This window comes from Methylocaldum gracile, assembly GCF_053646815.1.
Window position 1 is genome coordinate 1,767,083 of sequence record NZ_CM132196.1, and the last position, 57,671, is coordinate 1,824,753.

At 59.6% G+C, this 57,671-nt stretch carries 40 protein-coding genes, 1 tRNA gene, 1 pseudogene and 1 riboswitch (1 of these 43 cut by a window edge); of the genes and pseudogenes, 25 read left to right on the forward strand and 17 right to left on the reverse strand.

Translation table 11 applies throughout. The features are described from left to right. Window positions 1-162: 162 nt before the first annotated feature. Window positions 163-876 (reverse strand): SAM-dependent methyltransferase, encoded by a 714-nt coding sequence (locus ACWJJK_RS07785; RefSeq protein ID WP_156881633.1) that lies wholly within the window; start codon window positions 874-876, stop codon window positions 163-165. 89 nt (window positions 877-965) lie between these two features. Then, on the reverse strand, window positions 966-1,379 hold the full coding sequence (gene rnk, locus ACWJJK_RS07790) for a nucleoside diphosphate kinase regulator (protein ID WP_077732384.1): 414 nt from the start codon (window positions 1,377-1,379) through the stop codon (window positions 966-968). Window positions 1,380-1,744: 365 nt separating this feature from the next. Here rnk and smbP point away from each other — a divergent pair, with 365 nt between their 5' ends. The 3 genes from smbP to ACWJJK_RS07805 all read left to right on the forward strand — a co-directional run bounded on the left by smbP (window position 1,745) and on the right by ACWJJK_RS07805 (window position 4,144). Further along, complete coding sequence (gene smbP, locus ACWJJK_RS07795; RefSeq protein WP_086133279.1) at window positions 1,745-2,104, forward strand: small metal-binding protein SmbP; 360 nt, start codon at window positions 1,745-1,747, stop codon at window positions 2,102-2,104. A gap of 742 nt (window positions 2,105-2,846) precedes the next feature. Then, window positions 2,847-3,983 (forward strand): Fic family protein, encoded by a 1,137-nt coding sequence (locus ACWJJK_RS07800; RefSeq protein ID WP_156881632.1) that lies wholly within the window; start codon window positions 2,847-2,849, stop codon window positions 3,981-3,983. After that, window positions 3,908-4,144, forward strand: a complete 237-nt coding sequence (locus tag ACWJJK_RS07805) for a type II toxin-antitoxin system PrlF family antitoxin (protein WP_240502647.1) — start codon at window positions 3,908-3,910, stop codon at window positions 4,142-4,144. Before ACWJJK_RS07800 ends, ACWJJK_RS07805 begins: the two co-directional genes overlap by 76 nt. Before the next feature lie 29 nt (window positions 4,145-4,173). On the opposite strand, the pseudogene ACWJJK_RS07810 reads toward ACWJJK_RS07805, so the two are convergent. Beyond that, window positions 4,174-4,635: pseudogene (locus ACWJJK_RS07810) on the reverse strand (IS5 family transposase); the annotation flags it as partial. An 808-nt stretch (window positions 4,636-5,443) separates the two neighbouring features. Here ACWJJK_RS07810 and ACWJJK_RS07815 point away from each other — a divergent pair. The 10 genes from ACWJJK_RS07815 to ACWJJK_RS07860 all read left to right on the forward strand — a co-directional run bounded on the left by ACWJJK_RS07815 (window position 5,444) and on the right by ACWJJK_RS07860 (window position 32,521). Next, window positions 5,444-6,076, forward strand: a complete 633-nt coding sequence (locus ACWJJK_RS07815) for an outer membrane lipoprotein-sorting protein (RefSeq protein WP_168175531.1) — start codon at window positions 5,444-5,446, stop codon at window positions 6,074-6,076. 834 nt (window positions 6,077-6,910) lie between these two features. Further along, the gene (locus tag ACWJJK_RS07820; protein ID WP_454128841.1) at window positions 6,911-8,029 is read left to right on the forward strand and encodes a DUF1302 family protein; all 1,119 of its coding nucleotides are present in this window, start codon (window positions 6,911-6,913) and stop codon (window positions 8,027-8,029) included. Between the two features lie 21 nt (window positions 8,030-8,050). Further along, a complete protein-coding gene (locus tag ACWJJK_RS07825; protein ID WP_454128842.1) occupies window positions 8,051-10,741 on the forward strand; it encodes an efflux RND transporter permease subunit in 2,691 nt (896 codons plus the stop codon). A gap of 18 nt (window positions 10,742-10,759) precedes the next feature. Then, window positions 10,760-19,954, forward strand: coding sequence for an SDR family NAD(P)-dependent oxidoreductase (locus ACWJJK_RS07830; protein WP_454128843.1), 9,195 nt, complete (start codon window positions 10,760-10,762; stop codon window positions 19,952-19,954). 180 nt (window positions 19,955-20,134) lie between these two features. Beyond that, entirely contained in the window at window positions 20,135-26,665 is a 6,531-nt protein-coding gene (locus ACWJJK_RS07835) for an amino acid adenylation domain-containing protein (RefSeq protein ID WP_454128844.1), read from the forward strand. Window positions 26,666-27,123: 458 nt separating this feature from the next. Next, window positions 27,124-28,386: an MFS transporter gene (locus ACWJJK_RS07840; RefSeq protein WP_454128845.1), complete on the forward strand. Its 1,263-nt coding sequence runs from the start codon at window positions 27,124-27,126 to the stop codon at window positions 28,384-28,386. Next, window positions 28,367-29,059: a 4'-phosphopantetheinyl transferase family protein gene (locus ACWJJK_RS07845; RefSeq protein ID WP_086133272.1), complete on the forward strand. Its 693-nt coding sequence runs from the start codon at window positions 28,367-28,369 to the stop codon at window positions 29,057-29,059. The genes ACWJJK_RS07840 and ACWJJK_RS07845 overlap by 20 nt, the downstream gene beginning before the upstream one ends. 40 nt (window positions 29,060-29,099) lie before the next feature. Continuing rightward, window positions 29,100-30,257, forward strand: coding sequence for an Acg family FMN-binding oxidoreductase (locus ACWJJK_RS07850; RefSeq protein ID WP_454128846.1), 1,158 nt, complete (start codon window positions 29,100-29,102; stop codon window positions 30,255-30,257). A gap of 27 nt (window positions 30,258-30,284) precedes the next feature. After that, window positions 30,285-30,887, forward strand: coding sequence for a 3-hydroxyacyl-ACP dehydratase FabZ family protein (locus tag ACWJJK_RS07855; protein ID WP_168175529.1), 603 nt, complete (start codon window positions 30,285-30,287; stop codon window positions 30,885-30,887). Between the two features lie 386 nt (window positions 30,888-31,273). Continuing rightward, entirely contained in the window at window positions 31,274-32,521 is a 1,248-nt protein-coding gene (locus ACWJJK_RS07860; protein ID WP_077732373.1) for a glycerophosphodiester phosphodiesterase family protein, read from the forward strand. 637 nt (window positions 32,522-33,158) lie between these two features. On the opposite strand, the gene pepA is transcribed toward ACWJJK_RS07860, so the two are convergent. From pepA to ACWJJK_RS07895, 7 genes are all read right to left on the reverse strand, one after another. Continuing rightward, window positions 33,159-34,025 (reverse strand): flocculation-associated PEP-CTERM protein PepA, encoded by an 867-nt coding sequence (pepA, locus tag ACWJJK_RS07865; protein WP_086133270.1) that lies wholly within the window; start codon window positions 34,023-34,025, stop codon window positions 33,159-33,161. Window positions 34,026-34,123: 98 nt separating this feature from the next. After that, window positions 34,124-34,204: riboswitch (cyclic di-GMP riboswitch) on the reverse strand. A gap of 707 nt (window positions 34,205-34,911) precedes the next feature. Beyond that, window positions 34,912-35,520, reverse strand: coding sequence for a hypothetical protein (locus tag ACWJJK_RS07870; RefSeq protein ID WP_434113246.1), 609 nt, complete (start codon window positions 35,518-35,520; stop codon window positions 34,912-34,914). 60 nt (window positions 35,521-35,580) lie between these two features. Beyond that, complete coding sequence (locus tag ACWJJK_RS07875) at window positions 35,581-38,118, reverse strand: ExeM/NucH family extracellular endonuclease (protein ID WP_454128847.1); 2,538 nt, start codon at window positions 38,116-38,118, stop codon at window positions 35,581-35,583. A gap of 159 nt (window positions 38,119-38,277) precedes the next feature. Continuing rightward, window positions 38,278-40,884 carry a S8 family serine peptidase gene (locus ACWJJK_RS07880; RefSeq protein WP_156881622.1) on the reverse strand — a complete coding sequence of 869 codons (2,607 nt, stop codon included), beginning with the start codon at window positions 40,882-40,884 and terminating at the stop codon, window positions 38,278-38,280. 46 nt (window positions 40,885-40,930) lie between these two features. Next, window positions 40,931-41,551: a hypothetical protein gene (locus ACWJJK_RS07885; RefSeq protein ID WP_077732369.1), complete on the reverse strand. Its 621-nt coding sequence runs from the start codon at window positions 41,549-41,551 to the stop codon at window positions 40,931-40,933. Further along, the gene (locus tag ACWJJK_RS07890; RefSeq protein WP_077732368.1) at window positions 41,544-42,059 is read right to left on the reverse strand and encodes an archaeosortase/exosortase family protein; all 516 of its coding nucleotides are present in this window, start codon (window positions 42,057-42,059) and stop codon (window positions 41,544-41,546) included. Before ACWJJK_RS07890 ends, ACWJJK_RS07885 begins: the two co-directional genes overlap by 8 nt. Before the next feature lie 366 nt (window positions 42,060-42,425). Continuing rightward, a complete protein-coding gene (locus ACWJJK_RS07895; protein WP_434113240.1) occupies window positions 42,426-43,709 on the reverse strand; it encodes an esterase-like activity of phytase family protein in 1,284 nt (427 codons plus the stop codon). Window positions 43,710-44,327: 618 nt separating this feature from the next. Here ACWJJK_RS07895 and ACWJJK_RS07900 point away from each other — a divergent pair. Then, a complete protein-coding gene (locus ACWJJK_RS07900) occupies window positions 44,328-44,843 on the forward strand; it encodes a tyrosine-type recombinase/integrase (protein WP_156881621.1) in 516 nt (171 codons plus the stop codon). Between the two features lie 281 nt (window positions 44,844-45,124). Here ACWJJK_RS07900 and ACWJJK_RS07905 read toward each other — a convergent pair whose 3' ends face one another. Together ACWJJK_RS07905 and ACWJJK_RS07910 are read right to left on the reverse strand one after the other, a co-directional pair. Beyond that, complete coding sequence (locus ACWJJK_RS07905; protein ID WP_156881620.1) at window positions 45,125-45,532, reverse strand: type II toxin-antitoxin system VapC family toxin; 408 nt, start codon at window positions 45,530-45,532, stop codon at window positions 45,125-45,127. Further along, entirely contained in the window at window positions 45,523-45,783 is a 261-nt protein-coding gene (locus ACWJJK_RS07910; protein ID WP_077732364.1) for a ribbon-helix-helix protein, CopG family, read from the reverse strand. Before ACWJJK_RS07910 ends, ACWJJK_RS07905 begins: the two co-directional genes overlap by 10 nt. 534 nt (window positions 45,784-46,317) lie before the next feature. Here ACWJJK_RS07910 and ACWJJK_RS07915 point away from each other — a divergent pair. From ACWJJK_RS07915 to ACWJJK_RS07940, 6 genes are all read left to right on the forward strand, one after another. Further along, window positions 46,318-46,782 carry a helix-turn-helix domain-containing protein gene (locus tag ACWJJK_RS07915; protein ID WP_156881619.1) on the forward strand — a complete coding sequence of 155 codons (465 nt, stop codon included), beginning with the start codon at window positions 46,318-46,320 and terminating at the stop codon, window positions 46,780-46,782. 80 nt (window positions 46,783-46,862) lie between these two features. Further along, window positions 46,863-47,813: an IS1595 family transposase gene (locus ACWJJK_RS07920; protein ID WP_156882071.1), complete on the forward strand. Its 951-nt coding sequence runs from the start codon at window positions 46,863-46,865 to the stop codon at window positions 47,811-47,813. 19 nt (window positions 47,814-47,832) lie between these two features. Continuing rightward, complete coding sequence (locus ACWJJK_RS07925) at window positions 47,833-48,402, forward strand: PIN domain-containing protein (protein ID WP_156881990.1); 570 nt, start codon at window positions 47,833-47,835, stop codon at window positions 48,400-48,402. Between the two features lie 509 nt (window positions 48,403-48,911). Further along, window positions 48,912-49,178: a CopG family ribbon-helix-helix protein gene (locus ACWJJK_RS07930; protein ID WP_077732361.1), complete on the forward strand. Its 267-nt coding sequence runs from the start codon at window positions 48,912-48,914 to the stop codon at window positions 49,176-49,178. Next, window positions 49,175-49,465, forward strand: a complete 291-nt coding sequence (locus ACWJJK_RS07935; RefSeq protein WP_077732360.1) for a type II toxin-antitoxin system RelE/ParE family toxin — start codon at window positions 49,175-49,177, stop codon at window positions 49,463-49,465. Before ACWJJK_RS07930 ends, ACWJJK_RS07935 begins: the two co-directional genes overlap by 4 nt. Before the next feature lie 170 nt (window positions 49,466-49,635). After that, window positions 49,636-50,133: a hypothetical protein gene (locus ACWJJK_RS07940; RefSeq protein WP_434113237.1), complete on the forward strand. Its 498-nt coding sequence runs from the start codon at window positions 49,636-49,638 to the stop codon at window positions 50,131-50,133. A gap of 205 nt (window positions 50,134-50,338) precedes the next feature. Here ACWJJK_RS07940 and ACWJJK_RS07945 read toward each other — a convergent pair whose 3' ends face one another. Beyond that, the gene (locus tag ACWJJK_RS07945) at window positions 50,339-50,605 is read right to left on the reverse strand and encodes a DNA-binding protein (RefSeq protein ID WP_156881989.1); all 267 of its coding nucleotides are present in this window, start codon (window positions 50,603-50,605) and stop codon (window positions 50,339-50,341) included. A gap of 105 nt (window positions 50,606-50,710) precedes the next feature. Between ACWJJK_RS07945 and ACWJJK_RS07950 the strand changes: the two genes are divergently transcribed. From ACWJJK_RS07950 to ACWJJK_RS07960, 3 genes are read left to right on the forward strand one after another with little or no spacing between them, the layout of a single operon-like run. Further along, window positions 50,711-50,938, forward strand: a complete 228-nt coding sequence (locus ACWJJK_RS07950) for a hypothetical protein (protein WP_156881988.1) — start codon at window positions 50,711-50,713, stop codon at window positions 50,936-50,938. Window positions 50,939-50,959: 21 nt separating this feature from the next. Continuing rightward, window positions 50,960-51,271: a hypothetical protein gene (locus ACWJJK_RS07955; RefSeq protein ID WP_156881987.1), complete on the forward strand. Its 312-nt coding sequence runs from the start codon at window positions 50,960-50,962 to the stop codon at window positions 51,269-51,271. A gap of 42 nt (window positions 51,272-51,313) precedes the next feature. Next, entirely contained in the window at window positions 51,314-51,532 is a 219-nt protein-coding gene (locus tag ACWJJK_RS07960) for a tyrosine-type recombinase/integrase (protein ID WP_434113234.1), read from the forward strand. A 59-nt stretch (window positions 51,533-51,591) separates the two neighbouring features. On the opposite strand, the gene ACWJJK_RS07965 is transcribed toward ACWJJK_RS07960, so the two are convergent. Beyond that, window positions 51,592-51,668: transfer RNA gene (locus ACWJJK_RS07965), tRNA-Met, on the reverse strand. A gap of 83 nt (window positions 51,669-51,751) precedes the next feature. Here ACWJJK_RS07965 and ACWJJK_RS07970 point away from each other — a divergent pair. Then, window positions 51,752-52,240, forward strand: a complete 489-nt coding sequence (locus ACWJJK_RS07970; RefSeq protein WP_348529962.1) for a YqaA family protein — start codon at window positions 51,752-51,754, stop codon at window positions 52,238-52,240. 1 nt (window position 52,241) lies between these two features. Here ACWJJK_RS07970 and ACWJJK_RS07975 read toward each other — a convergent pair whose 3' ends face one another. Next, window positions 52,242-54,146 (reverse strand): cytochrome c peroxidase, encoded by a 1,905-nt coding sequence (locus ACWJJK_RS07975; RefSeq protein WP_434113231.1) that lies wholly within the window; start codon window positions 54,144-54,146, stop codon window positions 52,242-52,244. 185 nt (window positions 54,147-54,331) lie between these two features. Between ACWJJK_RS07975 and ACWJJK_RS07980 the strand changes: the two genes are divergently transcribed. After that, entirely contained in the window at window positions 54,332-56,797 is a 2,466-nt protein-coding gene (locus ACWJJK_RS07980) for a glycogen/starch/alpha-glucan phosphorylase (RefSeq protein ID WP_086134396.1), read from the forward strand. A gap of 81 nt (window positions 56,798-56,878) precedes the next feature. On the opposite strand, the gene ACWJJK_RS07985 is transcribed toward ACWJJK_RS07980, so the two are convergent. Then, entirely contained in the window at window positions 56,879-57,349 is a 471-nt protein-coding gene (locus tag ACWJJK_RS07985; protein ID WP_077730423.1) for a hypothetical protein, read from the reverse strand. Window positions 57,350-57,594: 245 nt separating this feature from the next. Next, on the reverse strand, window positions 57,595-57,671 hold the end of the coding sequence (locus ACWJJK_RS07990) for a carbon-nitrogen hydrolase family protein (protein ID WP_156880056.1). 796 nt of this gene lie beyond the right edge of the window; only the last 77 of its 873 coding nucleotides appear in the window; its start codon lies beyond the right edge, outside the window; the stop codon is at window positions 57,595-57,597.

Below are 57,671 nucleotides of genomic sequence, written 5' to 3' on the forward strand. Positions count from 1 at the left end.
CTCAGGACAGGTCCGAGGTCGCTTGGTGGGTTACGGCGCACGCGAAGCACAGTGATCGGCGGTCGGTCAGTGCTGATGTGCGCCTAACCCACCATCGATGGGTTTCGCTTCGCTCTACCCATCCTACAAAATGAATGCCTGATTGAACGCGATTTGGAATAATTATCGGCGATCCGCAACGCGCGTCTCAGTGTCCGGGGATCGCGCGATCAGCATTTCATCGGCGCCTCTCTGAAACTCGTAGCGTACCTTGACGGTCGCGATCCGGTAGCCCTCGGAGGCAAGCTGCGCCAGCACGCCGTCGAGATGGCGCGATCTGACCGCGCCGAGTTCCAGCAGGGGGAAGACGCGGACCTCCGCTGCCACGCGGCAAAGCTCGCGCAGGGACTGCAAGTGGAATGCCGCGTCGAAATGAGCGCTGTAGAGAAACAGAAAGTGCGAGCACAATGCGAGGTCGAAGGACCGCTCGGCAAAAGGCAAACACGGAAGCTCGGCGTCGATATACCGTCCCTCGCGTTGTCCCTCGGGGTAATCCGCCAGGAACGCATGCATGGCGCGCAGGCGCATTTCGCCGAGCTCATCGACGGAGCGGATATGCGACCAGACGAATTCGTCGGCATTCTCGCGTGTCTGCTCGAGCACGAGGGGAAAAGTGTCGTCTATGCGAGAGGAAATCTCCCGTGCCGTAAACCGATAGAGCGGATCGACCGAAACCACCACGCCGCCATGTGCCGTCAGCTCCGCATTAAAGCTGGCGGGACCGTCTCCGCAGCCGAGTATTCTTCTTCCGAGTTCGTGCGGTTTCAATGCAAACATGGCGACATATTCGGCGAAAGAGCGTCCCCACGGAACGACTTGATCGAGGTGAAAAGCCATTCACGTTATCCTTTCAAATCCGATGATGCAATTGATCGATCGTACGGGTGACGAGAGCATCCGTAAAGCGGTGAAGCCGATCGCTTCTGTCAGCGATGAGGTTCACCGGCGCGTTCCGGCTGATGGACGACTTCCATAATACGCACTTTGAGAAGCCCGCCCCCGGGACTGGGCCATTCGATCTGGTCCCCCGCGGAAAGGCCCAGCAGCGCGCCGCCCACCGGGGCGAGAATGGAAATCTTGTCCCCTTTGGTATCGATATCCTTGGGATAAACCAGTGTCCGGGAAAATTCCTGTCCCGTCGACTCGATGGTGAAGCGAACCGTCGAGTTCATGGTTACCACGGATGGCGGCACATTCTGCGGATCGACCACCTCGGCGCGTTCGAGCTCCGCTTGCAAATCGGCCTTACCGGGGAAAGCTTCTGCCGGAAGCGAATCGAGCAGGTCTTCCAGCCGTTCCAAGTCCGTTGACGAAACGATAATGTTGGGCTTTCTCTCCATTGATGTGTCCTCGTCATCCGGAGCAACATAGATGAATCAGCGCCCTGAACAGGCGAATCGTTAAAAAAGCGGTATCTTGCGTCACCGACACTCCTGGCCGGCCCGATCCTTCAGCATACGCGCGAATGTGGTCTCCACATAAATATTGAGACCGCGAACGATGTAGTCGTTCCGCGTTGGAGGCTGCGGGTACAAGTTATTTCACCAAAGAGTGAATGCAAAATTCGTTTCGGTCGATCGGAAAGCGTCATCGTGCCTAATACCATCGGCCGCCGGGCGATGATTATCGGTGAAGTACCGCTTACGCCACGGTTGTCTAAAAGTTGTGCCGATTGGAAATCGGAAATGGAATTATGAGGTGAAAGATGAAGCGCATCATTATGGCTATTTCCTTGTTGACGACGTTCGTTTTGAGTGGCGTAGGCTTTGCTCAAACGGAGCCGGAACACATAAAACACGTAAGAGAAGCACGCCAGCATGTGACCATGGCTGTGACGGAGGGCGAAAAGGGCGATGCGAAGGCACTCGTGCAACATGCCCAGGTCGGCTTGGACCATGTCAGAATGGCGCAGAAGGAAAAACAGCTTGCTGATCTGGATAAGGCTGCCACAAGTCTGGAAGGTGCTATTAGTCAAGGCCAAGCAGGCGATGTGAAAAAAGCAACCGAACAGGCTAAAGAGTCGGTTGAATATCTTGATGCGGTACTAAGCGGGCTCGGTGGATAAACCGGTAGCTTGCGACGAGTTATCACGGGCGCGTCGGCGGTGATTCAAAACGCCGACGTTGCTCTGAAGTCTTCGTTCGTGGCACTGGTTACAGGCGGTACCGGATTGGCGTATCCCGCCGAAGTTCGCCGCAGCCTACACTGAAGCTTTTCTGAAAGGGAAGTCCGCCTTCGGTATTTTTCAGGAATTTCTTGAGTAGAAAAGGTACCTCGCGGGGCTGCATTTCCGGGCTAGAGCATTTTCATACCTACGGTATGGGCACTCGCGCGTAGGTCGGGGAATCCCTCCCAATCGCAAACGGTCGCTTTAGTCGCGACCCTTCCAATCGCAAACGTCGCTTTAGTCGCGACCTTCCAATCGCAAACGGTCATCCGGGGAAGGGGCTGGCCGGGAGCGCCGAAGCCGCCCTTCCCGACGGTGCAGTTGGGCCAACGGGTTCGTCGGCAAAGGATTGCCGACCTACGAAAGCTTGAGTCGATCTACCCTGGCCGAAGGCGCCAACGACTCCTGCCAGGCCTGTTTTGCCCTACGAGCGAGATTAAAACGCTCTAGCACTATTCGCTGCCAACCCGAAACTGCCTACTGATCCGATTCAATTCGCAAATACAGAATCGAACCCGTTTCCAGAACCAGAGAAACAACTAAGCCGACGAGCCTGGTTGCGGAGAATAACGCCCTCAATCTCCGCATAAAATGCATCGAATATCTTGCATCTGCAGAGAATGCTGCCCATAATCGCCGCATGCAAAGCGGAGATTACACTTACATCTGGCAAGCCAACGATTGGCCCAAATGGCGCTATGACCTAGTGGTGCTCGCTGGTCCTTTAGCGGACGTCAGTCGCGCCCAAGGGCTGTTGATGGGACGTCTGGCCGATGTTGGCATGGCATTGCGTGACCAGGCCAGCCTAGCTGCGCTCACCGAGGATGTGGTCAAGACCAGCGAGATCGAGGGCGAACAGCTCAACGTCGAGTCTGTCCGATCCTCCATCGCCCGCCGTCTTGGCGTAGACATCGGTGCCCTGGCTCCGGTGGACCGTCACGCCGAAGGTGTGGTCGAGATGGTGCTTGACGCCACGGCCAACCGCGATGCTCCAGTCACACGGGCGAGATTGTTCGGTTGGCACGCTGCGCTCTTTCCAACCGGGTACTCCGGCCTCGCCCGGATCAAGGTCGGCGGGTGGCGCGACGATGCCGGCGGCCCGATGCAGGTAGTGTCCGGCCCCATCGGCCGCCAGCGGGTGCATTTCGAGGCGCCCCCGGCGGATTGCCTGGAAAGCGAGACAGGACGTTTTCTCGGCTGGTTAAATGGCAAAACCGGCGAGCTGCCGCTCATCAAGGCGGGACTCGCTCACTTGTGGTTCGTCACCTTGCATCCATTCGACGACGGCAACGGTCGTATCGCCCGTGCCATTGGCGACCTGCTGCTCGCGCGCGCCGACGGCAGCCCGCAGCGTTTCTATAGCCTGTCGGCGCAGATTCAGCGGGAACGCACAGCCTACTACGACATCCTGGAGCGCACCCAGAAAGGTACGCTTGATGTTACCAAGTGGCTCCTCTGGTTCCTGGACACCTTGTATAGAGCCGTCAATCAGGCGCAGCTCGCTCTCGATGCTGTAATAACCAAGGCGCGCTTCTGGCAGCGCTTCGCGGGCACGCCGATGAACGAGCGACAGGTGAAATTGCTCAACCGGTTGCTCGACGGCTTCGAAGGCAAGCTCACCAGCCGTAAGTGGGCGGCGATTGCCAAGTGTTCGCAGGACACGGCCTTACGCGATATCAACGAACTGTTGGCACGCAGCGTATTGCGCAGGTCCGCAGCGGGCGGGCGCAGCACCAGCTACGAGTTGAGCGGACCGCTGGTGGACGATCGCACATGAGTAAATCCCTGAACGACGACAAAACCACAAGCAGTGATCCCGCCGAAACCGCTTTCCTGAATCTGCTCGGCCAAGATATCGCAGCCCGTCGAGAACGGCTGCAGACGGTCGATACTGACCTGGTTCGCCGCGTCCGATCGCTGGTTCGGGAGCTTGATTGAGCTAGGAAACCGCTGAATAAAACCAAATTGGTCGACGGGGCGGCATGAATGAGCGTCGCGTCCACCATCGTGCCGCCTTTGAGCAAACGACCTTTTTGTTCCAACACATCATTGATGGTGTTCATCAGCTTGGCAGTCGACTCGTGCCGCTCCAGCAAGCGACGGAAGTTGAGGATGGTCGTTTCATCCGGCAGCGCGTCTTCCACGAGTTCCAGCCCGGCGAACCGCCGCATCGACTCAATCTCGTACAAGGCGTCTTCCATGCCCGGATCGGACAGCGCATACCACTGCTGCAGAAAGTAGATCCGCAACATCGCTTCCAGTGGCATGGGCTGACGACCCCGACGCCCAGCTTTGGGGAAATACGGCTCAATGACCGCCAACAGCGCGTCCCAAGGCACCGCCTGTTCCATTTCGGCCAGGAATTTCTCCCGCCGGGTCTGTTTTTTCTTGGCATCAAACGTCAACGAGGCAAAGCTGGCTTGTTTTATCAAGTCACCACTCCAAGTAGCCTGGGGCAAGCTTGCCATGGCGATTTATTCAGAGATTCCCTAAGAATCAGAAATCAAAAATATCGGCAGAAATATCAAAATCAGTTCTTGCGTCTCGTTGATCCAAATATCTATACCTGGCTTTGTGATAGTTTTGTGACGAATAATTTGACCGCCATGCAGTTTTCGTAACGTTGGCTTCAATACTATTTTTGTTCCTTAATACTCGCGTCATATTTAAATTAAATGACAATTGGATTGCGGTTCCGTTTTAAATCGCCGGATTGCAATTCCGATTACTTAGAGTCCGTATCCCAACATCGCCCTAGTGTTCACCGGTTTCGTCGCCAACTGCTGGTATTAGCTTGGGCTGTCCTTTCAAAGTCAGATCATCGTTACATCAAACTGCAACAATAACACTATCAAATTTGTAACAATTCCTCTTTATAGTGTCGAAGCTTCACCAATATATTCCGCCCTTAAAAACTGGACTGGCGCTTGGTGAAAACATCTATATACAAAGAAACCGTTTTTTTACAAGAGTGTCAGTATGAGCCATATCGAAAATCGTACGCTTAACTTCACTCCGAAGTTATTTGCCAATTGGGCTCACGTCGCCCGTTCTGACTCGGTTTCGAGTTTTATCCGCGGAATTCTTTTGAGTCTGTCAGGAACTCTGTTCCTTCAGTATTCAATGCTCGCAAATGCCGATATGCGCCCGCCGACGCCCGGTATCGAGGCGCTCGATATCGAGCGGAAGGCGGACGAAATCCAGGCCGGCTACATCGGCGAATTCCGAAAGATGACCTTGACCCTGATCAATGCGGAAGGCCAGGAATCCCAGAGGAAATTGGATTTCTGGGGGCATGAGGAACCGGATAGGCACGACAAGACACTCGTAAGGTTCTCTTTTCCGCCGGATATCAAGGATACCGCTCTGCTTACCTATGAAAAGGGCGCCGAAGACGACGATCAATGGCTGTACTTGCCGGCACTCAAGCGGGCCAAGCGGATTGCATCCTCCAACAAAAGCGGCTCTTTCATGGGGTCTGAATTTGCCTATGAAGATCTCGTAGTCCGTCAATTCGAAAAGTACAACTTCAAGTATCTCGGTGACGATACGGTTGATGGAAAAGACTGCTATGTCATGGAGCGGACGCCGAAAAACTCAAACTCGGGATATTCGAAGATTATTAGATGGCGCTATAAGGACAATTTGCAAGAGGCAAAAAGCCAGTATTTCGATCGAAAAGGGGAACTTATCAAAGAGCGTTTCCTTGAGGGGCATCACCAAGTTGAGGGAATCTGGCGCTCCAAAAAAATTACGGTCAGAAACGTTCAAACCAAGAAAGCATCAACGCTTAGCTTTGACGAAATCAAGCTGAAAATTCCCACCGATGCGAGCATGTTTACGGTTCGGGGGCTTGAATCGCCGCGTTGAAATAGAGTCTTGGGCATTTCTATAAAACCGGTAAACAAGAAGAGTTGTACTTCGGACAATGCCGTTAAATTAAGGCGAATGACGTCACCCCGGCAGGGAAGGGTGGCTTCGGTGCTCCAATCGCAAACGGTCATCCCAGGAGCGCTGGGATGACCCTTCCAATCGCAAACGGCCTGGCCGGGAGCGCCGGCCACGCCCTTCCCGAAGACACCGTTTGCGATTGGAATGCCGGGGTCCAGAAGCCATGGATGGCAGAGGCGTGTCACTTCCCTGTGCTCTGGATTCATGCCGCACAGTCCCTGTGCGGCACCCTACGGGCGCTTCGCGTGCAAATCGGCCATCCTGCCGATTTGTCCGGCACAAATTTGCCAGGAGCAAATTTGGACGTGCGGAGCACGGTCCGTAGGACGAACCCCAGGGATGGGGTGAGCAATCCCTGCCGGAAGGGGCGTTCTGGCGCTCCCAGAACGACCGTTTGCGATTGGAATGACGGCTTAACTTAACGGCATTGGTACTTTGGACGGACGTTAGTTACTCCAGCGATCTGGCCATCTTTCCTTGGTCTTGCCAAAGGTAATTGAGCGTCTGTTAAAAACCTCCGATCGAGAATATACCTAACGAAAGCATCGGATGGCTGAAACTCTATTTTTCACGGAAAAGACCATGCCCTTTCAGCAGGCTTTTTCAGCAAGTGCAGGATTTGGAATTGAATTAGGGGCATTCTTGTTAAAGCTGCTAATAACTGCTTTGGGGTTTTATTTGATGTTGTCACCGGAATTTGGGTTTTGTGAGGGCGAAACCAGTTCAGAAGGTCTATCCGGGATCGGTTCTTGGATGGAAAAGCTGAATATTGCGGGCAGCTTCGATTACGAGACTTATCAGTATCCTGAGACGCCTCTTTTTCCTGGGCAGATCGAGCAGAATCACGCATTACGACTCGACTTTCGATCGGAAGTAAGCATTGGAGAAAACTGGCACGCCGCTATAGCGCCGTTTGCCCGCTATGACTTCATGGATGATCGACAAAATACTATTCGCCTCAACGAAGCGTGGGTCGAATACAGCACAGAAAACTGGGATTTTAGGATTGGAAATCAGATTTTCACCTGGGGCCAGATGGAGAGCGTAAACCGAATAGACGTACTCAACCCTAGGGATTTTCGGGACGATGTGATCGAGCCGAGCAAAATCGGTATACCTGCGGCTCTATTCCGTTGGAAATTCGATAACAGCGATATCAGTGCGTATTCGATTCCCTACTACATTCCCGACAGCTTTCCGGGGCCGGATAACTTCTACAGTCTCAGTGGCGGTGCTCCGATTCGCGAACCGGCGGAACGATTCGAGGACCAGTGGGCGATCCGCTACTTCTATGCAGGCGACGGCTTCGATTTTGCCTTGAGTTGGGCGAACGTCATCGAAAGGCTGCCGATTTTCGATATGAACGAGGCGGGGACGAAGTTGATCGGGACCCCCTACAAATCCAACCGCCTCGGTTTTGAATTCACCAAAGTTATCGAGAGCCTGATCGTCAAGGGAGAGGGATTCTATCGCTTTCCCGAGACCGAACTCCTTGCGCCGGGATTTTTTTATACCGCGGGGTTGGAATACACCTTTCCCGCGATTGTCGGCCTATCCGATTTGACGCTGTTTACCGAATATTTCGGGAAAGTCGGTGACGGGCAAGTCAGATTCCAGATACTCGAGAACAGCCTTTTCACCGGTTTTCGTTTGACGGTCAACGACCTGGCCCGCCAGGAGTTCGAGGTCGGGGCCATAAACAATTTTAAGCCGGCCGGCACCTGGCTCGTGCGAGCCCGATATGCCCGCGACATCGTCGAGCAGCTCCGGTTCGAGGTGACGTATACGGACTCTTTCGGGTTTTTCGTTTTCCCGGATCAGGATGAAGACGGTGACGGCGCCTTTCGGGTGCGGCTGAGATACAGTTTTTAATTCAATTTTCGGCGGGATGCTATGCGTGAGAAGAAACTGGTAACGGCTTACGCCAACTGGGTCATCAGGAACCGGATCTGGGTGATCCTGGCGAGCCTTGCCGTGATCGTCTTTCTGGGCGGGTTTCTGGGACGGCTGTCCTTCGACTCGAACTATCGCATCTGGTTCGACGAGGAGGATCCCTATCTAAAAAGCTACGATCTTTTCGTCAAGGAGTTCGGCCACGATGATATGTTCGTCGTGGCGTTCGAAGAGCCGCAGGGGATTCTTCAGCCGAAGCCCCTCGAAGCCATCCAGCGTCTTACCGACAAATTCTGGCACGTAGCCGGCGTGATCCGGGTGGATTCGCTTTCCAACTTCCAGGCGTTGCGGGGCGATGCCGAAGGCTTCAGCGCCGAGGCGCTGTTCCCGAGCGACAAGCCGGTCACCCCGGAGCGCATCGCGGCAGCCCGGAGTTATATCGACCAGGACCCGCTGGTGACCGGTTCTCTGATCTCCCCGGATCGGAAAGTCGGCATCATTCGAGCGCGCATCGCGCCGGTCGCCGTGACGCCCGAGTTGCCGGCGAAGGTCTACAACCAGTTGATGCAAATCCTGGACGAGGAGAAAGCCCGGAGCGGCTACGAGTTTTACCTAGCCGGCGGTCCCATCACCGACCAGGCTTTCGACCAGGTGGCGCAGAAGGATATGGGATTCCTGGTCCCGCTGTTGCTGGTCATTCTGGGTGTGGTGTGGTTCATCCTGTTCCGCTCGATCCTCGGAGTCCTGCTGTCCCTCGGCATCTCTCTCCTGAGCGTGATCGGCGCCATGGGCCTTACCGGACTCGTGGGCCATAAACTGAACGTGGTCACCACCACGACGCCGCAGTTGCTCATCGGTATCGCCGTGGCGGGCTGCGTCCATATGGCGGCGATGTTCGTCAAAGCCAAGCGCAACGGTCTGAATTCCAGGGACGCCGTCAAGGAGTCGCTGCGGATCAACCTGAGCGCGATTGTCATGACCTCGGTCACGACGGCGATCGGTTTCTTCTCCTTCTATTTCACGGCCACCATCATTCCTCTCAAGCTGTTCGGTTTCGAGGCCGGCTGCGGCACTTTGCTGATTCTGTTCCTGACTCTGACCCTGCTGCCGGCGCTGTTGAGTTTCTTCCCGGAAAAGACGCCGCGTCCCGTCTTCGATTCCGAGTGGTTCAAGGGTTTTCTGGATCGGCTGCGTTGGGCGTCCATACACCGCAGCAGGCAGGTGGTCCTGGGCTGGCTCGTCTTCATCGGCATCTTTGCGGCTTTCCTGCCGATGCTCACGGTCGATTCCAATCCGGTGTCCTATTTCCGCTCCAGCTTCTGGTTCGCCGAATCGGTCCATTTCCTGGAGGAGAAGGGCTCGGGCGGGGCGGTGTACGAACTGGTCGTACGCGGCAAGGGCCCGGATTCCATCAAGACCGTGGAGTATATGCGCGACCTGGATGCCTTCACGCAGTACCTGGCCAAGGAAGCGCCGGGCGGGCTGAGCAACGTCTACTCCCTGTCCACCGTGCTGCGCAATGTCAATCGCGCCCTGCACGAGGACGACCCCAGTTTCCATACCCTTCCCGATGACAACGATTCGATCGCCCAATATTTGTTCCTCTACAGCCTCTCGGTGCCGGTGGGTCAGGACATCAACGACCGTTTCAACGTCGATTATTCCGCGAGCCGCGTGACGGTGATCCGCGCCCTGGTCCCGACCCGCGCCAGCCGCGAAAACATGGACATCATCAGCGACTGGGCGGCCAAGAATCTCAAGAACGTAAAGGTCGAGTTCACCGGCCGCGACGTGTTGTACACCAACATGGGCAACAATGTCTCGGACAGCCTCATCAGTTCATTCGCCGTGTCGGTGGTAGGGGTGACCGTTCTCATCGGCCTGCTGTTCCGTTCCTGGCTGCTGGGCCTCGCCAGCACGCTGCCCAATTTTCTGCCTGTCCTCGTTGCCCTGGGGTTCATGGGCATGGCCGGCATCTACCTGGACATCGGCACCATCATGGTGGCGAGCATCGGTTACGGTATCGCCGTCGACGACACCATCCATTTCTTCAGCCATTACCGGGAGGCGCGGCGGGCCGGGCACACCGCGCGCGAGGCGATCGGGGAGGCGTTCTCCGACGTGGGCATTTCCATCACCTTCACCACGGCGGTGCTGGTTCTGGCGTTCTGCGTGTTTCTGTTCGGCGATTTCATGCCGAACGTTTACAAGGGCTTGCTGGTGGGCTTGTTCCTGGTCGTCGCCCTGGCGGCCGACCTGTCCATCACGCCGGCCGTCCTGTCCCTGATCGATAAGCCGCGCCGTCTCCTAGCCCGGATTTCTCACACCCCTCCTACTGCGGACGCCGATCCACTCGCTGTGGCGCACCGTACTCCCTCGCGCCGGCTCGACGTAGAGCCGGCTACGCCTTCGCCGCCGCTCGGTCCGTGCGGCACGCCACAGCGGCGTCTCGACGACCTCGCGACGAAGGGGTGCGAGAAATCCGGGCTAGCCGGGGCGAGCGAAAGCGATCCGGGGAAGGGCGGCTATGGCCACCCTGTTCCTTCCGCCGCCGACGCCGCCGGGCGCAGCGAGTTCACTGCCCTGGATGCCGACTATGCCGGAACAGGACACCCGCCGGTCGCTGGTGCCGGAGGGGGCACCGTGTTCACCGCGAGTCCAGCCGGGCGCATGGGTGAAAACTCGAATTGACGCTGTCGGAGAAGCCTTATGTCCAAGCCACTCATCGAACTGTTCACCGGCCGGCCTGCCGACAAGGCGGCCTTGATCGAGCCCCGTCCCGCTCCGGGAACGCTATGCCCGGAGGAAAACCTGGCCTACGTTTTGTTGCGCGCCGCGGCCACCGATCGCGGGGTTGTCTTCGTCCGGGACGGGCGTCACGAGACCCGCTTCTCGTATCAGGCCATTGCAGAGCAGGCGCGGATGCGGCTCGGCGCCTTGCGGGCCCTGGGGCTCAGGCGAGGCGATCCGGTCATGCTGATGTTCCGGGAAAGCCACGACTTCGTGGTGACCTTCTGGGCGGCCGTGATGGGCGGCATCATTCCCGCGCCGCTGGCCTATCCGCCATCGCTCACGGACGACAATGCGGTTCTCATGAAGCTGAAGGCGATCTGGAAACAGCTGGACCGACCGCTGTTGTTGTCCGATGCCTATATGGCGGAGCAGCAGTCCGTGCTGCGGCAGGCTCTGGGGGAAAACTCGATTCGTATCGAGGCGGTTACGGACCTTGCGGAACCCTCCACGCTCGCGGATCCGGATCTCGCCCGGCCCGATGACCTGGCATTCATACAGTACAGTTCCGGCAGCACGGGGACCCCCAAGGGCGTGATGGTGAGTCACGCCAATCTGATCACCAATCTGGAGGGCATCATCTTCGGAGCCGAACACGGTCCGGGCGACGCCTTCCTGAGCTGGATGCCGTACCACCACGACATGGGGCTCATCGGTTTCCATTTCGTTCCCATGGCCCTGGGGATCGAGCAGGTGAACCTGACCCCGTTCACCTTCGTTCGCAAACCCACGCTATGGATGGAAAAAATCAGCGAGCACCGCTCGACAGTAACGGGGTCTCCCAATTTCGGCTACCGCCATCTGCTCGGCAAACTGAAACCGGACCACCTGAAGCGCTGGGATTTGTCGTGCCTCAGAAACATTTATAACGGCGCGGAACCGATTGCCGCTGCGGTCATCGAGGAATTCATGACGACCCTGGGCCCGTGCGGGCTCAGGCCCGAGGCCATGTACCCGGTGTACGGCATGGCCGAGGCGAGTCTGGCGGTGACCTTCCCTCCGCCCGGAACGCTTCCGCGGGTGCACTGGCTGGATCGCCAGGAATTGGCGCAGGGGCGGGTGGCAGGCGCCGAGCCCCATGGCGAAAACTCCATCGCGGTCGTTGACGAAGGCTACCCGGTGCCGGGCTGCGGGATCCGCATCGTGGACGGCGACGGGCAGGTGCTTCCGGAAGGCCGGGTCGGCCGCATCCATATCTGCGGCCGCAATGTGACCGGAGGTTATTACAACAACCCTTCCGCGAATGCCGAGACATTTCACGACGGGTGGCTGGATACGGGCGACCTCGGTTTCATGATCGACGGGCGCCTGTGCATCAGCGGACGGGCCAAGGACATTATCTTCATCAACGGGCAGAATTTTTATGCCCACGACATCGAAGCGCAGGCGGAAACGGTTAACGGCGTAGACCCCGGAAAGACCATCGCCTGCGGTTGGCAGGACCCCGACTCGGGCGAGGAGAAAACGGCGATCTTCCTCGCGATACGCAACCCGGACAGTCCCGATGGGCGGGCCGTCATGGCCGAGGTATGGCAAAGGGTCAACCAGGTGCTTAACGTCGCGCTGGATTACGTCGTACCGGTCAAAGCCATTCCCAAGACCACGAGCGGAAAGCTCCAGCGTTACAAGCTCTTGGAGGAGTTCCAGCGGGGCGACTACGACGCCGTACGCCATTGCGGCGTCGACCTGGTGAGCGGTGCGCTCGAATCGACCGTTTCCGGCACCGAAAATTTGACGGATCTGGTCCGGGAGGTCTGGGCGGACGTGCTCGGCCTTCCGGCCGCTAGGATCAATCCGGACCAAGCCTTTCGTTCGTTGGGCGGCACGTCCATAAAGGCGGTGCAGATTTTGGGGCGGCTGGAAGACCGGCTGAACCGGCCTTTGGACCATGAACTGCTGCTGCGTTGTCACACCGTCCGTCAGATGGCGGACTGGCTGGGTGGACGGCCCGGCTCCGCCGTGGCGGCCAGCGCGTCGGACACCGGCGACGCGCAGGAAGACGCGATCGCGATCATCGGCACGGCCTGCCGGTTTCCGGGGAGCAATTCGCCGGAGGAATATTGGGAACTTCTGAGCCAGGGCCGGGAAGCCATCGGCGCCGTGCCCGCGGACCGTTTCGCGCTGCCGCAAGGCGGTCGGGAGGACTGGTGGCGCGGCGGCTTCGTGCGCGACGTCTACGCCTTCGACGCAGAGTTCTTCGGCATCAGCCCCGAAGAAGCCACCGACATGGACCCGCAGCAGCGTTTGTTCCTGGAGGTGGCCGCCGAGACCCTGGAGCGCGCCGGCTACTCCAGGCCGGCTCTGGATGGCGCCGACGTCGGTTTGTTCATCGGCGCGAGCCACAACAATCACATGGAATTCCTGGTCAACGCCTTGTGCGGCGACGCCCTGGAGAGCTTCGCCAGTCTGCGTCGCCTGCCGCCCAGCGAACGCGACGAACTGCTCAAGGAGTGGCAATCCCGCTTCGGGCGGTTCTCGCTGCACGTGAATACGGCGGTGGACAATCTGCTCAACATGATCGCGGCGCGTGTCTCCCATACCTTCAACTGGAAAGGTCCCAGTTTCACCATCGACAGCGCCTGTTCCTCGTCACTGGTCGCGGTGCATCTGGCATGCCAGAGCTTGCGCCAGGGCGAGTGCTCGATGGCGGTTGCCGGCGGCGTGAGCCTCACCCTGAGCCATTTGCCGTTCCTGTTGTTCCAGCGCGCCGGCGCGCTGTCGGCTAGCGGCCGGTGCCGCGTCTTCGACGCTTCGGCCGACGGCTTCGTGCTGGGCGAAGGCGCCGGTGCGGTGTTGCTCAAACCGCTGTCCCGCGCGCTGGCGGACGGCGACCCGGTGCTGGCGGTGATTCGCGGCTCGGCGGTGAATAACGACGGGCAATCCCTTGGGGTCATGGCGCCAAACCCGGACGGCCAGCGCCAGGTCATCGATGCCGTATACCGCCAGTTCAAGATCGATCCCGCTTCCATACAGTTCGTCGAAGCCCATGGCACCGGTACTCCGCTGGGAGACCCGAGCGAGATCCGCGCCCTGACCCACGCCTTTGGCGGCCTGGCCCGGCAGAGTTGCGCGATCGGATCGGTCAAGGCGAACATCGGGCATCTGCTCAGCGCCGCGGGAATCGCCAGTTTGATCAAGGTCGTGCTGGCCTTGCAGCATCGGCAGATGCCGGGAAACATCAATCTGAACGAGCCCAGCCGGCAAATCGACTTTGCCAAGACGCCATTCCTGCCCCTGACCTCGACCCGCGTGTGGACAGTACCCGAAGGTGTCGCCCGGCGGGCGGCCATCAATTCCTTCGGTTTCGGGGGCACCAACTGCCATCTGGTGGTGGAGGAAGGCGTGGCGCGCGAGAAGCCGAAAGGCGTCTGGCCCTATCATCTGTTATTGCTCTCGGCGCGGAATCGATCCGCCCTGAATCGCACGAGCGAGCATCTCGCCGCCTACCTGGAGCGCAGGCCCGCACTGGATCCCGCCGACGTCTGCGCCACCTTGAACAGCCGACGCAATCACTACGCGTGCAGGGATGCCCTGGTCGTCGAATCGCTCGGCGAGCTCGCCAACGGGCTCAAGGGGCTGGAGAAACGCCAGCCCACGGAAACGGAATCGCCTCCGCCGATCGCGATGATGTTTACCGGCCAGGGCTCGCAGTATCCGGGTATGGCCGCCCAGCTTTACGAACTCTGGCCGCGCTTCCGGCGGGCCATGGATGAGGCCGCGGCGGCCTTCGATCCGTGGCTGGAAGCGCCTTTGTTGACCGCGATCTATCACCCCGAGGCCAATCCGGAGCAACTGGCGCGAACCGAAATCACGCAGCCGGCGATGTTTGCCGCCGACTACGCCCTGGGCCGCGCCTTGCTGGAGCTGGGTGTGCGGCCGGCCGCATTGATCGGGCACAGCGTCGGCGAGTACGTGGCGGCTTGCCTGGCCGGCGCCGTGGATTTGGCCGACGCCGCCAAGGTCATTGCCGCGCGCGGCCGACTCATGTCCGAGTTGCCGGGGCAGGGCGGGATGCTGGCGGTATTCGCGAGGGCCGATGAGCTGTCGGCACATCTAGAGGACTATCGCGGACGCGTATGGTTTGCGGCCAACAACGGATCGCACCAGGTCGTGGCCGGCTATCGGGATGCCGTGGCCGAACTCGCCCGCATACTCGAAATCGAAGGGCGCCGCGTCAAGCCCTTGCGCGTGTCCCACGCGTTTCACACGCCGCTCCTGGAGCCCATGCTCGAACCGTTCTCCAAGGTGCTGGCCGAAGTGGAATGGCATGCGCCGCGGCTGCCCATCATTTCCAATATCACCGGCGATTGGCTCGGGGCCAACGGTCCCGACGCCAATTACTGGCTGCGGCATGTTCTTGAACCCGTCCGTTTCGAGCAGGGCATACGTGCCGCTTATGCCGGCGGCATTCGCACCTTCGTCGAATGCGGTCCGGACAGCGTTCTGACCCATTTGGTCGCCACCGTGCTGGCCGGGGAGCGCGTGACCTTGGCGGCCTTGTTGGATCGTCGCCGGGAAAATGCCAGAACCTTGCTGGATGCCCTAGGCATCCTTTACACGTCGGGCGTCAACCTGGATTGGCGCATGCTCGGCGAGGATTTTCCGGGACGGCGCATACCTCTCCCGGCGTATCCGTTCGAACGAAAAGTCTACCGTCTGCCTCCCTTGCCGCCGGCCGAATCGCAAGGCCAGGCATTGCTGCATCGCTGGGAATGGCCTCAAACGCCGCGAGGCGACTCCGTCCCGCTGCCGCCCGGTGCCCTATTGGTGTTTGCGGGCGAGGGGCAAGCGGCCTGGCTCGCGGCTCTGCGCATCCGTGTGGGGCCGGACCGCCCGCTTCTGGTGGTGCGGCCGGGGGCCGGCTTCTCGGCGGACGGCGGGAATTTCACGGTCAATCATTTGGATGCGGGCGACTACCGGCAGTTATGGCAATCGGTGCTGGCAGACTACGGCGCCCCCGCTGCGGTGGTCCATGCCTGGAATGCGGATTTGACGGGCGCGCCGCGAGACGATGAGGCTGCCCTGCACTCCGGCCTCTTCAGCTTGACGTTCCTGGCTCAGGCGATGCGCGAGCCGAGTCCCATAAAACCGTGCCGGATACTCTGGTTGACCCGGCGCGCCCATGTTCTGGACAGTCTGGAGCCGGCACCCGATCCGTACCAGTTGCTCGGGATTACATTCGCCCTAGGATTGGGGGAGGAGAACGAACATCTCGTCGTGAAGGCGGCCGATCTGGATACCGTGCCGGCGGCTCCGGATGAGGACGTCGATACCATTCTTGCGGAACTGGGAACGGCGGAATTCGGCGGGGAGATACTTGCGATTCGCCGTTCTCTGCGCTTCCAGCGCCGTTTCGGCGCGGTCTACAACGAAACCGGCGTTTCGGAACCGCTGCTCAAGGACGGCGATACCTGCCTGATCACCGGCGGGATCGCCGGGATCGGAGCCGAAACCGCCCTTGCCCTGGCGCGATCGGCCCGGATAAACCTGGTCCTCACCGGACGGAGGCCTTTGCCTGCGCGGCAGGAGTGGGACGCCCTGCCGGCCGATCATCCCGATGCCCCGCGCGTGGCGCTGATCCGCCAGCTCGAATCCTTGGGCGCAACGGTGGATTACCATGCGGCCGACGCCGCCGATTCCGAAGCGATGACGAAAGCCATAAGGCGCCTTAGGGAACGCTTCGGCCGGCTGGACGGCATCATCCACTCCGCGGGAGTGGTCGACCGCAACGTTCTCCGCGCCACCGACAAGAGCGTCGAATCAATACGCTCGGTGTTGGCTCCGAAAGTCAAGGGCAGTTGGCTGCTTCATCAACTGACGGCCGACCAACCGTTGAAATTTTTCATCCTGTATTCGTCCATCGCCGCCACCTGTCCGCTGTGGGCGGCCAGCCTGACCGATTACGCCGCCGCCAACGCCTTCCTGGACGGTTTCGCGGAATGGCGAAACCGTTCCGGGGCGAAAGGCCGCACCTTGGCGCTCAACTGGTCGCTCTGGGACGAGAAGGGCATGGGTCGCGACGCCGGCCTGATGGCGCTGGTCCGCAGCAAGGGCTTGCGCGCCCTGGTTCCGGAAACCGCCTGTGCAGCCTTGTCGCGCGCGCTCGCTATTCCCGGCGCCTCGGTGGTGCACGTCATCGACTTCGAGGCGGAGGCGGAAAGCCCGGCGCCAGCTGCGGCGCCAGCGGCACATTCCCCGGCACCCGAGCCCGTCGAGCCGGCTCCGCGCGCCGCCCTGGCGGTGCAGGCCGCCGACTGGCTGGAGCTGGTACGCCAGCTCACAGGCGCTTATGTGAACGTAGCAGCGGAACAGATCGATTCGGGCCGCAAGTTTCATGAACTGGGTGTCGACTCGAAGGGGGCCGTCGAAATCGCGGAGAAGCTGGCAGCGATCCTGCGCCAGCATGTCACGCCGACTCTGTTGTTCGAGTTCCAGTCACCGCTGGACCTGGCGCGCCATCTGGAAAACCAGCACGGCCCGGAGTTCCTTGCCCGGTCGCAGGAGCCTGGCCCCGCTCGGACCATAACCATTAGGACGACTGCCGCATCCCGCTCCGACCGTCGCACCGATGACCGCATCGCCATCGTCGGCATGAGTTTGCGGGTGCCCGGTTCTGCCAGCTCCGACGAATACTGGAACATGCTGGCGGAAGGGCGGTGCGAAATACGCGAGGTGCCGCGGGACCGCTGGTCTCCCGAGGATTATTTCGATGCCGCGAACCGCCATACCCACGGTAGTTACTCGAAGTGGGGCGGTTTCCTGGAACGTGCGCACGAATTCGATCCGCAGTTCTTCGGTATTTCGCCGCGCGAAGCCAAGGCCATGGACCCGCAGCAGCGGATTTTCATGGAAGTGGCTTACGAAGCGCTGCAACAATCGGGTTACGCCGGCGAAGGGCGTGCCGAGCGCCTCGGCGTGTTCGTCGGATGCGAGCAGAACTATTACGCGGAACATTTCATCAACCAGCAGCGTTATTGCCGGTTGCGCGACCGGATCAGGAGCACCGACTGGTACCGTCAACTTCCGATGGGGGCACGCGCCGATTGGGACGACGCGCTCCGTGAGGTTTTGCAGCCCGCGGAACTCCTGTCCGACGCCATAGCGGGCAACGGGCTGAACGAGATCGCCTGCCGTTTGAGCCATTGGCTGAACGTGCGCGGCCCGAGCCTGATCGTCAACACGGCTTGTTCCGCCGCCCTGGTGGCCACGCATCTCGCCTGCCAGAGCCTGCGCTCCGGCGAGTCGCGCATCGCCGTGGCCGGGGGGGCTTATCTGAACATGGGCTCCACCCCCTTCGTTTTTCTGAGCCGTGTCAACGCCATGTCGCCCGACGGCCGGTGTTATCCGTTCGACCGCCGTGCCAACGGCATGGTCCTGGGCGAAGGCGTCGCCGCCCTGGTACTCAAATCGCTGGCCGACGCCATGGCGGACGGCGACTACATCCACGGCGTGATCCTGGGCTCGGCGATGAACAACGACGGACATTCCTCCGGCCTGACGGCGCCCAACCCGGCCGGTCAAGCGGAGTGCATCGCCCGCGCCTACCGTGAATCCCGGGTCGACCCCGCCACGGTCTCCTATGTGGAATGCCACGGCACCGGCACATCCCTGGGCGATCCGGTCGAAGTGGAAGGCATGACCAAAGGCTTCCGCCAGTTCACCGACCGGCGCGGATACTGCGGCATCGGCTCGGTGAAATCCTCCATCGGCCACATGCTGTCCGCCGCGGGAATCCCCAGCGTCATCAAGGTACTCTTGGCGATGCGGCACGACTATCTGCCGCCCACCGTCAATTACAGCGAGCCCAATCCCTACATCGATTTCGACGCTTCGCCATTCTACGTCGTGGACAGCCACGGCCGGCCGTGGACCGGGAACGGACAGCCGCGGCGGGCCGGTGTCAATGCCTTCGGTTTCGGGGGGACTAATTGCCACTTGATTCTGGAGGAGCCTCCCCGCGCCGTGGATCAGCCTACCGGCATGGACCGGGTTCCGCTTTCCGATCCGCAACTCCTGTATCTGACGGCGCGCACGGAGAGCGCTCTGCGCGCCTACGCCAAGGCACTGCATGCGCATCTCGAGGAAAACCCATCCATTTCCGCCGAGCAGGTTGCCTGTTCACTCAATGGCGCCCAAAGGGAAATGAATTTCCGCGCTGCGGCGGTGGTACGTGGACGGGAAGATCTCTTGGCGGTCCTGGCCTCCGTGGCCGGATCGGGCAAGCACGACCGGCTTCTCTCGGGGCGCGCAAATCCGAAGCAGCCGCCCGCGATGGCATGGGTGTTCGACGATTGCCCGTGGCCGGAGGGAACCGCGGATACGCTGGCGCGACGGTATTCGGTCTTTGCCGACGCCTGGACCGATTTCCGGGCTGTACTTCCTCCCGGACACGAAACCGTGCCGCGCCTGCAGGCGGCGGCGGAACAGTACGCACTGGGTCGACTGCTGCGAGAGCTGGAGTTGGTTCCCGCCGGCCTTTGGGCCGAGGGAGCCTTGAGCCCGGTCGCCGCCGCGGTAGCGGGCTGGCTAAGTCCGGCCTCGGCCGCAGCCTTGCTGAACGGGGGCGATGCGGTTCCTGAGAACGGTGCCGGCGATCAAATCTGGCGAATTCCAATTCACACGATCGACGGAAAGATCTCCGTGGACAATCCGGAATGGGCGATTCGGTTGCGCTCCGCTGCGAGAAATCCATCCGATACCGTACAGCCTCCAGCGGATGCACGCTTGCGAACCGTGCTTCTGGGGGGCAAAGGCGGCGAGGGGGCAGGAATTGTACGGATGATCGGGGCGACGCCGGGCGACGAGAGTTTGTTGACCGCACTGGCGCGGCTGTACATCGAGGGCTTGAGATTGGATACGCGCCCCCTGTGTTCTCCCGTGCTTACCCGCGTATTGCTGCCGGCTTATCCCTTCGAGAGGAAGGAATTCCTCTACGACCCGCCTCCGGTGGACGTGGAAGCGACCGCCGACATCGCGGCCGCGCCGGAGCCGGCAGTCGCGCATTCTCAGGGCACAACTGCGAGCAAGGAGCCTCAGCAGAATATAGCCACCGCCCTCCTTGACGAATTGAACCGGATCATCCTTCCCCGGGAGCCTTTGAACGAGCATTCCTGAGAGCGTGCGAATAAACCGTCTGCGCCACCCGCCATCGCCTTTTATGTGCTCGCCGTACTCCCTTGTACGAGTGGGCTTCTTGGACGACGGCGGGCGGCTCGCGACGGTTTCTTCGCAAGCTCCGAGAACGGAAAAAATGACGAATACGCTGAATATGCTGAATACGTGAGGACTACGACCATGCAAGACCATCCCGCCGCCCGGCTTGAGCAATGTGTGTACAAGGCCGTGGCGGAAGTTACCGGACACGCGCCGGACGATCTTTCGCCTGACCAATTCCTGGAGAGCGATCTCGGGTTGGATTCGATCAAGACCGTGGAGTTGATGAACGCCATCCCGCCCCAACTGCCGGATCACCTGCGGGACCCTTTTAACTCGCTACTCGCCGCCGGGACATTGTTCCAGCTGCAAACCCTGGGAGAGTTGGTCTCGATGATCGGTGCCATGGAGAGCAGTGAAGCCGCCGCCACCGCGCCCGAGGCCGCCGCTGTCCGGCCTGACGACGGACTAGCTCGGATTTCCCACTCCACTCCTACTGCGGACGCCGATCCACTCGCTGTGGCGCACCGTCTTTGCGCAGCGCCCTCCGGCTGCGCGCAAAGTCCAGGGCAGCCCTCCTTGGCCGCCCGCTCGGCGGGCCGATCCTTGACCGGAGGATCGGCTCTCCCGCCTCGCCCCTCGCGCCGGCTCGACGTAGAGTCGGCTACGCCTTCGCCGCCGCTCGGTCCGTGCGGCGCGCCACAGCAGCGTCTCGACGCCCTCGCGACGAAGGGGGGCGAGAAATCCGAGCTAACGCGAAAAGTACGCGAGGTGGTCGCCGGAATTACGGGACACGATCCGTCCGAACTCGCGGACGACATGTTCCTGGAAAGCGACCTGGGGTTGGATTCAATCAAGACCGTGGAGCTCATGAATGCTCTGGGCACGGCATTGCCCGCGGAACTCCAGGATGCTTTCGGCGCCAAGCTCGCCTCCGGCGCGCTGTTCGGTATTCAGACTCTGGGCGAACTGGAGGCCCTGATTCGAGGTTCGGAACCGAACGCCCCGGTTCCGGCAGCCGTCGAATCGGACGATCCGTGCGCCGCAGGCGCGGTTTCGGATGTATCGGCCGATAAACCACAGGCCGCGGAACCGGCGGTGCGGCCGGTGGATATTCTGTTCTCCCAGTATCCGTTTTTGGTCTCCCATTGGGCAGTCTGCACGTGCAGCCTCAGTTCCAGAATCCGCCTGCAAGGTCCGTTTGACCCGGAAGCGGCGCGCCGCGCCTGGAACGCCTTGCTGGAGCGTCACCCGATGCTCAGGGCACGCTTCGTCATTCCGCCGGGGTGCCACAGCCTGAAGGAATACCGCCTGGAAGTGCTGGACGGGGTGACCGCACCGACCGTCCTGGTGACCGATTTGCGCCACCTGGATGCTCCCGACCGCGAAGCTTTTCTGAACGACGAAACCCATCGTCTGCTGGACAAGGAGTGGCTGCTGGATCAATGGCCGGCGCATCAATTCAGCGCCTATCGCTTGGCGAACGATCTCCACGAGGTGATCTTCTCGAACCATCACGTATTCTCGGACGGTCTCAGCAATCAGCTGGTCATGCGCGAATTCGTCACTTTGTACGGTGCCGCAGCGACGGGACGTCCCGCGCCGCTGCCGCCCGGAACTTCCCTGGAGCGTTATCGGGAGACCGTGGAATGCATCAATGCCTGGCGGGATCCCGAGGCGGAAAAAACGCTAGAAGCGTTTCTCCGCGCCCAGGGCAAGGACCGTTTTTTCTGGAGTCCGGAAAAGAAGGGGCTGCCGAAGAATCCACGGGCCGCCAACCGGACCCACCACTTCAGTGCGGATGCCGCAACCACGGCGGCATTGCTCCGATCCGCCGGCAAATGGCGGCTGCCGGTGAACACCCTGTTGGTCGGCGCCTACTTGCGCGCTCTCAGGCGCTTCGATCCGAATCTGAAACAGGTGATCCTGAACATTCCCACCAGCGGACGCGTTTACCCCGGCACGGACGCCGGACACATGGTGGGCTGTTTCGCCCAGAATCTGGCCTTGACGCTACCGATGCCCGGAGAAGGCGAAGCTTTCGAGAACTATCTGCCGCAGGTACACGCGAGCATCGAGAGCGGCATCGCGGCGGGTTATGACCGGGCGCAAACGCGCCAAGCGGCCGTGGCGGCAATCGATCAACTTCGCCTCCAGGACGGTCGCGTCGGCGAGCCGCTGGCGACCCTGATCCGCTCCACGATCAAGTCGAACCTGTATCTGCCTTACATCGGTCAGACCCACATCGAGGAGGCGTGCGGGCCGCTACGTGTCGTCGAATATCACGCCGCGACCTCCACCAATCCCGGTACGCTGGACGTACTTGTGGAAGTCTTCCACGGCCGGTTCAATATGACCGCCAACTATGATGCGGACTACTTCGCTCGGGATTTGGTGGCCTCCATCACCGAGGAATTCGTCCGCCAGATCGGCGCCGTGGCACAGGCCGCCGAGCGGCTCGCCGTGCCCGCACCTTGCGCCGTCGCGAAGCTGGACGAGTTGACGGCGGCCCGATTGCTGCGAATCGCCGAGGAAGTCATGCATCGCGCGGTGGGGGCCGAGGCTCTCGATTACGATCTGGAATCCGAGCTCGGCTTGGATTCGTTGGAGCGGATTCGCATCGTCGGCCGCCTGCAGCAACAGATGGGGCGGGTAGACACCCGCGCCCTGTTGGGATGCCGGCGGTTGCGGGAAATGGCGGCCCTGTTGCAGGGAACGGGTGCCGCCCATGGAAGCGGAACCGCCGCCGAAAACACTGTAGCTCCGCTGGCCCCGCTCTCGATTCCGCAACCTGCTGCGGAAGAGCTGCCTCCCATCCCGTATCTGCACGTGCAGGCTCAATGCCGCCGCAGCGCGGAAGCACTGGCGGTGCAAGCGGAGCACGAGGAACTGTCCTATGGCCGGCTTCATGCCGAATCGAACCGGCTGGCCCACTTCCTTCGAGTCCGCGGCGTGCGGCCCGGTATCGTGGTGGGATTGCTGCTGACCCGCTCGCCCAATTTCGCGACGGCGGTGATGGCGGTGCTCAAGGCCGGCGGCGCCTACGTCCCCCTCGATCCGGCCTATCCCGCCGCACGCATCGAATACATCGTGGGGCACGCCCGCGTCGACACCATCCTCACCGAGGAAGCCGTCCTGGAAGCCATGGGCGGAGCGGTAACCGCCGCCTTGCCGGCCCGCAACTTCCTGCTCATGGACTGCGATTACGCCGGCCTGCATCGTGCCGACTCCCATAGCGGCGGCCATCGCGATTGGTTGGGGCGCGCGGCCTGGGCGAGCTATCCGGAACACGATCTCGAATGCCTGAACAGCCCGGACGATCTGATGGTGGTGCTCTATACCTCGGGTTCGACCGGCACTCCCAAAGGCGTGGCCCTGGCCCATCGCGGTTACATGAATCGCCTGGTCTGGCATCAAAAGCTGTTTCAGCTTCAGCCGGGCGAACGGGTCGCCCAGAGAACGTCCATTTGCTTCGATATCTCGGTATGGGAACTCTTCTGGCCGTTGATGTACGGCGGAGTCGTGTGCCCGGTCGGCGCGGACGTGCTGCGCGATCCCTGGCGGCTGGCGGATTGGATCGAGACCCGGCGGATCGCCGCGATGCACTTCGTGCCTTCCCTGTTCGGCGAGTTCCTGATGGCCATCGAGGATAAACCGCTCCGCTCTGAACACCTGCGATGGCTGATTTTCAGCGGCGAGGCGCTGCCAGTGGCTTATGTGCAGCGCTGGTTCGACCGCTGCGGCGACCGGGTGGGCCTCGCGAACCTGTACGGCCCGACCGAAGCGTCGATCGACGTGACGGCACATCTGATGCACTCCCGTCCGGGGGAAGGGACGCTTCGCATCCCGATCGGGCCGGCCATGCCGGAGGTCTACCTGCTGGTGCTGGACGAGAACATGCGCCCCGTACCGGAGGGCGGCGTGGGCGAACTCTGGATTGGCGGCGTGCAGTTGGCTCAGGGCTATCTCCACGATCCGGAGCGGACCCGCGAGAGTTTCCGTGACAATCCTTTCTCCGGCATACCCAGCCGCTGGCTATACCGTACCGGCGATCTGGTCTCGCGGTTGCCGGACGGCAGCTACGACTTCCACGGGCGCATCGACAGTCAAATCAAGATTCGCGGTTTCCGGGTGGAGCTGGGCGAGATCGAAACCGCTCTCGGAGCTCTGCCGGGTATACGCGAAGCTGCGGCGCTCGCCGTCGACACACCCGACGGGCACAAGAGGCTGGTGGCCTGGCTGGTCGGCCGCGAAATTCCGTTGAAAGAACTACGCTCCGCCCTGGCGAAACAACTTCCCGAGTACATGCTGCCTCACGAGGTTCGTCAGGCCGACGCTTTGCCGAAAAATCACAACGGCAAACTGGACCGCAAGGTTCTCAAACAGTGGACGGAAACCGGCAACGCGCCCCCCGGCAAGGCGGTGCCCGGCGCGCCGGAGGCGAAGCTGCCGTTCGCCGATCCGACGGCCGGTTTGCCCCTGGGGCCGGCTCAATTGTGGATCACCCACTTCTTCCAGCCTCCTTACCAATGGGCCGGCTACACCCGATTCCGCTATTTGCAGCCGCTGGATGTCGACGTTTTCCGCGAGGCCATCGACGTCCTTGCCCGGCGCCATCCCGTGTTGCGTTCCCTGTTTTACCAGGAGCACGGCGAATGGCGGCAGACCGTGGCCCTGCCCGAGGCGGAATTCAGCCTCGATTTCTACGACGGCTCCCACCTCACGGCCGAACAGCGCAGCGCGGAAATCCGGCGGCTGGTGAAGGAAATCACGGATGAACTGCGCATCGACCGGTTTCCGCTGTGGCGGGTGCTCGTCATCAAAGAGCATCAGAACGCATACGATCTGACTATCGTGGGTCACCACATGATCAGTGATCTGGTCAGCAACAGCATACTGTTCCGAGAGCTTTGGCAGATTTACGGGCAGTTGCTGGTCGATCAGACGCCGGAACTCCCCGCTCTGCCGCCGTCGTATTTCGATTTCGTGCAGTGGTTGGCCCAACCGGCGCAGCAGGAGGCGCAGCGCCGTTATGCGGAGTATTGGCGTACTCGTTTTCCGAGCCGGGAGTACGCGTTCCAGGTGCCGGTCGACCATCATCTCGGCGCGAATGACGAGGCTTCTTCCGCCAGCGAGCGTTTTCTACTCAGCCATTCGGACTTTCATTCGCTGAACGAGGCGCGCAAGCATCTGCAGGGTCAGCTCTATCATCTCCTGCTGTCGGCGGCGTACCGGCTCATGTCCGAATGGACCGGGCAGTCTTGGGTGGTTCTCAGCCATCGCTCGCACGGACGCGATCTGGGTAACGGCCTGACCTTGTACGAAAGCGTGGGCAATTACGCCGTCAATTTCCCGGTTGCCGTGGATCTGGTCTCCGGGGAAAGCTGGAGTGAATTGATCGGCCGGATTGCCCGCGGTTTTTCCGAAGTACCGTTGAACGGCGTCAGTTTCGACGTGGTAGGTCGCCAGCTGCCCGCGCACATCTATCCGGACAACAATTTGACCCCGGTGCGCGTCAACTATTTGGGAAACCGGAGCTTACCGAAATCCAACATCTTCGAGTTCGTCGATACGGATTGGGATCAGCGCTACTCGCCCCCGAGCCAGCAGCGTATCTCCCTCATCGAGATCTTCCTCTCCATGGTCGAAGGCGAACTCCACGTCGAGATCAATTACTCCCAGAACTTTTTCAAGGGGGAGACCATCAAGCGCCTCGGCCAGCGCTACCTGGAGTTGCTGGCCGACCTGAGCGAAAACGCGAATTCGCCGACGGGGCTTCGCCTCGCGAGTTTGCCGGCGGTGATGACGGGCGAGCCTCCCGCCTTGATACCGCTGAAAACGCCCCGGCTGGAAGAAATTCCGCTGTCGGCACGCTCCGGCAGCTGGGCCGGCAAAGTGGCGCTGGTTACCGGTGCGAGCCGCGGTATCGGCCGCGCGATCGCCCTGAAACTCGCCGGTCAGGGCGTTGCCGTGGCGCTTTCCGCCCGCGATCGGGCGGGGCTTGAAGCCGTTGCCCGGGAAATCGCCGGCAGTGGTGGCACCGCTGTGGTAACTCCGGCGGATGTACGGAACCTCGCGGAGGTGCAACATTTGGTGAGCGAAGTCCTCCGCCGCTTCGGTCATCTGGACGTGCTGGTCAACAATGCCGGAATCACCGGAATGTCCGCCTTGGCGACCTCCTCGCCGGATGAGTGGAAGCGCATCGTCGAGGTCAACCTGTTCGGCGTCTATCATCTGTGTCGGAGCGTGGCGCCGCACATGATCGAGCGGCGCAGGGGGAAAATCGTGAATCTGGGTTCCGATTCCAGCCACATCGGCTACCCCCTGTTCAGCGCCTATGCCGCCTCCAAGCATGCGGTTCTGGGCCTTACCAAGTCGCTGAGCGAGGAACTGAAGCCGCACAATGTGCAGATCAACGCGGTTTGCCCGGCGTTCGTGGACACCGACATGACGCCGCCGGGATACCGGGCGCGATCGATCCCGGTCGACGCGGTTGCGGACGCGGTGGCCTTCCTGGCGTCGTCGGAGGCCGACTGGATAACCGGCCAGCACCTGTGCGTCTACGGCCGTCAAGACATGTACTGGTTCGGCTCGGAAAAAATGGCCGCCCTGGAGACGATATCGGGAGCCCGGAAACCGGACAACCTGACCACGGAGCGTCGGCATGCCTAGCCCGCATTTCTTATCCCCCTTCGTCGCGAGGGCGCCCAGACGCCGGTGGGGCGCGCCGCACGGACCGAGCGGCGGTGTCGTGGTAGGTCGGCAATCCTTTTCCGACGAGCGTGTGTCGGGAAAGGATTCCCGACCTACGATACGACGTCGAGCCGGCGCGAAGGGCGAGGCGGAGCTTGTAGGATGCGCTGAGGCACGAAGCGCCCTTCGACTAGGCTCAGGACAGGCATCAATCGCGAACGATGCGGTTCATGCCGGACCGTCCCGGTCCGGCACCCTTCGGGCGGCTTCGCCGTGCAACTCGGCCTCGCCACGCTACGCTGTCCCGCTTCGCTCGCGAGTCCGGGGCAGCCCGTCCCTGGCCTGCCCGCTCGTCGCGTTGCGCCTCGCCCTGCCGATTTGTCACTTCGTTCAGCACATCCTACGTCATACTCATCGCGATTGGACGGAGGTGAGAAATGGGGGCTAAATCCTGCCCCCCGACGCCCGAGCATCCGCTGGCGGGCGTCGCTCTGGGTACGCTGTATGCGTTGGGCGGGCTGTTGGGGATATCGCTTGGAATCCTCAACCCCATCGTTGCCATCTTCATGGAAGAGCGCCGCGTCGGCGGCGTGCTGATAGGCGCCAACGCATCGCTGTTGTTTCTCTGCGTTGCGCTGGCTGCGCCTTTCGCGGGTCGGGCGCTGCGGCGGATCGGTCTGCGCCGCGTCGTGGCCGTGGGCCTGCTGGCATACGCGACTGCGGCCGTTTCGTTCCCTTGGCAATCGGACATCGGATTGTGGTTCGCCTTAAGGGGCTTGATGGGCTTGGGCATGGCCTGCGCGATGATCGGCACTCAAACCGCCTTGTCCTGCTTTGCCGGCGAGGAGCGCCGCGCCGTTGCCAACGGCGTTTACGGTCTATGCTTCGGGATAGGGCTGGCGGTCGGGCCGGTCGTGGGTTCGTACCTATACGGGCTGGCCCATCATCTGCCTTTTACTGTCGCCACCGTGCTCCTGGTTCAAGCTGCGGTTCTGGTGGCCATCGGCTTGCCCGGAGCGCGCGCCGAACCGGAACGCGCTAGCGGCCGACTTCTGCTGCGGGCGGGAATTCCGGTGCAGGCCGTATTGGCCTATGGTTTTGCGGAAGCCACGCTGCTGACCCTCTATCCTGCCGTTCTCGTGCGCCAGGGTTTCACCGCCATGGCCACCGCCCATCACCTGGCGGCTTTCGTGCTGGGGGGATTGCTGGGCACTTTGCCGGTCAGCCACCTGGGGGATCGGCTGGGTTATCGCCGTGTACTGTTCGGTTGCGGCATGGGAGGCATCGTCGCCTTGGCGGTGCTGATGCGGGTCGACTCGGTTAGCGCCCTCATCGGCGATGTCTGGGTACGCCTGGGGCAGGAGGGCCAACCGATCAGCGCCGAATACGTCGCCGGAGGCGCGGCCTTCGCGACCGGACTGACATTGGGGCCAGTGTTCGCTCTGGCCCTGGCGCTTCTGGCCAGGATCCTGTCCCGCGCCGATTTGCCCGGCGGCACCGCTCTGTTTACCGCGGCCTTCGCCGTCGGATCGGCCGGAGGCCCGTGGTTGTCGGCATGGATCATGCGGCATGGGGGCGGCCAGCACCTTTTTACGCCGTCCATGGCCCTGTTCGGGATGCTCGTGTTCAGCCAGGCCGTGAGCTGGTTGTGGCGCTGGCTCAGGAGTTTCGCGAGCGACTATGCCATCGATACCCGTTGAACCGATACGACGACCTGAGGGTTTGTTCCCCGGAGAGTTATTCGTCGTCGCCTGGACCGAACAGCTCTCGGACCCGTCCGAATTGTTCGAGGAAGAACGGATGCTGGTCGATGGGGCCATAGCGAAACGCCGGAAGGAATTCGCCACCGGGCGCGTTCTGGCGCGGAAGGCGGTTCGACATCTCGGGGTCGAGCCGGCGCCGATTCTTCGGGACGAATCCGGCGCGCCGATCTGGGGACGGGATATCGTCGGCAGCATCAGCCATACGGAAGGCATGGTAGCGGCCGTGGCCACTCGGCTTCGGTTCGCTCGCGGAGTAGGGGTGGATGTGGAATGCCGGCAAAACCCGTTCCCCTGGCGTGCCATCGATTCCATCGCCTTGCCGGAAGAGCGCGCCTGGTTGGACTCGCTGCCGGACGGTTGTCGCGAGTTGGCCGCCTATGTCCTGTTTTCGGCCAAGGAAAGCGCCATCAAGTGCCTGTATACGGCCGCCGGTTCCTTGGCCCGGTTTAACGATCTGGCGGTGCGTATGGACTTCTCGAGCGGCGTTTTCGTGGTCGATCCGACTTATGGCTCCGCGCTGAACGAAGTGCGACTGGTCGGCCGTTTGGGTTGGAACGACACTCACATATTCACCGGAGTGTGGTGGCCGGCGCCAGACTACAATTCATGAAAGAAAGAGTTCGGTAAGGCCGATGAAAAGGAAACGAAGCATGATCCGCCCCGATCCGATATTGCAGAGCCGTCGGCGATTTCTCCGCCAGACCGGCGCTCTCGCGGTCGGAGCAGCCACGTTTCCCGCAATGTTCAGGGCAGCCCCAGCGGTTGCAAGCGCCTCGCCGTACGTCGCATGGGAGCAAACCGCAAAGGGAGATCTGACCGATTTGGAATACGTGGCGCTGTGCGGCACGTTGGCCGCGAATGCCCACAACACCCAACCCTGGGCCTTCAACCTGCTGGGCAATCGGATTGTTCTCTACGCCGATCTGGCGCGCCATCTCGGCCAGGCCGATCCCCGCCGCCGGCTCATGTTGATGGGCTTGGGCTGTGCCACGGAGAACATGGTCGTCGCGGCGGCTCAACTCGGTTATGCGGCGACCGTGTCCGATGCGGAGGCCGATGCGTTTCTGCAAAACGGGGGCCGCTGCGCGTCGCTCGAACTGGCGCGGCGCTCTGACTCAAATACCCATCCCTGGTTTCCGGCCATATTCCGCCGCCAAACCACCCGCTCCGAGTTCGAGCCATTGCCGATTTCCCGGAACGAGTTCACGGAAAGCCTCAATGAGTATGGCGAACTTCCCGGCACCCACCTCGCTTGGTACGGTGCCGCTCACGAACGGGAAGCCATCGTTCGGATCGCCGCCGATGCCGTGGCCGAGTTCGTGGCGAACGATGCGGCGTACCGAGATTCAATGTCGTGGTTCCGCCGTTCCAGACGGGAATGGGAAGCGAGCCGCGACGGGATTTCCATCTTCACCAGCGATGCCCCGTGGTTCGTGAAGGAGTGGGTGGAGTTCCTGTCCACCCCCGAGGATTTGGTGTCGTCCGAGTTCCGCCAAGGCGAGATCGATGTAGTGAAGCGGCTCGCCGAAGCCACGCCGCTTTGGAGCGTGGTCTGGAGCGAGCGGGATACGCCGGACGCCTGGTTGCAGGGCGGACGGCTGATAGAGCGGATTTACCTGGCGGCCGCTGCGCAGGGACTTGCAGTTCATCCTTTGGCGTACCCCACCGAATCGCCCGTAGGGTCGCCCGGTTTGGCGAAATCCCTCGGTCTTCCTTCAGGGGCGGTGCCGCTAATGCTGTTGCGCGTCGGCCTGGCTAGGCCTTTGGAGCGTTCCGTGCGCCGGTCACTTCAATCGGTACTTCGTTGATCAATGGTCTCAAAAGCAGGCGGTGTCATGCTAGATAAGATTCTTTCTCTCCGGAACTCTCCGATCCATACCCGTCATTTCATCAGCCGCATCCGGGAACTGCTCGACTCGGGATTGGACTCGGCAATCCATGAGCCGATGCGGACGCAGCACACGTTATTTCCTACCGCGGAGATTGACGTCGCCTTGCCCAAAGTGGGACGCGACATGATCAGCCAAGTAATTCCCCACCGCGGCGAAATGCTGTTGCTGGACTACATCGCCTGGGTCGACGACGCCTTCCGTCGCGGCCTTGCGGTCAAAAAAGTCAGGGAAGACGAGTTTTGGGTGGCCGGCCACTTCCCCGGGCATCCCATTATGCCCGGCGCGCTCATGCTCGAAGCCGGCGCGCAACTGGCCTTGTACTTGTCCAATCGGCGGTTGGCGGAACCTGCGGTCGGGCTGTTTCTGCGTATCGAGAACGCACGCTTCCGAAGCTCCGCCGCCCCCGGCGACCAATTGCTCATACTGTGCGAAAACGTCGATCAAGCCCGCAATATCTTCTATTACGACGTGCAGGGATTGATCGAGGATCGTATCGTCTTCGAGAGCCGAATCGTCGGCATGCTGTCCAAAGTGAAAAAGAAATAAGCGCTTGAGGCATCGAATAGCGGCTGCCGTTCAGAAACTCCGGATCGGATGATGGCTTCCGTCCGGATTCCGCGTCGACTGCCGCGGCTCGTATAGGCTGAACGGAGAGAGCGCAATCCGGCCCACCTTGACTAAACCCGCTTGGGCAACCCGCCAAACTTCACCTAACGAACGCTCCTCGGGAGCCGCGTATCCGCACGCCAGCGCCGGAAGGCGTCGGCATGATCAGGGCCGCTGTAGCGCTCTCGGAAACTCCGAAAACCCGCTCAACTGTCACGAGACCTAAACCGTTCAGTCACATTGATGGCACAAATGGCGTGTACGGTCTGTACTGGGCCGAATGGGCTCAACCCACCTTCACTAAACCAGAACAACAGGAGTGATAGATGCGTCCACGATTGATCATGATTGCCTGTGCGGCAATGACGGCAGTATTTCCCGGTCTCTTCGCCACCGCGTCGGCGTCCGATAATAGCCAAAGCGTGCAGTTGGGGCCTCGGCCGTTTTTCCTGGTTAACGATATGGAAGACGGCGAACTCAAAAACGAGCTTCGGAGATGTGCGAAAGGTCCCTTCAAAAAGACCGATTTCTCGATCGGTCACCGCGGCGCCGCTCTGCAATTTCCCGAACACACCAAGGAATCCTACGAAGCCGCGGCCCGCATGGGCGCCGGCATTCTGGAATGCGACGTGACCTTCACCAAGGATAAGGAATTGGTGTGTCGTCATGCGCAGAACGATCTTCACACGACTACGAATATCCTTGCCATCCCCGAGCTGGCCGCCAAGTGCACGAAGCCGTTCTCGCCGGCCACCTTCGATGCCAGCGGCAATCTCCTCACGCGCGCCACGGCGGAATGCCGCACCAGCGACATCACCCTGGCCGAGTTCAAAACCCTTCGCGGCAAGATGGATGCGTCAAACCCCCGCGCTAGAACCGTGGACGAATATCTCGGCGGCACGGCGAATTTCCGCACGGATCTCTACGCCGGCCCGACCAGCGGCACCCTGCTTACGCATAGGGAAAGCATCGAGCTTTTCAAGAAACTGGGCGTGAAGATGACTCCCGAACTGAAGAGCCCTAGCGTGGCCATGCCTTTCGACGGCTTTTCCCAGGAGGATTTCGCCCAGAAAATGATCGACGAGTATAAGGAAGCGCGCGTTTCCCCGAAAAAGGTCTTCCCTCAGTCTTTCAGCATCGACGACGTGCTCTATTGGGTCCGCTACGAACCCGCCTTCGGCAAGCAGGCCGTGTATCTGGACGATGCCGAAACGGTCGCCGATCTGCCCGATGCTGCCACCTTGGCAAGCTATAAGACCATGGGCATCAATATCGTGGCGCCGCCGACGTTTGCTTTGTTGGACCTGGACGCCGGCGGCAACATCGTGCCCTCGGAATACGCCAGGAACGCCAAGGCCGCGGACCTGGATATCATCACCTGGACACTGGAGCGCTCCGGAATTCTCGCCGACGGTAATAATGGGTTCTATTTTCAGACCATCGATTCCGCCATCAAACGCGAGGGCGACGTAATGAAAGTGCTCGACGTGCTGGCGAAGGATGTGGGTATTCGTGGCGTCTTCGCCGACTGGGCCGCGACGGTGACCTATTACGCCAACTGCAAGGGATTGTAAGGGGCGCTGTAAACCCGATCACCGAGCGAGCGGGAGCGAGAAATCGAAGCCTCCGGCGGGGTTTTGTTGCGTGAGGTCCCAAGCCTGCATAGTTCATGAAAGGAGGGTGGGCGGAATCGAAAAGCCCTTAAAATTCAACTGCTGACATTGAATTTTTGAGGAGATTCCGCCGTGATCCATGGTACCGGACAACGTGAACTGTTCGCGCACGTGGCGCGCCGCCGGATCGGCTCATCCCGGACTTCGACGCCGCCGATGATCTCGCGGCTCCCTGGCGCCAAGCAGCACAAACCCACTTTGCCGCCACCGAGGACAAACAACGGGTGTCGGCTAGCTCTTGTTGGAAGCCCTGCGCCGGAGGGGGCTCGCCGGCGCCGAACTGGCTCGCGCGCAGTGTTCGAGCCCGAGGGTGAAGTTCCTCAAGAGTTGTCGCGGACTTTTAGCGACGCTGCGTCATGAGGATGATAATTGCAGCACTGGCCTCGGCCGTTCCGGCTGGCGGTCGGCTCGAGGAACCGGACCGGGATAAGCGCCGGCCCGGTTGTGACGTTCGGCCGCGCCGTCTGCTTCCGCAGTCAGCGAAGCAGATTTGCACCGAATCCTCGCCCATTCACCAAATGGGCTTGCCATGCGAGGCTCACGCAGCCAATTTGCTGGAACGGCGAGAGATGACGCTCATGCCGGCCAAGGCACTAGCGAGCAGCCAGAAGGCCGCTGGAACCGGTACCGCCGTCAGCGTGAGCGATCCATCCGCCTGGTAGAGAATGCTCGTCGATGTAACCGGTATGCCGCCGACGGAAGAGATGGCGGGAGGTGCGGTGGGGTTTCTGACGAACAGGGAGAACAACGACTGGCCGCCGCCGATGGTATCGGGATCGTATACCGCCGAATCATAGAAACTGGTGTTTCCGACGAAGGTAAATTCGCTCGAGGTTACGCCAAGACCGGAAGGAAACTGGGTGCTTACCGTGACGACCCCGGTTCCGCCCGTCACCGATCCCTTAAGAATATTGGTGCCGTCCGTGATGCCCGTGTCACCGGTTACGTCGCGATTGACGGCGCTGTCGAAAAACAGGTCCAGCGAGCCACTCAACACCTGGAAGTTGATGGTCCACAGCCCGTTGCCCAGATTCTGCGCGTTCGTGACTTGTGTTTGGAAAGCCGACTGGGTGGTCAACTCGTAAGAGACGTTCAGTTTGGGGTTGCTCACCGTGGAGGTGCCCAACTGATGGTTGGTGACGTAAGACTGGTACACGCCTGAATAGATGTCTCCCACCGTAATTTGGGAGGGATTGGCGATCGTGTCCGGTACGAGCAATGCCAGACCGCCGTCGCCCGCCGCGAAGTCGTAAGTATCGAAGGGACCGACCGCTTCGCCGGCCGAACCGCCCACGACGGTGTAGTCCGCGGTACCCACCCAGTTCGGCAAGGTTGCCGCACCGGCAGTACTTGAGAATCCGACGCCCGTCAAAGCGAGCGCCGAAATGATCTTACTTGGTTTCATCCGAATTACCTTTTCACTGTGTTGACGTTGAACTCACAGTGATGTCCGTGATTCTGCCCACAGGTGGTGAGCGGTGCCACGGTCCTCCCCATCACTCGGGAGGCGGCCCGGCGATCTCGACAAACGCGAGACCCGTGGCTTTCCGGCCCCGCCTCACGGCGGGTGTGGCTCTTCGGCAAACACGTTCAGCTGGTCCTACAGCTTGACGTGACCGGTAACCGACCTAAGCCTCCTTGCTCATTTTTTCGAAATACCCGGTCAAATTAAGCCGAGACTGTTACACGTCAGTTAATGATTGGTTAAATCTATGTAATCAATTTATGACAAATGACTCGTCGGAGACCGATTAGGTGGATTCTGTCCAGTCTCCCTCTCCATGAGCCAGTGAGCCAGGCTCAAAAAAGTGGACACCATCAATCGCGTAAATCCGGTGATTGGTGGTGGAACGAGATGGCGAAATTACCGAGACAGCCGTTCAAGGCCGAGCTTCGTGCGCAGGTGATGAGATGAGCCAGCGAGGGGAAACCATTCGTGCTGGAAGCGGCGCGGCGGCAGCGGATGGCGATAGACCGAAGGCACTCTGCCGATACGCCAGGTCGAATCGGCGGATCAGGTCCCGCTTGGTCCCCGGCCTTGGTTCGGAGCCTGATCACGTTTCCGCCAGCCGTACCGGCCCACGTCCACACGAAGAGCCGAGCGAATTGGGACGGGTTAGCTTTGGCAACGGCTGGGATCAAAGCCTATCTTCGTAGACTTAGAGCGTTTTCATCTCGCTCGTACGGCAAAACAGGCTTGGCGGAAGTCGTTGGCGCCTTCGGCTCGGGTGAATGGATTCAAGCATTCGTAGGTCGGCAATCCTTTGCCGACAAACCCGTTGGCCCAACGGCTATCTTCGTAGACTGAGTGCGCCGATCGTACAACTTTTTCGGCATGCACTCCGCACCACCAGCCCCGAGATCCCGCTGGCGAACAGCCAAAAGGCGGCCGGTACGGGAACCGCGCTGGACTGAATGCTCAAGGACAGACCGGCATTGGCGGCGAGCGGCCCCGAGAGGCTGAAGAACAATCCTTGATTGGGTTCGGACGGATTGCCCAACACGCCCAGATCAATATTTCCGGCGTACAACGCCTGGAAATTGAGCGTCGCCAGCGTCAGCGTTTGGTTGGCCGGAGTGTTGGCAATGCCGGGGAAGGCCGATCCCGCCAAATCCAGTTTGACCAGGCCGCTGTCATCGCTGAAGGACGGCGAATACGTGACGCCGGTGAACTGAGCGGCGGTACCGTTCAGCACCGTGTCGAATCCGAACGCCAGCAATTCATCGGAAGCGTCCAACCCATCGAAGGGCTGAGTCAACGTTAAATCGATACTGAAGCTGTCGCCAACCAGCACGGGGGCATTCCCGACCAAATTGAGCGACACCACGGCCGAGTGGGAAGGGGCCACGGCCAATAGCCCCAGAATGGCAATTGCGAGGCGGGCTTTAAAAATCAACATCGTTTATCTCCAGTTAGGGGTAAAGGGCCGCCTCGTTGCAACGGGGCGGCCGATCGCTGTTTAAAGGCCTGCCTTGACACGATAGGCAGCGTAGTGGCCATACCAGCGCTGGTAGTCGGCATAGGTCACGCAGCCGACGCCGTCGTAGTTAGCCTCCGCCAAGTAGCCGGATTGGCCCGAACACTTGCCCAAGGCGGAGCGGAAGCGGTTCTGGTCCGCTACGTCGACGTCGCCGTCCTTGTCGAGATCGCCCGGCACCAGCACTTCCACCACGACCGGATCGTGGTCCGACGAACGATGCGGATCGGCACTGTAGAAGCTGGTGACCTGATCCGGCGTCTTGAAGTCGGTGTTGTAGTCGAGCGCGATTGGCTCGTCCGCGTTGATGTGCCATTCCGCGACGCCCTTGACCTGATAAGTGAGCGTCAAACTGGACAGGGCATGATCCAGATAGCCTGCTTCGCCGTCGAACACGTACGAATACGCGTCCTCGCCAAGGAAAGCCGCGACCTGATTGGTAAAGCCGTTCTGTTCCAGGGTCCGGATGGGATCTTCCTTGGCGTAGGCATTCAGATCGCCGATGACCAGGGCATCGGTGTTGCCGCTCCCGGTGGGATCCGCCGCCAGCCAGTCGGCCAGGGCCTGGGCAGCCCCGGTCCGGGTCAGGTTGCAGTTTCCCTGCTCGTCGCCCACGTCCGGGTCTCCCACGTCGGTGCAAGCCGAGCCTTTGGACTTCAAGTGATTCACGACCACCGTCAGCTTCTTGTTGGACAGCTTGTCCAGGAAGGTCTGGGCCAGCGCGGGCCGATTCTTGGTGTCGATGAAATCGGGATCGACCGAGGAGTCCAGAATCGCGAACGACCCGACCGGGCTCACTTTCGCCGGCTTGTAGATCAGCGCCACGCGGATCTCGTCGGTGCCGACGATACCGGTGTCGATGAAGGCGTACTGAGAGGACCCGGCATAGACGTTGAGGCTGTCCACCAGATCCCGGATCGCCGGATAAGCATCGTCGTCGTTCTCGATTTCCATGAGGCCGATCACGTCGGCGTTCAGGCCGTGGATGGCGGGGACGATCTTGTCCTTCTGGCGGGTGAACTCGGCCGGGTTCTCGGCGCCGCGGGCCGTCGGGAATCCGCCGCCGAAGCCGTCGCCGTTGAAGTAGTTCAGCACGTTGAAACTGGCAATGCGGAGCGATCCGATGCCGGGCAACGCGGGCGGAACCGCGGGGCGCGGATTGTCCGCCACGAACAGGGGTTCCGCCGTGGGCAACAGGCGGAAAGCACCGAAGGCGTAGCTCATCACCCCGGTCGCGCCGGTCAGCGTGTCGCCGCTCCGTAGCGTGTTGCCGGCGCTCAAGCCGGGAGCCGGGAAAATCACCGGGTCGGGATTCTGGGCGTTGGAGCCGTCATCCACGAACAACCGATTCAGGTCGTTGGCCGCCGCCACCGCATTCGCCGCCGCGCCAGGCAAAGCGACGTGCGTCGGATTCCGAAGGCGACCGTCCGAGGACACCACGATCTGGCCGAAGCGGCCCAGCTGGAAGTTTTCGGTGACGGTCAAGCTCTGGGGCAAGTTGATCAGCATGCCTTCGTAGCGCTCCCGGTCGGTGGCCGATCCGTCGAAGGGCAGGGTTACGGGCGTCGCCGCCGGCAGCGGGTTTCCGCTGGCGAGTACGGTTACCGAGGAGGCGTTCAGCGTCGTCAGGCCGTTGGTTTCGGTCACGGTTCCGGTCACCCGCACCCAATCGCCCGGATCGACGGCGATAGTGGAGTTGACGAACAAGCCTTCGGACGAAGCGGGATCGGCATCGTAATCCGCCGGCTCCTCCTGAACGAAGAAGCCGCTCAACTCGGTCGCGCCCTGGAAGTCGCCCACAACAACGGCCTCCACCGTCACGGCCGCACCTACGACGGGACTGGACAGGCCGGTGCCCTGCACCGTACTGATCAGGCTGACGGAGGATGGCGGGGGCGGAGCGGAAGCGAAAGACTGCCCGGCATTGAGCGCACCGAAGGTGTTACCGGAAGAAGCTACCCAAGTGAAGTCCTCGTAGAAAATGCCGTTTCCGGTAAGCTGCAAGGATCCGCCGACCGGTGTGGAACTGCTTTCGCTGACGCCGATATCGGTGCTGGTGAGGCCGTTGGCAAGCCCGTTGGTGGCGGTGAACATGCCCTCGTAACTCAGAAACTGAACGATTTGATTGGACGCATCCACCAGGGCGATGCCGTCCGGGGCGCCGTTCTGCAATCCGTCCTGGTTGTAAGCGATCGTGATCACGCCGTAGCCGGTACCGCCCAGGTCCGGAATCGTCCCGGAAAGGGTTTCGGACGTGGTCGCGGCGGGCGTGGCGTACGTGCCGCCGCCGTTGCCGTTGTAGCGGACGATTTTCCAGCCGCTCAGATTGGTGCCGGCCGGCCCCGCGATCTCGATGGCTTCGCCAGCGTCCGTCCCGGCGTTGTCGTAGTGGATTTCATTGATGAAAACCGGCGTCGCGGCGTACGCGGCAGGGCCCAGCGCCGCAAGCACCGCGCCGGTCAATACCTTGCGCATCATGTTGTTGTCCTTTTGGAATTTTGTTTCGGAGAAATCGATCACGGGGGCTTTCAACGGAAAATCTGCCGGTCCCGTAGAGCGAAGACACGGTAACGGCCGTTTGTGACCGCCGTTTGAAGGTCACGTGACAGTTTCCGAAACGGAAGCCCGTTCGGAGATTGGTTCAGGACAGGCCTGTCGAAGGACTTAATCAGAGATTCCTTATGGAATAATCCGTTTCGTCACGAGGCGACCAAGCCAGAGCATCGCGCCCATGACCACCATGCCCCATTGGGGTAGCGTGGGAATATCGCCGTCGTTGCCGGATTCAGGCGGGAAAGCGTCATTGACCGTGGTCGACGCGCCGGCGCTGTTGTTTGCGGAATTCGGATCGGCTGTCGGACTGCTCAGGCTGACGGAATTGACCAGGCTGCCGGCGGCGACGGGCTGAACGTTGATGAAAGCGGTGCCGGCTCCGCCATTCGTCAATGGACCCAGATCGCAGCTTACGACCCCAGTGCTGTGCGTACAGTTGGCCGAGGCGGATAGAAAAACCGCACCCGAGGGAAGCGCGTCAGTCACCGTGACGCCTTGAGCATCCGCGGGACCCGAGTTGATGACGGTGATCTGATAAGCGAGCTGATTACCCACAGCGACCGGGTCGGGACTATCGTTCACGGTGACCGCAAGATCGGCGGCGGCAGTCACCGTGGTGTCGGCCGAGGCCGCATCATTGGCCGGATTCCCGTCCGGCGTGGCGGAAGCGGCTTGGATAGTATTCTGAATGGAACCCGCGGCATCGGCCCGCACGCTGATCGTTGCGTTGGCGGAACCGCCGGACGGGATGTCGCCGAGGTTGCAGGTGACCGTACCTGCCAGGTGGGAACAGCCGGGAGACGCCGAGAGGAAACTCGCGCCGGCCGGAAGTGTGTCGGTCAGGCTCGTTCCGGCCGCCACAGCGGGACCTTGGTTGGTCACGGTGGCGGAATAAACCAGTTCGCCCCCTTGAAGAACGGGATCCGGATTGTCGGACAAGATGACCGAGAGATCCGCGGCGTTCTCGATGAAATTCCAGTGGAGGACGATGGTGCCATAGGCGCCGTTTTTGCCGTCCACGGCGATCTGGTAGGTCGTTCCGGGCTGCACGGCCAAACCGACCTGGCTCTGAGGCCCGCCGCTGTCGTCGCTGGAAGCTTTTGCCGCCAAGCCGTTGACCGCCGTTCCGGTGTAGACGGCCAGCAGGGTATCGACGGCGCTGCCCGAGGTATCCAGCGCCAGTTGGCCCGAGCCGGGCGAGGTCCATGTCCACCAGACGGATTTTCCGCCGGCGTTCCCGGCGTGATTGGGCTCCCCGGCCTCCTTGCTCGCGAACTCGTTCGAGCCGTTGGTTTGCCCCGAAGCGCCGCTCAGCGCGATGCGGTTCGCGAAGCGGTCGTTGGCGGGGGCCGGAAAAAGGCCCGTGAAGTCTATGCGTGGCTTGGTGATGGGAGCCGCAGGCCGGGTGTCGGTGACCGCGATGCCGTTCCCGGTCAGGCGGGCGACGGTCTGATCCAGCGTCTCCGAAGGGAATGCCGCACGCAGCACGGCCACCGCGCCCGCAGCATGAGGCGTGGCCTGCGATGTTCCGCCGGCGATCCAGCCGGCGGCGCTGATCATTGCGCCCGGCGCCAGCAAGGTCAGAAAAGACGCCGTATTGGAGAAGCAGGTCACCTTGTCCGCTTCGGTAGTCGCGTCGGTGCAGACGGACCAGGCTTTTTGGCCCTGGTTCGCGTCGTACACCGCGCCCACCGAGACCGCCTCGGGCGTGCACGCCGGCATGGGCAGCCCGTCCAGGTATGCCTCGTTGCCGGCGGCCGCCACGGTGAGAATGCCGGCGCCCCGGGCATTGGCGATGGGCGTCCGGAACGGATTGCCGTTCGCTCCGGAGAGCTGGCTGCACGGACTGGTGAACTTCGTGTCGGCGCCCAGGCTCATGTTGATGGCGACGATATTGTAGGCCGACCGGTTCGCGATGGCCCAGTCGATTCCAGCGATGACGTCGCTGCCGAAGGCGGTCGAGCCGGTGAACACGTCCAGGGCCGCAATTTTCGCTCCGGGCGCAACGCCCAGCGCGATCCCCGCCACGTTGCTGCCGTGGCCGTTGTCGTCTCGGTTATTATCGTCGGCCGCGATATCCACTGCCGCCACCACCTTGCAGCCTGAAGGAGCGCCCGGTGCCGTGCAGGAGCCGAAAGCGGAATGGGTGTAATCGACGCCCGTATCGAGCACGGCGACGGTGGTATTCGCACCGTTTCGACCGGAGCCCATGGGTATCGATTGATGGATCAGGGGCAGACTCTCGTTCAGCTTGTGGTGGAGTACGAGGTCGGGATAGACCGCTTTGACTTCGGGACGCGACAACAATGCTCGCAAGGCCCCCGCCGTCCGAAACCGCAGGAATGCCATGGGCAGATGCTCATAATCCCGCAGCAACTCGCGCTCCGCAGCGCCGGGCGCCGCCAAGGCCCGTTGCTTCAGAGTACGGTAACGGCCCGATTTGAAGGCCAGGATAGACGCGTCGTCGTAGCCTAGCCCCTTTTGGGCGCGAAGATCGGCTGCTTCCTTCTCGATGGCGGTATCGTCGAACAACACGATCAGATCCTGCGGCGCTCCCGCCTCCAGCCGAGCGAGGACATCGGGCGGGGCTTTCGACTCGCTGGCGGATTGCGACACCGGGAGTGCGGCAGCCCCCATGATCTGTTGCATGCTCAGCCAGGCGATCAATACGACAGCCCAATAGGTTCCGATGTTTCTCGGCGTCTGTGCTTGGTTAGGAAATCGAGATTTCATGCCCACGTCCGTTTTGGTTTACACGCAGTGCCAAAACCTTAACGTCCTAAGGTAAAAACTTGATGAAACGCTCCCTCACCCGTAGGCGAAACCGTAATATCGTTTGGCTTGCGACCAGCGTCAGCATTCCGATGGCGAGGGACAGGGCCGATCTCCCGCCGCCGTTCATGAAGTGCATCCAGGCGACTATGGGCGAGTGCGGCAACTCGTTGGGGGCCAACTGAAACAGCAGCAGATCCCAGGCGCTTCCCGCCAGTATCAACGGAATATCCAGCGCCTCGATCGCCGCCCATCCGGGCAGCGCCAGGATGGGGACGGCGAGCCTACCGACTGGCGAGAATCCCGGCCATGCCAGCCACAAGGGAATCATGAGCAGGGGATGAAGTACGGCGTGCCCGGCCAACGTCGAGCAAACGATTTCGGTTCCCCTGGGAACTTCCCGGTCCCCCAGGTAGAAGACATGGATCGCCGTGAGTTTGGCCCGGACCACCGTATCGCCCTGAACGATCGCCAGGGTCAAATCTTCGACTTCGAATTCGGGCAGCGCCCAGCTCAGCACCCACCGATACTCCGGAAACCAGAACCGGGTGTAATCGTCGCCCAGATAAACCGACAGAGCCAGCAAGACCGTGTAAGCGACAACCAAGGTCCCGCCGGTCTTAAGCATGCAGAGTCGATCCATTGGCAGCCTTTTTACAGGCTACGGCCCAGGCCAGGAAAAACAGGCTCGTCAGCAGAATCAACACCACCGGCAGCATGTAACCGTGGAGCAGGCTGAACAGGGACTTGTCGTAGCGAAAGGCGTAGAACAGCGTCACGATGCGCGCCTGATTAAGACCATGGACGAACACAACGCCCAGGACGGCGCCACTCAGCTTGTGCCGCCAGGAGGTGCGATGGATCAGAATCGCGGCCAGCAGCAGGAAAAACGTTTCGATACCTTCGCAACCGTTAAGCACGTTGAGCCGAGCATGGGGCGACACCAGGCTGTGGCCCACTGCCCTTACGTTTTCGCCGGGGGTAATGAGGTTGATCAGTGCCACGCTCGGCCGGACCGTCAGCATGTCGATGAGCAGGCGCTCTACGGCCGTTCCGCGCCCAAGGCCGTAAAGCCATTGAAGCCCGGCGAAGATCAACAGGAAAGCAACAATGGATTTGAGTTCTCTAAGCGCCATGTCGGCTGTTCTTTAGCGATCTGTACCGAGTCTGATTCGATGTTTCGGATGGTGTCGGCTAGAGCGTTTTCATCCCGCTCGTACGACAAAACGTGCTTGGCGGACGTCGTTGGCGCCTTCGGCTCGGGTGAATGGATTCAAGCATTCGTAGGTCGGCAAGCCTTTGCCGACGAATCCGTTGGCCCAACTGCACCGTCGGGAAGGGCGGCTTCGGCGCTCCGTTGGCAAGCCGGAGATCGCAGATAGCGTCGGATCGCGGCAAAAACCCAACGCCCGACAAGGCGAATCGCTGGGTTTTAGGCCGGGACTGCCGGATGCCCCCGGCGCGTCGGTGCTAATCCCTATCGCTGAGGCGCAAATCGGGCCTTAATGCTGACGGCGGCCGCGAAAGTCCAAAGGGTGATCCAGCTTGATTTTGATGAACTCGTTATTGTCCGAATTCGAATCCCGTCCTCCGGTGCCAGGATAGTTGTTGTCGTTCATCACCAGGAGGGTGGTTGGGTTCAGGATCAACACGTCCTCGATGGTCACGAACGGAAAGGTGAAGGTGGTGCTGCCGTCGCCGTTCAAGTCGTGCGGATCGGGGATGTTCATCAGATCCACCAGTTCTGTCTTCTTTACCAAACCGCCGTTGGCGACGCTTGCCATGTCAGCCAGGTAGAGCTTCTTGAACGGCGTGCCGTTGGTCGCGGTGCCGCCGTTACGCTCGATGACGATGAACTGATGATCGTTGATCGCGGTCATGTCGCCGATGTTGGTCCCTTCCGCTTCGAGCTGATACAGCCAATTGTTCCCCGTGTAGCTTTCCGTATCGATGTCGAATTCGTTGATTCGCAGCGTCTTAACCGGATCGCCCGTCACGGTGCCTTCCAGCAGCGTGTAGAGCTTGTCGCCGGCCGGATTGATCGCCATGCCCTCGAAGCCACGGGAGGTGCCGAGGTTAGGAATACCTGCCCCGAGATAAGGGTTCTGGGGCGACATGACGTCTGGACCGGTGGCCGAGGAGCCAGGCGGAAGGATGTTGGGGGTGGCGATCTCGCTGCGTAGAACCTTGCCCTTGTGGTCGGTTTTCACCAGGAACGGGCCGAATTCTTCTCCGAACCACAAATTGCCGTTCTTGTCCTTACGTACCGCTTCGATGTCGAGATCCGAGCCGGTCAACAGTCGATTTGCTTGAATGCTCGAGTCAACGGGGATGTCGTTCGCGCCATTGGGGTAGTTCGCCATGCCGGCGACGATGTCAAACCCAATCTTGTGGTCCGGGTCGTTCAAACTGATAAAGCTCTTGCTGGTGAAGGCCCTCAGCTTCTTGCCGGTTTCGAACTCGGCCGGGCTTACCTTGCCGCTGCCAACCACAGATCGACCGTTCCACGTCTTGAAGTCGGGCCGCATGGCGTAAAGGCGCAGCAGGGTGTCGGCGGAATTGGTCTTGGCACCGAAACCGTTGTCCGTCATCACGTAGAAGGAACTGCCGGTCGGGCCCCTCAGAACGGCCGAAAAACCCTGGACCGGCTGCCTGTCGACCAACGGCAGGCTGTTGCCACCAGCTCCTGCACCGGCGAATTGTCCGGAAGTCGGGCCGACGGCAAACGTGTTGGCCGGCAGCATTGCAAAACCGGTGAGTTCCGTTGCCTGAACGCCGGTGGCCACGACTGCGGCGGTCAGGGCGGAGGCTTGGGCGAAAGGCATGACAATTTTCCAGGCATTTGTTTTCACGGGATTTGTTCTCCTGAAGTCGTTGAGTGAAGTCGCACCGCGTGCCGCGCACCCGATTCGCTCGAGGAGCTGACAGGCGGCGGCACACGAAACCACCAACCTTAGGGGCGGAGTGTTACTGCTCGGTGACGCTGCCAGAGAACATGCACGGAGGCACACCGTACGACCTCGCGAGCCATCGCCAACTGCGCCTCGGTTCGGATGAATTGATTCAAGCATTCGTAGGTCGGCAATCCTTTCCCAATCGCAAACGGTCGCTTTAGTCGCGACCCTTCCGACGAAGACGCTCGGCCGGGACGTGGCGTCGGGAAGGGGGGCTTCGGCGCTCCCCGGATGACCGTTTGCGATTGGAAGGGTGGCTCCGGCGCTCCCGGAGACACCGTTTGCGATTGGAAGGGTGGCTCCGGCGCTCCCGGAGACACCGTTTGCGATTGGGAAGGGATTCCCGACCTACTCGCGAGTGCCCGTACAGTCGGTATGAAAATGCTCTAAGGTGGATTAAGGTGGAAAACGCGGAAACCAAAGTTTCCAATAAGGAGACGGGGGTGTTGAATGCAAAAGATCCCGAGGACGCTGTTTGCCCTTCACACCGGCTTAAGGGATCAGGAGATTTACGGGCTGCGCTGGGACTGGGAGCATGACGTCAAGGGGTTGCACACCACGGTATTCGTCATCCCCGAAACGGAAACCAAACATGGCCGCGAACGGATTGTGCCGCTCAATACGGTGGCGCGCTCGATCGTCGCCTCAGGGCGGGGCAACGGCTCGGAGCGGGTGTTCGATCTCGACGGCCAAAAGGTGTCGAGGATGAACGACAAGGCCTGGCGGAAAGCGCGGGAAGCGGCGGGCCTTCAGCCGGTGCCGGTCCATGATCTTCGGCATACCTTCGGGATGCCTTTGCGTGCCGCGGGGGGCAGCTTGGAAGACCGGCAGGACTCGCTCAGTCATCATGTCGGGCGGATCACCACGCATTACAGCCGTGTGGAAATCGCGCGGTTGATCGAGTGCGTGGAACTGCTGTGCGGCGAGGAGAAGAGGCCTGAGGTCACGCTCGTGAAAAGAGCGTGATTCCGGCAAAATTACGGCAGCCGATTCAGAGCTGCCATAAGTCTTTGATTTTGAGAGCTACGGACGGACTTGAACCGCCGAAACCCGCATTATGAAAGCGTTGCGATGCGACGCAAAGCAATCTAAAGCCACGCAAAACAAGCGCTTAAGAGCCTATCCCAGTAGGCCGTTCGCCCTGAGCCCTTCGACTCCGCTCAGGACAGGCCGGTCGAAGGGTTTCTTGAGCCTACTGGGATAGCCTCTAAGAAGGGTTGGGGTAGCTTTAAAGGAGCATTAAGCGGCTATGGCGTTGACGTTTTGTTGACAACTCGAATTGTGGAGACTTTGGTTAGCCGATCATCGTTTGTCCACAATTCGTCGCATTTATGTAGTTCGGCGGTCGCCAGATGCAGGGCGTCCGGCGTTTTCAGATTGAAGGACGTTCTGAGCCTTGCGGCATTCAAGAACACGGATTCAGGCATTGGAAGCGTGATTGCCGAGTCGAAAAACGTCTCAAAGTCTGAAACGAGAGACGGATCGTTCCGTTTAAAAGCGCCAGTTAAGCATTCCAGCTTCACTAAAGGCGAGATGCAAAAATCCGCTTCGGTCGATCGGAAAACATCGTGAAGGGACTGGTAAAACTCGGGATGTTTCTCGATCAGGTAAATGACGATACAGCTATCGAGGTAAACGAGCACGGCTAATCCCAAGCATCGCGTTCCTCTTGAATGGTTTCCTCGATTTCTCGGGCCGATCTCGGCTTCCTGGGAGAACGGTTAAGATCGTTCAGGAAGTTCAGGAGCTTTCGGCGTCTCGTATCGGTCGTGCCCAGTTTTTTTTCGATCTGTTGGACGTATTCCACGATGGCTTCCTCGGCGCAAGCTTCCTTGGTCTTCCCGGCCTTCTTGGCCAGCTCGTCCAATCGGGTTTCAAGATTGTTCGGAAGGTTCACGGTAATCATTTCAACGCCTCTGCCCTGTTTTCTTAAACTCCGCCCCTAGGCCTCTTCGATCTCAACTGCATGCCACAAATTCATTCCATCTTGGCTTGACGTCCGTATTATCTAAAACTGGTTTATACCACTTTTCCACGGATTGTTGACTGTAATGGGTGGTCGTCGGCCAGCATGAAGCGTAGTAAGAAACGAACATTCTGACCACAGGCACAAGTCAAACAACGAAAGCCTGACTCCTTCCCATTCTCCTTCCCATTCTCGGATATATCCCTCTTAAACTGTGATTCGAATATTTCGAATGTTGCGAATATTTCGAATAGATGTCATCATGACACTGAGCACTGAGCACTGAGCACTGAGCACTGAGCACTGAGCACTGAGCACTGAGCACTGAGCACTGAGCACTGAGCACTGAGCACTGAGCACTGAGCACTGAGCACTGAGCACTGAGCACTGAGCACTGAGCACTGAGCACTGAGCACTGAGCACTGAGCACTGAGCACTGAGCACTGAATACTGAAGCTGATTAATGAAACTGCCATGAACGCGAACGTAAAACCGGAACTTCCAACCGAGTCCGAAGTAACGCTTGCCAAGGAAAGTAGCCGGCAATTGTCCTTGTACTTAAAGACCAAAGAAGAAGCGCAAGCCATACGAGTGATTGATCAAAAAGGGGAGCATGAAGCGGTAAAAATTCCCACCGCTGCTTTCCGGCTCCTGATTGACATTCTCTCCGAAATGGCGCAAGGCAATGCCGTCAGCTTAATTCCGGTACATGCCGAACTGACGACTCAAGAAGCGGCCGACATCCTCAATGTCTCCCGCCCTTACCTCATAAAACTCCTGGATGAGGGAACGATCCCTTATCACAAAGTTGGAAAACACCGCCGAGTGCGGTATCAGGATGTCGTCAATTACAAAACACGCATCGACCAGGAACGGCGGAAGACATTAGAAGAACTGGCGGCCCAGGCACAAGAACTCAACATGGGCTATCCTGATTAGCGACGAAGTTCAGTACAGGCTCACATAGTGAGCCGCTAGGGTCCTTAGACTATGGGCATCTATCACAAGCGGGGTGTCCCATGCCTATGAACCGGGTGCAATTTCAAAAGGGTTTGTCGTTGGCCGAGTTTCTGACGCAATACGGCAGTGAAGCGCAGTGCGAAGCGGCACTGGAGGCCCTGCGCTGGCCGGACGGTTTCCGCTGTCCGGTCTGCGGCGGCGCGCGCCACACGGTGTTCGAACGGACCGGGCGGAAATACTGGCAATGCGGACACTGCCGGAGCCAAACGACGCTGATCGCCGGGACGATCTTCCAAGCGACCAAGCTGCCGCTGACCACCTGGTTTCTGGCCATGTATCTCCTGACCCAGGCCAAGAACAATGTCTCGGCACTGGAACTGATGCGCCATCTCGGGGTGTGTTATCGCACGGCATGGCTGGTGAAGCACAAGTTGATCCAGGTGATGGCGGAACGGGAAACGGATCGGCAGCTGGCCGGGCGGGTCGAGATCGACGATGCCTACCTGGGCGGTGAGCGGCCGGGGAAACCGGGGCGTGGCTCCGAAAACAAGTTGGCCTTTGTGATGGCGGTACAAACCACGGACGACGGGCGTCCGTTGTTCCTGCGCGTCGATCCCCTGCCGTTCACGCAGCAGGCTATCGCGGACTGGGCCAAACGCGCCTTGGCCCCGTCGACCTACGCACTCACCGATGGCCTGAGCGGGTTTCGGAGGCTGCACCAGGTCGTCGCTTGCCATCATCGCCTGATCCTGGGCTCTGGGCGGCAGTCGGCGCAACATCCGGAGTTCCATTGGGTAAATACGATGTTGAGCAACCTGAAGACAGCCATTTCCGGCACCTATCACGCGTTCAAATTCGAGAAATACGCCCAGCGGTACCTGGCCGAGTTCCAATACCGCTTCAATCGGCGTTTCAATCTCAAAACCCTGCTTCAACGGCTGGCGCGCGCCGCGGCGTTCGCTAAGCCTCGACCCGAGTGGCAAATTCGCTTGGCTGAAGTTCATCGCTAATCAGGTGGGCTATTGATGAATGAGCAACTTTGCTGTCGTATATGACGCCTGCGTGCTTTATCCCGCACCGCTCCGCGACTTCTTGATGTGGCTTGCGTTGACCGACCTATACCGGGCCAAATGGAGCGAAAAAATCCATCAAGAATGGATTCGAAACCTGATCGCCGAACGGCCGGATCTCACCATAGACCAGCTCAACCGAACCAAACAGCTCATGGACAGCAACGTCCGGGACGCCTTGGTAACGGGTTACGAATACCTGGTTCCTACCCTCGACCTTCCCGATCCCAATGACCGCCATGTTCTGGCGGTCGCGATCCGGAGCCAGTCCAGCCTGATTGTCACGTTCAACCTGAAAGACTTCCCGGCACGAGAGCTCGCCAAGTACGACATTGAAGCGATTCACCCCGATGACTTCATCTTGGATCTATTCGATCTCGATGCCTCTAAGGTTTTGGAAGCCGCCGCAAGCCACCGGCGGAGCTTAAAACACCCGGCAAAAACGGTTGAAGACTACCTCGATACCCTACTGAGACAAGGCATTCCGGAAACCGTCAGCACCCTTAAAAGCATGTCCTTCGCTCTTTAATCGAAAGTTCGAATTCGAATGTGAAGAAGCGATCCGGATCTGGGACATCGAACATGCGCGAAGCGTCAATGAGCGGCTGTTGGACGAAATGAATCGCGGCCGGAAGCGAACGCTCTGAGCAGGGGGCGAAAGTCAAATAACCAAAGCCTGACACCCTGACCCGCTAATAACCAAAGCCTGACACCCTGACCCGCTCTGACACCCTGACCCGCTGCCGTATCACGCCGTCATGCTCGTGTAGGTCGGCATCCTGCGAGTGATCGAGTTCTTCGGCGCAATGGTCTTCGTCACGGTATTCTTGATGCTCGGCTGGCTGTTGATCCAAATGGTCCGCGATTACCTGGCCAGCACATAAACTGAAACCGACACTTGCCACCAGTATTTCACGCCAAAATGTCGCCCAATGCCCCTCTTCACACGCGGACGAGTCTACCCTTGAATTAGAGTGGTCCCCGTGGAATGATTACCTATGAACCACGTTGAACCATTCCGATAGGGGAGGGTGAATTATGACGACCGAAGCCTTTACTGTGCGCACTGACGGCGAGACCGTTAAACGCCTTGACCAACTCGCAGCACAGCTCGACCGCTCGCGCAATTACCTGGTGAACCAGGCGATCCAGGAATATCTGGAGCTGCATGCTTGGCAGATCCAAAAGATTGAGGCCGGCATTGCCGCCGCCGATCGCGGCGATGTGATCCCGCATGAGGAGGTGATGTCCGAAATGGACGCCTTGATTGAAGAAAAAATCAGAGCGTTCGAAGACCGTTCGTGAAAATCGTCTGGACCGGCCCCGCCCGCCAAGACTTGCGGGACATTTACCTTTATATCGCCCAAGATAACCCCTACGCAGCGCGTAAGCTTCAGAATGAAATCCGGCAACGCGTTGCGCTTCTGCAAGATAATCCCGGACTCGGCCGACGGGGCCGAGTCACTGGGACGCGGGAACTTGTCATGGGAGATTCCCCTTACATTCTGCCTTACCGTGTGCGTCAGGACTGCATCGAAATTCTGGCTGTTTATCACGGCGCCCGGAAATGGCCGGAGGAGTTTCCAGAATAAACCCAATGAAGCCGAGGCATGGCGCTATGTAAAAACTTGCCAGAAGAATATAGGAGGGCTTCCAACGGAATTGGAATTAGCTATAAAGAAATAAGCGTAACCAGGATCTTCAGTAAGTCTCCTCAGTAGGGGGCCTACCAATCCAAGAAGAATAATTACAGGAACTGTAAATGAGTAATGGGGAAAAACTTAGCTCTGCCGCCTACCAACATTCTCAACAAAGCATCCAACGACCTGATGTCGGGGTCGAAGCACAATTCCCGAATAAGAAAGCACCGAAAACCTACCGCTACGATTCCAGCCTCGCTCCGGAGCTCTGCTGGGATGAGAACGCCGAGCGCCCTTTTGCCGAGTGGCTGCTCAACCTCGTGGCCGAAGCGGCAGAAAAGGGGGAAAGCGATGTCTTTGCGCAGCCGCAGTTGTGGGAGGGAACACAGGAGAAATTCTCGTCGCTATCGCAATGTGCGGCCCGGCTCAAGAGCCTCACCAAGCCCTTTCTGAACTGGGCAGGAAAGGCCGAACGGCAACAGATTTCAGTGCCGTGCCCCTATTCGTGCATGAGCGGCATTCTACCCAAGCCATTTTGGAAACCCTTAAAAGCCATAAGGCCAGTGGGACCAACCTGGACCTGTTCGGGGATGCCAAACTGGACTTCTGTACGGCGTTAGTGACGCGCGCCGCCAATTCTTCTACCGCTTTATCGTTCATAGCTCTCTCGTCAAGTGATGGCTAACTCTACTGATAGTCAAAAATCGCGGAATTTAAAGTAAGAAAAAGCGGAAAGTTTTGCCAGTATTCGCTTACATAAGGCCGGAGAAAAAATTTAGTCTTGGCTGGCTAACCTGATCCCTCTTATCAGCGCTCTTCCGGCGATTATCCAGCCCCTTTTAGATTTCTTCTGGTCTCCTCGATCTCCGGACTGATGTGTCCGGCTTCCGGCTGCATGAGGCCGATCACGAGCCAATAAGCATACTGCGGCCAAAGGTTTCCTACGGCTTCTATCTCTGGTGCGCCAGCGCGTACGTGTTGCCGCTTGATGTTGCTCCATCGCATGCGATCTATGCCCGTTTTCCGTTCAAGTTCCGTTGGGGTGAACTCGGCATGATCTATAAGCGCTTTTAATCGTTCTTGCAGATCCATATAAGAAAGTTAAATGATGCCATTAAGGCAGTTGCCATAATGACAACATCTCAGAAATCAATACTACGCATTGCAGCCACAAAGCGACAGTTGAAGAGGAAGCGTATGGAAGACGAACGTCTGGGTCAAGTCACCCCCTCGGTGCCGCCCCTGCAAATCCCGATCGCCTACATCACGAGGCAACGCTATGCCGAGCTCTCCGGCGTCCCCATCGGCATCGTCGACGCCTGGGTGGACCGGGGCCATATCCCATCCGAGGTCATCGGCAAACACAGCTTGGTCAACGTCGCTTTGATGTGGGCGCAAGCCTTCCAGGCCGACAGCTTCTTGTAATCGATTCGGGGAGAGAACGCCATGACGAAACCCGCCAGCAAAAAAGCCGTCGGCCAAACCGTCACCGTCAAAGTTAGCGCCATCCGGGAACTCTGCGACTACGCCCTCGGGTTCTACGAACGCCAACGGCAAAGGGGCGGCGATCTCAAACTCGCCGCCTACCAGGACGCCATGGGCCACCTCCAGGCCCTGCAAAAACTCTTCATCGCCGACACCGCAATCGTCGCGCGGGTCAACGGCTCCATCGAGCGCTTGAACCACCTCTCCATCCGTTGGTCGATCATCCGGGGTCGTTCAATGCATTGGGCGAGGTCTATCGAAAGCGCAGCCTGAGGGTGTACGAGTTCGGACGTTATCTCCGACCGAGACAGCGGTATGGTCAAGTGTCATCGGTCTTTCGTCGAGAGATCGGAAATTGAACTTCCCGAAGGGCAGATGTCTCACGTTCTCCGCCATACCGTCGCCAGCCAACTCATGATGAATGGTGGTAACATCCTGGCGCTTAAGCGAATCCTCGGCCACGCCAATCTAACCATGACCATGCGCATCTTGCGCCGGATCTTCTGCGGGAAGCGTTCGAATTTGATCCTTTGACGGGGATGACACCGAAAATAAAAAGGCTTAGGCGAAACGCCTAAGCCTTTTTGAATTTGTGGTAGCTACGGGCGGACTTGAACCGCCGACACCCGCATTATGAATGCGGTGCTCTAACCAACTGAGCTACGTAGCCATAAATTAGAGTTGAAATAGTACTTTTTTCACGTCGCTTCTGTCAATATTCGCGATTGGCCATGTCACGGTATTTTGAATTTTTTGGCCGCGAAAAAAGCAAGTTGGCGTTTATACAGAATATTTCTTAAACAATCGGCAATGGAAGTTTTGACAGGCACATTTGCTCTTTGGAGTCTTTTCGGCAGCGCGTTTGTATCCGCTACTTTGGCGCCGGGCGGTTCGGAGGCGGTGCTTGCCTATCTTGTCAGCCAGACCGAGCTTTCGCCGGAAGTGTTGCTGTTGACGGCCACGTCCGGTAATACGTTAGGGGCTGTCACAACTTGGGTGTTGGGATTTTTCACTGCGATCAAGTATCCGGCCGAGCGCCTTGCAAAGTCGCGCCAGGAAAAGGCGGTAGCCTCGGTGCGAAGATGGGGTCTTCCGATCTTATTGTTTTCGTGGCTGCCCGTCGTCGGGGACGGATTCTGTTTCGCGGCCGGCTGGTTGCGTCTGCCGTTTTGGCGGTCGGTCCTGGCTATGGCGATAGGCAAGGCTTTGCGTTATGCCGCTGTCGTTTATGCATTTGTTTGAGTCATCGTTGCGCTTGCTTGTCCAGAGGATCGCCGACCGGCGCGGCGAAGGCATCGGAAACGATGGCCGGTACGTTACTGCCCGTTAGTGATTGCAGAAATGCGACAAGAGCCTTGATTTCCGTCGGATCGAGGTTCAAGGGCTTAATCAGCGGATCGAGATTTTCGTTGGGAACGCCGCCTCGATTGTAGAACTCGAGAACTTCCTCTAGCGTGGAAAGAGAGCCGTCGTGCATGTACGGCGCGGTCAACGCGATGTTGCGTAAGGCAGGCGTTCGGTATTTCCAACGGTCTTTAGGGTCTTGGGTGATTTCGTAAAAGCCGAGATCGTTTGGTTTGGGCTCGCTGACGGCGGCGAGGATGTCGGCGTCGATTTCGAGGGTAACTCCCGGTGCCGCTTGGATTTTCTGCTTTGGCTTATCGTTGGCCATGGCGGCACGGAAGCCGATGCCGGTATTGTGCATCTGCTGATCGGCGAACAAGGCGTGATCCTTGGCGATCGTGTGGCACTGGGAGCAACCGGCCTTGCCGGTGAACAGTTCGAACCCGAGACGCGCTTCGGCAGGCAGCACGTCTTTTTTCTTTCCGAAATACCAGCGGTCGAAAGGCGAATCGGCCGAGTTCAAGGTTCTTTCATAGCTAGCTAAAGCCATGCCTATGGTTTCCATCGAAGGGCCGCGCTTGAAGGCCTTTTCGAAAAGGCCGGCGTAATCGGGGAGGCCCTGAATTTTATCGACCACGTAACCGACCGAAGGAGCCCCCATTTCGTTGTTGGCCAACAGAGGCCCCCAGACTTGCTGTTCCAAGCGGCTCTCGCGTCCGTCATGGAACAGACGTTTAAGATAAGCCACGTTATAAATCGTCGGCGAGTTGCGGCGTACCGTGCGCCCTTCGATGCCGACGGCAGTCGCCTGCTCGTTGCTGCTGAAGCCTTGCTCCGGAATGTGGCACATGGCGCACGAGAAGGTGTTGTTCAAGGATAGACGACGATCGAAGAACAGTTTTCGGCCCAGTTCGACCTTGGCCGGGGTCATCGGATTGTCCCTCGGCGTTGGAACCGGGGGCAGGCCCAGGGGAGGGCGCTTGGCGTATTCGACCAGGTTGGTTCGCTGGCCGGAGCGCTCCGCGAGAGCGATGGACCGGGTGGCGAAATCGGCTGCCTCATAACCCGTCTTATTGTCGCCGCCGCCGAGAAAAGCGACACGGCCGGCGGGTGGTTGCTGCGTCGCGACCGTCGATTTTTCGGCCAGGAGTGTTTTTACATCGTTCACTAGCGTGTCGGGATGCAGAAAAGAGACTGTGTAGATATTGCGTATTTGCTTTTCCCGATCGATTAGGAAGACTCGGAGAACATGGGAGAATGTGCCGAGGAATTTCCCATCGGCGTCGTAATCTTTTTGGATGGATTGACCGTAGGCGGTCAGAATCGGCTGAATCTCTTGCTCCGAGCGGGTTGTCAGAAAGCGCCAGTCCGCATCTTTGGCGAAAGCTTTTCCGTAGTGAGCCATGACTTCCGGGGTGTCATGCTGGGGGTTGAAACTCAAGGTGATCAGACGCAAGTGCTTGAAGATTTCCGGCTCTTGTTCGAGACGGCGCTGAATCTTGTGAAAGACGGCGGTCGCGAGAGGACAGCCGTTGACATCGCTACAAGTGGAATAGATGAAGCTTAGAAGGACCAGTTTGTCGCCGTACAAGCCATGCAAATCCAGCTCGTTCCCGGTACTGTCCAAGACCTGTCCATTGGACGCTTCACCCAGCGCGGGCAAGACATAGGTGCCGGGCGCGGGTAATTCGAAGGCCAGCGGCTTGTAGCCCGGTGCCAAGGGTTTTTCCGGCTGGGCGGCGTATGCCGGGTCGAGCGAAGTGAACAGGCAATAGATGATAGGCGCCACATAGCGGATATTCATGAGACGTAACCGGAGTGCTGAATGATCGTAAACTAAAGAGGGGCTAAACCGTTCTTATTTTTATGTGGACGCACTTTGCGAGCACGTCTTAGACCGCTCGCGGTCAAAAAATTCGTCGGGCCGGTCGTGCACCGGTCCAAACCGATTGGATAGGATAACATTCGAGCTCAAGGAGCCTACGGGCGATGACGGTATCTCAAGATCTATACGAACTCTTAAATCCCAAAGACATTCCTTCGCTAAAGCGCGCTCTGGTCAACCGCCTGATTTACTCCATCGGCAAGGACCCGGTGGAGACGCAGGAACGGGATTGGTTTTTCGCGTTAGCGTATGTCGTACGGGATCTTCTCACTCTGCGCTGGATGGAGTCCATGCGCCGGTACTATTTGCAGGATGCGAAGCGGGTTTATTACCTGTCGATGGAGTTTCTGATCGGCCGGGCCCTAGGGAACAGCTTGCTCAATATCGGATGTTATGACGAATTCAAGCAGGTCTTGGAAGATGTCGGGCTAAGCCTGGAGGAACTAGCCGAGACCGAGGAAGAAGCCGCCTTGGGCAACGGCGGATTGGGGCGTCTTGCGGCATGTTACCTCGATTCCCTCGCCACGCTCCAGCTTCCGGGATTCGGCTACGGGATACGTTACGACTACGGGATGTTTTCGCAGCGCATAGAGGACGGCTATCAAATCGAGCATCCGGAAAACTGGCTGCGTTACGGCAATCCCTGGGAGTTCCCCCGTCCCGACGTTCTTTACCGCGTGCAGTTTCGCGGGCATGTCGTGGAATATCGGGATGTCGACGGGCTGGTGCGATATCGATGGACCGATACGGAAGACGTGATGGCCATGGCCTACGACATACCCGTTCCGGGCTATGGCGGCGAAACCGTCAATAACCTGCGCCTTTGGGCGGCGAAGGCTTCCCGTGACTTCGAGTTGAAATATTTCAACGAAGGCAATTACATCAAGGCGGTCGAAGAAAAAACCCAGTCTGAAAACCTGTCCAAGGTGCTGTATCCGGACGATACCACGCAAATGGGGCGGGAGCTGCGGCTCAAGCAGGAATATTTTTTTGTCAGCGCATCGCTGCAGGACATTCTGAAAAGCTTTTCAACCGATCACCGCGATTTTTCCGAATTGCCCCGGGAAGTGGCCATTCAACTCAACGACACCCACCCATCGGTCGCGATTCCCGAATTGATGCGTATCTTGGTGGATGAGCATCGCGTTCCCTGGGACGACGCTTGGGACATTACCGTTCGGACCTTTTCCTATACCAACCACACGCTGCTGCCCGAAGCCTTGGAAGTCTGGTCGGTGCGTTTGTTCGAGGAGCTGCTTCCGCGCCATCTGCAAATCATTTACGAGATCAATCATCGCTTTCTTAAGGAGGTCAGTGAGCGGTTTCCGGGCGATACCGGACTGCTCCGTCGGGTTTCGATCATAGATGAAGATCGGGGAAGACGACTCCGGATGGCCCATCTTGCCATCATCGGCAGCCACAAAGTCAATGGCGTGGCCGCGTTGCACACCCAGTTGATGAAAACCACGATATTCCGGGATTTCGAGACAATTTTTCCTGACCGGTTCGTGAACATCACCAACGGTATCACGCCGCGGCGTTGGCTGAATCAGGCCAATCGAGGTCTCGCCGCGCTGATCACGGAATCCATCGGCCCCCACTGGGTGACCGATCTGGAGCGGCTACGAGAACTTGCGCCTTTGGCGGACGATGCCGAATTTCGCGCGCGGTTTCGAGCGGTCAAATCGGCCAATAAGGCGCATTTGGCGGCGCTCATCGATGAACGCCTGAATATTCGGATCGATCCGACAAGCCTGTTCGACGTACAAATCAAACGCATGCACGAATACAAGCGCCAACTGCTCAATGTTCTGCATGTCATCACTCGGTATAACCGATTGCGTTTCGGGTCCGCGGGCGACGCCGTGCCGCGCACGGTCATTTTCGGCGGCAAGGCTGCGCCGGGTTACCACGCGGCCAAGCTGGTCATAAAGTTGATCAACGATGTGGCGAAAGTGATCGCCCAGGACCCGGCGATGGATGGCCTTTTGACAGTGGTTTTCGTCCCCGACTACAACGTGTCTCGCGCAATGGAAATCATGCCGGCGGTAGAGCTGTCCGAGCAGATTTCGACGGCCGGAATGGAAGCGTCGGGCACCGGCAATATGAAGATGGCGGTTAACGGCGCGATCACCATCGGCACTTTGGACGGAGCGAATATCGAGATTCGGGAGCGGGTGGGCGAGGACAATATTTTCATTTTCGGGCATACCGCCGAGCAGCTCGGCGAACTGCGCCGAAGCGGCTATAACCCTTGGAACTATTACCACGCCAACAAGGAGCTGAAGCTCGCGCTCGAGATGATTTCGACGGGGTATTTCTCGGCGGACGAGCCCGATCGGTTCAAGCCCTTAGTCGACTCTTTGCTTCGAGAGGGAGATAGGTTCGCGTTGTTAGCGGACTATGAGTCGTATATCGCTTGCCAGGAGGAAGTCGATCGCTTGTATCGCGATCCCGAGATGTGGACGCGAAAAGCGATTTTGAACGTCGCTTTTTCCGGTTGGTTTTCGAGCGATCGCGCCATCGAGGAATATGCGGAGCGAATCTGGGACATACCCACCCGCCGGTAAGTCTAGAACAGCGAAGGTGCCCGCCGCCGGCAGATCGCCGTCGGCCATTCGGCGAACCGGCCGGTTCTAGGATAGGGGCGATCAGGCTGTAGTCAGACCTTCCTCGTCGGACGCTTCGGTGTGCGAAGCGTCGTGGACGCCTTCGTGCCGTCCTTCGAATGCCTTCCTGGCCGCTTCGGCGCCATCGCGTACGCCTTCTTCCATTGCACTGTGCGCGGGAAGCAGGTTGGCGACCATCAATGAGCCGAAAACCACGCCATAGCTCAAGTAATAGAAACCCGAATACACGCCTTTGTGAATCATGCCGCCGACCTCCGGAATGAGTTCGGCAAAAGCCGAACGTGCGTGTTCTGCGCCTTCCTTGATGGCTTCCCCGAAGCCTTCTCGGGCGCCTTCTGCCGGTTCGGTAACCTTTTCTGAAATATATTCCGGGCGCTCGCCCACGGAACCGGTAGTGGGCTCTGCAGCGGCTTTCTTAACGCTTTCGGAAGCCGGCTTTTTCTTGGTCTCCGCAGTATCCTCGGCGTGCTTTGAGGGTTGCTTCTTTGCCATAGTCGTTCTCCATCTCGAACGAAGAAGAAGGAATGTGAGAGATTCCGGTCGGAATGCCAGTGGGACGATTATATCGCCATAGCGCAGTTACCGGGATGTGTTCATCAAAGACCAGAATTCCGACGATTAGTTCGACCAGTTTGCCACAAGGGCGGGGGTGAGTCGGAAGTCTTGGGATTACGGAGACTCGCAAGACCTTTCGACGGAGCAAGCGCCGGATGAGCGGTGCTTGCTCCCGATCTTTATCAGACGTAGCGAAACTGGCCTGGCCAATCGCGGTAATTGAACACCTGTCCGGTTTGCCGGATGTGGGCTATCGAAG

Bases quoted from the DNA above. Each gene is read 5' to 3' on its own strand.
- ACWJJK_RS07785 (WP_156881633.1), bottom strand. From the start codon at position 876: ATGGCTTTTCACCTCGATCAAGTCGTTCCGTGGGGACGCTCTTTCGCC.
- rnk (WP_077732384.1), bottom strand. From the start codon at position 1,379: ATGGAGAGAAAGCCCAACATTATCGTTTCGTCAACGGACTTGGAACGG.
- smbP (WP_086133279.1), top strand. From the start codon at position 1,745: ATGAAGCGCATCATTATGGCTATTTCCTTGTTGACGACGTTCGTTTTG.
- ACWJJK_RS07800 (WP_156881632.1), top strand. From the start codon at position 2,847: ATGCAAAGCGGAGATTACACTTACATCTGGCAAGCCAACGATTGGCCC.
- ACWJJK_RS07820 (WP_454128841.1), top strand. From the start codon at position 6,911: ATGGAAAAGCTGAATATTGCGGGCAGCTTCGATTACGAGACTTATCAG.
- ACWJJK_RS07825 (WP_454128842.1), top strand. From the start codon at position 8,051: ATGCGTGAGAAGAAACTGGTAACGGCTTACGCCAACTGGGTCATCAGG.
- ACWJJK_RS07830 (WP_454128843.1), top strand. From the start codon at position 10,760: ATGTCCAAGCCACTCATCGAACTGTTCACCGGCCGGCCTGCCGACAAG.
- ACWJJK_RS07835 (WP_454128844.1), top strand. From the start codon at position 20,135: ATGCAAGACCATCCCGCCGCCCGGCTTGAGCAATGTGTGTACAAGGCC.
- ACWJJK_RS07840 (WP_454128845.1), top strand. From the start codon at position 27,124: ATGGGGGCTAAATCCTGCCCCCCGACGCCCGAGCATCCGCTGGCGGGC.
- ACWJJK_RS07845 (WP_086133272.1), top strand. From the start codon at position 28,367: ATGCCATCGATACCCGTTGAACCGATACGACGACCTGAGGGTTTGTTC.
- ACWJJK_RS07850 (WP_454128846.1), top strand. From the start codon at position 29,100: ATGATCCGCCCCGATCCGATATTGCAGAGCCGTCGGCGATTTCTCCGC.
- ACWJJK_RS07855 (WP_168175529.1), top strand. From the start codon at position 30,285: ATGCTAGATAAGATTCTTTCTCTCCGGAACTCTCCGATCCATACCCGT.
- ACWJJK_RS07860 (WP_077732373.1), top strand. From the start codon at position 31,274: ATGCGTCCACGATTGATCATGATTGCCTGTGCGGCAATGACGGCAGTA.
- pepA (WP_086133270.1), bottom strand. From the start codon at position 34,025: ATGAAACCAAGTAAGATCATTTCGGCGCTCGCTTTGACGGGCGTCGGA.
- ACWJJK_RS07870 (WP_434113246.1), bottom strand. From the start codon at position 35,520: ATGTTGATTTTTAAAGCCCGCCTCGCAATTGCCATTCTGGGGCTATTG.
- ACWJJK_RS07880 (WP_156881622.1), bottom strand. From the start codon at position 40,884: ATGAAATCTCGATTTCCTAACCAAGCACAGACGCCGAGAAACATCGGA.
- ACWJJK_RS07885 (WP_077732369.1), bottom strand. From the start codon at position 41,551: ATGCTTAAGACCGGCGGGACCTTGGTTGTCGCTTACACGGTCTTGCTG.
- ACWJJK_RS07890 (WP_077732368.1), bottom strand. From the start codon at position 42,059: ATGGCGCTTAGAGAACTCAAATCCATTGTTGCTTTCCTGTTGATCTTC.
- ACWJJK_RS07900 (WP_156881621.1), top strand. From the start codon at position 44,328: ATGCAAAAGATCCCGAGGACGCTGTTTGCCCTTCACACCGGCTTAAGG.
- ACWJJK_RS07910 (WP_077732364.1), bottom strand. From the start codon at position 45,783: ATGATTACCGTGAACCTTCCGAACAATCTTGAAACCCGATTGGACGAG.
- ACWJJK_RS07915 (WP_156881619.1), top strand. From the start codon at position 46,318: ATGAACGCGAACGTAAAACCGGAACTTCCAACCGAGTCCGAAGTAACG.
- ACWJJK_RS07920 (WP_156882071.1), top strand. From the start codon at position 46,863: ATGCCTATGAACCGGGTGCAATTTCAAAAGGGTTTGTCGTTGGCCGAG.
- ACWJJK_RS07925 (WP_156881990.1), top strand. From the start codon at position 47,833: ATGAGCAACTTTGCTGTCGTATATGACGCCTGCGTGCTTTATCCCGCA.
- ACWJJK_RS07930 (WP_077732361.1), top strand. From the start codon at position 48,912: ATGACGACCGAAGCCTTTACTGTGCGCACTGACGGCGAGACCGTTAAA.
- ACWJJK_RS07940 (WP_434113237.1), top strand. From the start codon at position 49,636: ATGAGTAATGGGGAAAAACTTAGCTCTGCCGCCTACCAACATTCTCAA.
- ACWJJK_RS07945 (WP_156881989.1), bottom strand. From the start codon at position 50,605: ATGGATCTGCAAGAACGATTAAAAGCGCTTATAGATCATGCCGAGTTC.
- ACWJJK_RS07950 (WP_156881988.1), top strand. From the start codon at position 50,711: ATGGAAGACGAACGTCTGGGTCAAGTCACCCCCTCGGTGCCGCCCCTG.
- ACWJJK_RS07955 (WP_156881987.1), top strand. From the start codon at position 50,960: ATGACGAAACCCGCCAGCAAAAAAGCCGTCGGCCAAACCGTCACCGTC.
- ACWJJK_RS07960 (WP_434113234.1), top strand. From the start codon at position 51,314: ATGGTCAAGTGTCATCGGTCTTTCGTCGAGAGATCGGAAATTGAACTT.
- ACWJJK_RS07975 (WP_434113231.1), bottom strand. From the start codon at position 54,146: ATGAATATCCGCTATGTGGCGCCTATCATCTATTGCCTGTTCACTTCG.
- ACWJJK_RS07980 (WP_086134396.1), top strand. From the start codon at position 54,332: ATGACGGTATCTCAAGATCTATACGAACTCTTAAATCCCAAAGACATT.
- ACWJJK_RS07985 (WP_077730423.1), bottom strand. From the start codon at position 57,349: ATGGCAAAGAAGCAACCCTCAAAGCACGCCGAGGATACTGCGGAGACC.